The organism is Bacillus hominis (assembly GCF_030348325.1).
In the GTDB taxonomy this organism is placed as follows: domain Bacteria; phylum Bacillota; class Bacilli; order Bacillales; family Bacillaceae_G; genus Bacillus_A; species Bacillus_A hominis.
Window position 1 is genome coordinate 768009 of record NZ_JAUCFS010000005.1, and the last position, 57671, is coordinate 825679.

Below are 57671 nucleotides of genomic sequence, written 5' to 3' on the forward strand. Positions count from 1 at the left end.
TGATTGTTTTAAATTTACTTTTCCTTGTTCACCTAAAACGCCATCAGCGATATTTACAGCGTGATCACCGATACGCTCTAAGTTACTTACCATATCAACGAAAATAATACTTGCATCACCTGAACAGCTACGTTCGTTCAAACGTAATACATGACGTTTACGTAGTACACGTTCCATTTGATCGATTTTACGTTCTTTTGCAATAACCGTTTGAGCTAGTTCAGTGTCGAAGTTTGTTAAGGCATTGATTGCATCTTGTAATGTTGAAATTGTTAATTCAAGCATTTCATTTAATTCAGCTAGTGCTTCATCTGATAGTGAAACGCGGTTTGAAATTTGGAAATCTACAAGTTCTACCAGGTTTTCTACATGATCACCAACACGTTCAATATCTCCAACAACACCTGCTAGAACTGAATGCTTTTCAGAGTCTGTATGTGAAAGTGGTTTTTCTGATAGTAAAACTAAATACTCGGTAATTTTTTTATCTAAATTGTTAATAGCAGCTTCTAATTGAGTAGCCATATCAGCGTGTTTCTTTTCTTGTGTATTTAAAAATTGGGTTGCTTCTTTTAAGCCATGTAACGAAAATTCAGCCATACGAATAACTTCTTTTTGTGCTTCAGTTAAAGCAATGGCTGGAGATTGCTCAATAAAGATTGGATTTAAATGTTGCGGTTTGAAATCAATAGCAGAATCTTCGCCGCGAATAAGTTTTGTTACAATCCATGCTAGCACTGCAATGAATGGGAACTGAATAACCGCATTCGTTACGTTAAATGTTCCGTGTGCAAAAGCAATTGTCATTTCTGGATTTAAGTTTAAAGATGTTTGGAAATATTGAATTAAACTTGTAAATGGTACTAATAAAATCGTAAAAATGATTGTACCGACGATATTAAAGATAACGTGAACTAATGCTGCACGTCTTGCTGCAATAGAAGTACCGATTGCTGCTAATACAGCTGTAATTGTTGTACCGATGTTATCACCGAATAATACAGGAAGAGCAGCTTGTAAATCAATTGCACCTTGACCGAATAATTCTTGTAAAATACCGATTGTCGCACTTGAACTTTGTACAATTAAAGTGAAGACTGTACCAACAACGATTCCTAAGATTGGGTTATCACTCATACTAACCATTAATTCTTGGAATGATTCTAAAGAGCGAAGAGGTTTCATACCTGAGCTCATTAATTCTAAACCGAAGAATAACATACCAAAACCGAATATAACTTGACCTAAAGAATGTACTTTTTTATTTTTAAAGAAGAATAGTAAGATAGCTCCAACTGCCATAATTGGGAGAGCGTATTCTCCGATTTTAATCCCGATAATAAATGCAGTAACTGTCGTTCCGATGTTTGCACCCATAATAACACCAATTGCTTGTCTTAATGTCATAAATCCAGCACTTACAAGTCCGACTGTTAAAGCGGTTGTTCCTGAACTTGATTGAATTAATACTGTAACTAACATACCTGCTAGTACACCCATAAGAGGATTTGTTGTAAAACGATCTAGAATATCGCGAAGACGATCTCCAGCTGCTTGTTGCAGTCCATCGCCCATGTATTTAATCCCGAATAAGAAAATACCTAATCCACCAATGAACTGGAAGATCATATCTTGAATATTATATTCCACGCATTCCACTCCTTAAATTTCATGTACGATGTAATTATTAACTAAACCTTGAGGCACTGTAAACGGTTTATCAGTAAAATTTACACTAAATTTACAAAGGGGTGAAAAGTTTACAATTCTTTAAAGAAACAGCTGTATTTAATTGGTTTTATTCTTTTGTAAATAGTGTTTTTGTAAAGAAGTCACACTTATCAAATTATTTTAGGATAATAAAAATAGCGGAATGAACTATCCGAATTGGGTGCGCTAAGTAAAATTTCACCTTATTTATAATAATGGTTTTTTGCATATTTTTTGGTCAAAGTTAGAAAAATATGTAGGGGAAATGGGGGAGGTGTGAAATGAATGTATTAAATGAAAGTGAAAAAAGATTGAATTACTTACAACAATAAAAAAGAGCAATTCGCATATGAATTTGCCCTGTTTTTTAATGTTAAAAAAGTTTGAGTGCTTCGCATTGTAAAACTATGTGCAGTGTTCTTCTTTTATTAGGAGTGGTCGTTATGTTTCACGTTTATGACGACATTTCCCTTTTTGTGTCCTTTTTCTACATATATATGAGCTTCAACAATTTCCTCAAAAGTATATTGCCTATCAATGATCACTTTTATTTTACCGTTCTCAACAAGTTCTTTAAGGAAGTCTAGTGCTTCGGAAGTTTCAGGTGCATTTTGACTTAATATTAGTTTCTTACGACTTGTCAATTTCGTCCATAGCATTTGAGCACTCGGTAACGGTTCGACTATATTTATATAAGTACCATCTTCTTTTAACAATTTCATACAATCTGAAAACGTACTTTTATTTACGGCTTCAAAGATAATATCATAAGCTCCGTCTATAGTAGAAAAATCGCTTGCGGTGTAATCAATTACTTTGTCAGCTCCTAGAGATTTGACTAACTCTAAATTGGTGCTACTGCATACCCCAGTAACTGTTGCGCCGAAATATTTAGAGATTTGTACTGCATAACTTCCGACACTTCCAGAAGCACCATAAATAAGAACGTTTTGACCGTTCTGAATGTTAGCTTTCCTTAGGAAAAATAATGCTGTACGTGCCCCGATTGGAACGGCTGCGGCTTCTTCATAAGTTATATTGGAGGGTTTCATGCACACGGGTCCATCTTCAGGTAGACAAATATATTCAGCATAAGAACTAAAATTTGCTTGGGTAGCAGCAAAAACTTGGTCTCCTGCTTTAAAACGCGTAACGTCTTTTCCTACTGATTCAACTTCACCAGCCAATTCCATTCCAAGTATTTGTTTTTTCGGTTGTTTAAAGCCAAGTGCAATTCGAGCGGGTAGCCAAACAGAAGAGGGAACTGTAAAACTTCTTGAACGAATATCTCCTGCTGTTACGGTTGTCGCTTTTATTTTTACAAGTATTTCGTTTTCTTTAGGACTAGGTTTTTCTACCTCTTTCAATTGAAGAACGTCCGGGGGACCGTATTTTGTGTAAACTATTGCTTTCATCAACATTTCCTCCAATTTGTTCTATATATTAATATCATACGAACAACATGAATAAATAGAACAGCGGTTCACCTTTCAATACAATGCAAAAAAGCAGTGTGATTTTTTGAGGAATCCACTGCTTTTTGCATTTGTGTATATATGATTTTTTTAGTCCAAGTACTTTGAAAAAGAATCAGTTAACATTACCCAGCGGCTTTTTCGTTTGTTTTATCTCCCTGTTTTTGTTTCCGTAAGCTTGTGATGTAAATGAAAAGGAACGCGATAAGTAATAGGGAAGAATAACGATATACAGTTGCATAGTTTGTAAAGTGTGCAATGAATCCAAAAATAATCGCTCCAGCACCAATTCCAAGATCAAATGCTGAGAAGAATGTTGCTGTTGCCACTCCTCTCCGGTGCGGTGCTACTCGGTCAATCATCCATGCTTGTAGCGCCGGTTGAATCGCTCCAAAACCACTTCCGTAGCACGCTGCCGCAATAATTAAACTCGGAATTGTAGTTGTATACGACAGTAAAATAATACCTGTAAACGTTATAATAACTCCTGGAATGATGACGAATGTATGGCCCTTCGCATCATATAATTTTCCAGAAAACGGACGAGTTACAGCGATTGCAAGTGCGTTAAATAAAAAGAAGAGACTAATATCGGCAATGCCGACTTCCGTAGCAAATAATGTGATAAAGCTTCCAATTCCCCCGTACATTAATGTAATACATAATATTAATAATGAAGGAAGTAAAGCTTTTCGCTCAATAAATCCATCGAGAAAGGTACCAGATGTTTGCTGTGGTGGTTGCGGCGATTTTTTGATTTGAAGTAGTTTCGTTAATATTAATGAAACTATTGTGCATGAAAGTGCACATAAAAAAAGAATCGTGAAGTTATATGCTTGCATAAGCCAAAGTCCGATAAGCGGACCGAGCGCCATGGCGATAGTTCCAGAAAGACCGAAATACCCCATGCCTTCACCGCGGCGAGCTTGCGGAATTAAATCTGAAACGACAGTTCCATATGTAGTCGTTGTAATACCAAAACCAGCTCCGTGTAAAATTCGAACGGCAAGTAATAGGAAAACGGTTGAAGCGAAAAGATAACTGCCCATAGCGAGTAAACAAATAGCGGTACCGATCATTAAAATGATTTTTTTGTTGAATTTTTGTAAGGCGTTTCCAGTTAACGGCCTAATAAAAAGTGCTGCAACGGTAAACATGCCGACAACGAATCCGATGTTTGAACTTGTGCCTCCAATTTCTTTCACATAAACAGGTAAAGTTGGAATTAACATTTGAAATCCTAAAAACATACATAAGTTTGCTAGAATTAGCGCAATAAACTCTTTTGTCCATAACGGTTCTCGCTTTACGAGTATTGCCTCTCCCATATATTCATCCCCTATATAAAAGTTTTCCTGCGTTAACGGGCAGTAAGACTCTCACCTCAAAATTTGGCTGGAGCAAAGAAGTTAGGTGGGAGCCCTGCTGTCCGTTAACGCCCGATTGGTGAAGGCTAATAATCAGTGGGGATGAACAAAACCCCCACTGATTAAAGTTTCACTTTATCTCTGTTCTTTCGAGTATATGTATTGGTCAACGTAACAGTCAAGGAAGGTGCCTTGAAAACGTATAACAATTTTGGTTCTGGTGCAAAGATAAAATAAAAGAGAATATAGCGCATATATTTCTAGCGGAATTGTATTTTATGCTGTTAGTCCAAAAAATTGATGGATGAATTTTTTCTGGTTTTGAACAGACTGATCCCGTAAATCAATCTGTTCTTTTTTAATCATATATTATCAGTATGTCCAAGTTTAGGAGATTACTTGCAAGAACTTTAGAGTTTTTACACCAGAACCATATAAAATACATATTTATAAAAAATATTTTATTTTACTATTTTTAAGGAGGATAATTATGGATAAAACAACTGAAGAAGAATTTAATTATATCGATTACTGGGAAAATAATTATGCCAATGGAGGAACTTCAGGAAGTGGATCATATGGAATGTTAGCAGAATTCAAGAAAGATGTAATTAATGAATTAATAATTGAAAACCAAGTTCAAACTGTAATTGAATTTGGTTGTGGCGATGGTAACCAATTAAAATATATGGAATATCATAACTACTTAGGTATGGATATTTCACCTACATCTATAGATATATGTTCAAAAATGTTTACAAAAGATAACACAAAAAATTTTTTATTATACAATCCTAAATATTTTATTAATAAAGGATATTTTAAAAGTGATTTAGTAGTATGTTTAGATGTTTTATATCACATCACAAATGAGACTGATTTTCAAAAAACTTTAGACGATATTTTTTCTTGTAATTCTTCTTTTATTATTCTATATACAAGAATTGTTAAATCAGAAGGGTTTGTGTATAGTATTCCAACAATTAAAGATCGAGATATCTTGAGTTATATATCAAAATACAAAGATTATAACGTATTAAAAATTATAGAACAAAAATATAAAAAATTATCATCAGCTGATTTTATTATTTTAGAAAAAATAAAAAATAAAATATAAAATAAACAAAAAGATTAACCATTAAGGTTAATCTTTTTGTTTATTTTATTAAACCCTTGTTTTTGGGTGTGAGTGCTGGTTGGGGGATTTGGGGGCTAGCCTCCAAGATTTTAACGTAACTAAATACGGCATAAGAATACTATTCAGAGCGATAGAACTGGGTAGTTCGGCTGGTACAATTGCTATAGGATAAGCTGGATTTTTATCGACTGTTATAACACGAGGTTTTGAAACATGAAAAGACTGCAAGGCCTTCTTGAAAAAATGCTTTGCAGCCTTCTGGTCTCTTTTTTTGCTCAGGTGAAAATCGATTGTATTTCCTTTCGAATCAACAGCACGATACAGGTACATCCATTGACCTTTTATTTTGATATATGTTTCATCGACTCTCCAGGAGTCACTTGTTTGTTTAAGGTGACGTCGGATTCGTTTGTCCAAGATTTGTAGATTGATTGCAATTGTCCTGAAGTTTTTGCACCAGAACCACAATTTTTGAGGCGAAAAAACTGACAAATTTGTGGAAAGACTACACAATTTTGAAAAAAAGATGTAAAGTATAGATGTATAGACTAGTAGTTGTTGTGAATGATAGAAAATATTTTTTCTTTAAAGAAAGCGGATTCAAATGGTAGTGGACGAGAAGGGGATACATACTTTTTTACTACATATATTTGAAAAGGTTTACAATATGATGAAGAAAGAGGCATGTACATATGAGACGATTAGGTATTTCTATTTATCCAGAACATTCGACAGTAGAGGAAGATAAAGAGTATTTAACATTAGCAAGTAAATACGGATTTACACGTGTATTCACATGTTTATTATCTGTAGATGGCGAAAAAGAGACAATTATAGAAGAGTTTAAGGAAACGATCTCTCATGCGAATGCATTAGGGTTTCAAGTATTAGTTGATATTAGTCCAGCTGTTTTTGAACAACTAGGTATTTCGTATAATGATTTATCGTTCTTCCATGAACTAGGTGCGTACGGTATTCGCTTAGATGTTGGTTTCTCAGGTTTAGAAGAATCGATTATGACGTACAATCCATACGGCTTAAAAATTGAGATTAATATGAGTAACGGTACGAAGTATGTAGATAATATTATGAGTCATAGACCAAATCGTGAAAATTTAATTGGTTGTCATAACTTTTATCCGCATCGTTATTCCGGATTATCATACGATCATTTCATTAAGTGCTCGAAACAATTTAAAGATTACGGTATGAGAACAGCTGCTTTTATTTCATCATTTGATGCAACATATGGACCTTGGCCAGTAACAGAAGGGTTATGTACACTAGAGCAGCATCGTGAATTACCGATGACAACACAAGCGAAGCATTTGTTTGCAACAGAATTAATTGATGATGTTATTATTGCGAACGCTTATGCTTCAGAGGAAGAATTGAAAGCACTAGGTACATTAAATAAAGAGAAACAAACATTTGATATAGGAGTATATGATACAACAACAGAATTAGAAAGAATTATTGTGTTAGACGAACCGCATTTTTATCGCGGAGATGTATCTGAATATATGATTCGTTCTACACAAAGTCGTGTGAAATATAAAAAAGAAGAGTTCAAACCACACAATACACGTGAAATTAAACGTGGGGATCTTTTAATTGATAATGAACAATATGGTCAATATAAAGGTGAATTACAAATCGCTTTAAAAGATATGGTGAATACAGGAAAAACAAATGTAGTTGGCCGAGTTGTAGAGGAAGAAATCTTCTTATTAGATTATTTACAAGCTTGGGATAAGTTTGGATTTACGCTAAAGAAATAATGAAAGCGGGATAAAGTGAAACTTTAATCAGTGAGGATTTAGTTCATCCACACTGATTATTAGCCTTCACAAACCGGGATAAAAGGGAAAAAACTACTGATTTTAGTGGGTTTTTCCTTTTTATATAAAGAGCGAGAGGAAGAGCTATGACAAAAGTGCATCAGCGATTAATTTCCATTTTAGAGGAATTTTTAGAAGAGAAATCGATGTTAAATAGAGCTTTTTTAGCGAGCCGTTTACATGTATCAACGAAGACGATTCAAAAGGATATAAAATTATTAAATGATATCTTGGAAGAACATGGAGCGAAAATTGAATCACAAAGGGGGAATGGGTACGAACTAGAAATTATACAAACGAAGAAATTTGAAGAGTTTTGTGTGAGTCTATTTCAAAAACAGACGGAAAAGATCCCAACTTCTTATGAAGAAAGAGTTGCGTATATTTTACAACGCGTTTTAACGACAGAAGGATATGTGAAGCTTTCGCAGTTAGCAGAAGAGATTTACGTGAGCAAATCAACTGTAAATTTAATTATGAAAGATGTTACAGATATATGCGGTCGCTATAAATTGCAAATTGAAAAGAGACCATACTATGGTATACGTATTGTTGGAGAGGAATTTAATATTCGTTCTTGTTTATCACAATATGGTTTACCGCGTTATGACCATACTCCGTTTCATGAGCAATTTGAGCAGACGGATACATATTTACCGTTACCCCATATTCCTCTCATCCGCTCAGTTATACTAAAGTATATCGAGGGAGGAACGATATATTTATCAGATATAGAAGTTGATAATTTAGCAATTCATATTGCGATTGCGTTAAAGAGATGCAGGGATGATCATTACATTCAAGCACTGCATGTAGAGAAATCTGAACTTATAATAAAGAAAGAATATAAAATTGCGAAACAGATTTTAGGGGATTTAGAGGAAGAGCTAAAACTTCAATTTCCAGAAGAAGAAATTTTATATGTAACGATGCATTTATTAAGTACAGCTGTTACAGCGAGAGATCGCTATGAAAATGTTGAAGAGCTATTAGGGAAAGATGTATATGCATTCATGCAGCATATTCTTTTCAAAGTAGCGGAAGAACGGAATCTTACTTTTTATTATGATGAAGAATTATTATTTGGGTTTGGTGTTCATTTAAAAACGTTATTAAACCGTTTGAAATATAAGTTAAATACGAGAAATCCTCTTTTGGCAGAAGTGAAAAAAAATTATCCATATGCTTTTGAAATTGCAGTTCTCGTTGGAGATATAATTGGTGAATATACGGGTGAATCGATTCCGGAAAGTGAAATTGGTTATATTGCTATTCACTTCGGCGGGGCGATGAGCCGTTTGCAGGAAAAGAATCAAAAGAAAAGATGTTTATTAGTTTGTGCGACTGGTCAAGGGAGTGCACAGCTACTGAAATATAAAATTCTATCACAGTTTCGAGATAAATTAGAGATTGTAGGTATTACAGGCTATTATCAATTGAAAGTAGAAGAACTTTATAAGGATAAAATAGATTGTATTATTAGTACGATTCATATACCGAGTGGTTTGCCTGTACCAGTTATAAAAGTGAATTCAATATTTGATGATAAAGAGATTAAATCGATTGGTCAGCAGTTGCTTACACATGTGGATAATAGTGTGAAGCAATATATTAAGGAAGATTTGATCTTTTTAAATCGTAGTGCTTCTACGAAAGAAGAAGTTATCCAGTTTTTATGTGAGAAAGCTGCTGAGAACAGTTATGTACCTGCAAACTTTTATGCTTCTGTTATGGAGAGAGAGAACACATCTCCTACAGCGGTTGGGAATTTAGTTGCGATTCCACATCCGATGCAGTTATTAAGTGAGGAAACATTTTTGATGTTTTGTACACTTGATAGAGCAGTTGACTGGGGAGATAAGAAAGTACAAGTTATTATTTTATTTAGTGTGAAGCGTAATAATAATGAAGATTTACAAAAGCTTTATGATTTTTTATATGATATTATGTCTAGTCAAAGTGCGATAGAGAAATTAACTCAGGCTGAAGTAATTGAAGATTTCCAAGAGATATTAGTATCTTTATAAGAAAAGTATATAAAAACTTCCGTTACATAACGGAAGTTTTTTGTGTTTAATTGTATGCGTTTTCATAATAAGATAAAAATATAGAAAAAACATAGCTTGGGGGAATTTAAAATGACTGATATGCAAACTCCATTTGCGTTAATTTTACATGGTGGCAACGCTAGAAGCGCGGCACTTGAAGCAATTGCTTTTGCAAGACAAGGAGATTTTCAGAATGCGAGTGAAAAGATGGAACTTGCTAGTGAGGAAATATCATCCGCTCATCGTATTCAAACGGATTTAATTCAAGAAGAAGCAAGAGGCAATCATGCAGAAATAAGTTTATTATTAGTGCATGCACAAGATCATTTAATGAATGCCATTACAGTGAAAGAACTTGCTGAGGAATTTATCGCTCTTCATAAACGAGTGGAAGAGAAAGTGACAGTATAATATGTACATTTTATTATGTTGTGCAGCAGGCATGTCAACGAGTATGGTTGTAAGAAAAATGCAAGAAGAGGCAAAGAAACAAGGGAAGGATTATAAAATTAAAGCAGTCGATTCGGAACTTGTGAAACTGGAAATAAAAAATGCTGATGTTGTTTTAATTGGACCACAGGTGAAGTATTTGTTTCCCGCGGTAGAGTTTCTTGCGAAGTCATACGATATACCAGTTGCAATTATAGAGCAACGAGATTATGGCATGTGTGATGGTTTGAAAGTACTTAAGCAAGCCGAACAATTAGTTTTAACGTAATTATATTTTTTTAAACAATAACATTATAATGTTATAACTTTTGCTTTCGTCAGATTGAACATAGGGAGGGTTATCGATGAATGGTTTTATGGAACAGAAGATTATGCCAACAACGCAAAAGATTGCGGGGCAACGACATTTATTAGCAATTCGAAATGGAGTTATTTCTACATTACCGTTAACGATTGTCGGGTCATTTTTCGTTATCTTTTTAAACTTACCAATTGATGCATATATGGAGTGGATTGCACCGTTTCGCCATATTTTAGATATTCCATTCCGATTTACAGTAGGTTTAATGGCTCTATATGCAGCATTCGGGGTAGGGGCCTCACTCGCGAACTTTTATCAGCTCAATCAATTAAGTGCAGGATTATTATCTGTACTCGCCTTCTTACTAGCATCAGTTGAACCTATTCAAATAACAAAAGCTGTACCAGGTGTTATTGATGCAGGAAGATATATTTCAGTAGGGACATTAAGTGCTACGTCTTTATTTGGAGCTATTGTGACAGCATTAATTGCAGTAGAAATTTATCATTTCATGATTAAGCATAATATTTCGATTAAATTACCAGATAGTGTACCACCAGCAGTTGCAAATTCATTTGCAGCATTAATTCCAACTTTAGTAGTTATTCTTTTATTCTGGGGTATTCGTTACGGTTTGAAATTTGATGTAAATACAACGATCACATATTTAATTGCACCATTAAAGTCAGTATTAGTAGGGAATAATTTATTCGGTGGTTTATTAACAGTATTCCTAATCGTATTCTTCTGGTCGTTTGGTATACACGGTCCAGCGATTTTAGGACCAATTATTCGTCCAATGTGGGATTCAGCAATTCTTGAAAATATGGAAGTGTTCACTAGTACAGGAAACGCACATCAGTTACCGAACTTATTTACAGAGCAATTTATTCAATGGTTCGTATGGATTGGTGGATCAGGCTCAACGTTAGCTTTAGTTATTATGTTTATGTTCTCTAAATCTAAGTTCCTAAAAGAATTAGGTAGATTATCATTCGTACCAGGTTTATTCAATATTAACGAACCAATTATTTTCGGGGCACCAATTGTAATGAACCCAGTTTTAATTATTCCGTTCGTAATTACACCGTTAGTTACAACGACAGTATCATATTTCGCAGTTGTTTCAGGGATGATTCCGATGATGATGGCGAAACTGCCATTTACGATGTTGGCGCCAATTGCAGCGGTTATTAGTACGGACTGGACAATTATGGCTGGCGTACTTGTAATTATTAACTTTGTAATCTCATTTATTATTTACTATCCATTCTTCAAAATGTATGAGAAACAACAATTAGCAGGAGAGGAGAAAACAGAATGCTCGGAGCAATTATCATCGTAATTACATTTGTGATCGGACAATGTATTGCGCATTATTCGAAATGGGTACAAAGTAAATCTTTATTAGTTTTACTACTTGTGTCGATATTATTTATCGGATGTTCGATGGGGGCTTATGTGGCATTTAGTTTACAATCACCATTCTTTATCATCGTACCAACGATTTTATGTGCAACATGTTTATCTGCAAAATATAGATTTACGAGCATGGCATTAATACAACGTGTGAAGGAGATGCAAAAGCATGGAGCGTAAATTAGGAATTTCACTTTATCCAGAGCATTCAACGAAAGAAAAAGATATGGCATACATTTCGGCAGCGGCACGCCACGGTTTTTCAAGAATATTCACTTGTTTATTATCCGTCAATCGTCCGAAAGAAGAAATTGTAGCTGAATTTAAAGAAATTATTAATCATGCAAAAGATAACAATATGGAAGTTATTTTAGATGTGGCTCCAGCTGTTTTCGATCAGCTCGGTATTAGCTATAGTGATCTCTCATTCTTTGCAGAGTTAGGTGCAGATGGTATCCGATTAGATGTGGGGTTTGACGGGTTAACAGAAGCGAAAATGACGAATAATCCATATGGCTTAAAAATTGAGCTGAATGTAAGTAATGATATTGCATATTTAGAGAATATCCTTTCGCATCAAGCGAATAAAGCAGCTTTAATTGGTTGTCACAATTTTTATCCGCAAAAATTCACTGGTCTTCCGTATGATTATTTCATTCGCTGTAGTGAACGTTTTAAAAAACATGGAATTCGCAGTGCAGCATTTATTACATCACATGCCGCTAATATCGGTCCATGGGATATTAACGACGGATTATGTACGTTAGAACAGCATCGCAGTCTACCAATTGAAGTACAAGCGAAGCATTTATGGGCGACAGGGCTTATTGATGATGTGATTATCGGAAATGCTTATGCAAGTGAAGAAGAATTAGAGAAACTAGGAAACTTAAATCGTTACATGTTACAGCTAAAGGTACAATTCGTAGACGAAGCGACTGAAGTAGAGAAGAGAGCGACTCTGCAAGAAGTACACGTAAGACGCGGTGACATAACAGAATATATGGTACGTTCTACAGAAGTGCGTAAAAAATACAAAGACGACGACTTCCCTATGCGCGAAAGTGTGTTACAAGAAAGAGGCCAAGTTGTAATTGGGAATAACTCATTCGGAAAGTATAAAGGGGAATTGCAAATTATCTTGAAAGAAATGCCGATAGATGAACGGAAAAATATTGTCGGTACAATTGTTGAAGAAGAGTTATTCTTATTAGATTATGTAGGGGCTTGGACGCAATTTACTTGTGTGGAATAGGAAAGGGGAGAGGATGCTATGGCATCCTCTTTTTTCTGTTGAAATGGTAGTCTATCGTATATAGAATTCAAAGGGATGGATTTAATTTGGACGGGAGAGAAGGAGATGGAAGAGTGTATAGATGATTTATTAAGGCGCATGGGTGATGAAGAAACAGAGATATGGCATCGTGCGTATGATGAGGCGAAAGAGCTAAATGATCTATTAACTTTCCCTTATTTACAGGAGAAGATAATAAAAGCAAAAAAAGTATCTATGAAAAAAGATATTTATTATTTAATGACGAAACTCGCTATTAATACGAAAGAAATCTGTATTGCTGATTATCTTATAGATCGTTTGGAATACGAAGAGAGCCCGACTCTGTTAAGTGAATTACTTAGTGATATTTATACATTACCCGAAGTAAGTAGTACAAATAAAATTATTCCTTATATTTATCATAAAAACGATGCTGTTCGTTATTGGGCTATTTCTTCCTTAAAGTTATATAAATCGTTAGAAGCGGAAAGTGCTTTACTAAAGTTGCTGGCTACTGAAGAAAATAAAGATGAGATTACAAATATTTGTTATACTTTGCGCGAGATTGGAACAGGGCAATCCATTCTTCCGTTAACAAGGATTTTATATAGGGAAAGTGCTTCTATTCGTTCGGTAGCTATCGAGACTTTAGCAGAAATAGGAGGGACAGATTTACAAATAGTTTATATTGAAGCTTTAGCAGATAAAAATGGTATTGTGAAATACGAGGCTGTTCGAGCTCTTTATGCACATGGAGATGAAATGGCGATTAAGTCGATTTGTGAACGTGTGAATAAAATTGTTTCCAGAAGACGTAAAAATGAAGTAGAGCCTATTGATGAATCAGAGGTTATCATTGCTCTTCGTTTCTTACATAAGTTTGTTGATCATGAAGATGTTTTACAGGCATTTGATAAAGTGTACAAAAAACGAGGGAACTTGTTTATCCCGCATTAACGGGCAGTAAAATTCCCACCTCAAAATTCGGCTGGAGCAAAGAAGTTAGGTGGGAGATCAACTGCCCGTAAAAGCCCGATTGGTTCAACTAATAATCAGTGGGGGATGAACAAAACCCCCACTGATTAAAGTTTCACTTTATATCAGAGAGGGAATGGCTTCGAGATCATATTGCTTACTTTCAAGAGAAAGAAAGAATGTAAGAGTCATAAAAAAAGAGTCAGCCTCAACGTTGAGACTGACTCTTTTTTTATAGTAATTAGTTTAATACCTTCACTGTAACTGTTTTACGTCCCCAGTTACTTGATGTACCTTTATCTGGCATTAAAACGTCAATTTTATTTCCTTTAATAGCTCCACCAGTATCACCAGCGATTGCTACTCCGTAACCTTCAACCCATACTTTTGAACCTAATGGAATTACACTTGGATCAACTGCAATTAGTTTCATGTTTGGATTAGCTGTTAAGTTATGACCCATAGCTGATTTTACTTGATCTCCTGCTTTGTAACCATTTTCAAGTGGATCTGCTGTGTAAGCTGTTGCTTCAACTCTTAATTCGCGAGAAGAAGATGGTGCACTTGTTTCAGTTTCTTTTGCAACAGGTTGTTGTGTAGCTGGTTTTTGAGCTTTAGACGCTTCACGAGCTTTAGCTGCCTCCCCGGCTTTAGCTGCTTCACGAGCTTCAGCCGCTGCCTGAGCTTCAGCTGCTTCACGAGCTTTAGCTGCCTCTTGAGCTTTAGCTGCTGCTTGAGCTTCAGCCGCTTCTTGAGCTTTAGCTGCTTCACGAGCTTTAGCCACTTCTTGAGCTTTAGCTGCTGCTTGAGCTTCAGCCGCTTCTTGAGCTTTAGCTGCCTCTTGAGCTTTAGCTACTTCCCTGGCTTTAGTTGCTGCTTGAGCTTCAGCTGCCTCTTGAGCTTTAACTGCTTCACGAGCCTTAGCCGCTTCGTGAGCTTTAGTTTTTGCTTGAGCCTCAGCTACCTCTTGAGCTTTAACTGCTTCACGAACTTTAGCAGTATCTTGAACTTTAGTTACTTTTTCAGCTTTAACTACTGGCTGAACTTTAACTGGTGCTTTTCCTGTTAAGTAAGGAACGTGTACATAAGCCGTTTGGCCGTTATATTCAAATTGGATCCAATCATTTTGTACTTGGTGTGTTGTTTCGATTACATCATCTTTTTTCAATTTACCAAGAATCGCTGAATCTGTATTCGCTCCAGCACGTACGTTTAATACGTTTGCTGTTACGTAGTAAGTATCTTTTGTGTAGTCAGCGCTTATGAAAGCCTCTTTACCACTATTTAATTTAACTTTTGACCATCCGTTTTCTGTATGTAAAACGTTAACTTTATATCCATCTAATAACTTTCCGACAACTTGTGATTCAGTAGTTGGGTTTTCTCGTACGTTTAGTACATCAGTCGTTACGATTGTTTCTGCTTTAGCAGATGTTGTGAAAATCCCAAGACCAAAAACCGCTGCTGTTGCTATACCCATAAATTTTTTCATAATAGCCTCCATTGCATTTGTTTTCGTTGACCTCATTATAGCAACCATTATTTTCTTATTTGCGGAAAACACAAAACTACAAAGCATTCGTAACGAGGCATTAATATTCTGTAATAATTCCATTAATATCCTGATAGCGTTTTCTTTGCGTTTTTTGGGGGATTAGAATATATGATTCATAAAATCAATACTATTTTAATTACTAATAGATTAATAACATGTCAGTAATGTTGCGCAAGGGTTTCTGGAATGTTACGAAAGAGGGGTGTTTAACGGTTTGAATCACAATGTAGTTATGAAAATATAATCTTTTTGTGTGTGAAGTCATATATATAGGGTGAATTTTAATGAAATAGGGATATAATTGTTACAAAATAAGTTGTAGTATGGAAAAAATTACGCCTTGAATTTGTTCTATTACATATTATTTTTGCAATAATATGATTGTATGATAGCTGTAACGCGAAATGAAAGTTTAAATGATAAAAAGATAATCGCAACATGAAACATATATAATAGAAGAAACATGATTTAAAGGGACGATATCGTGATGAATTGGTTCGTGAATTGCTGTAGAGTTACATAGTAGAAGTTAGAGACTCATATTTTTAATAAAACAGCGATAAAATTGCATTTGCCTTCAATAAAATAAAAAAACGTAGGAGTGTAAACTCCCACGTTTTTTATTTACTCATATCGTAAACATTCAATTGGATCAAGTTTTGCAGCTTTGTTAGCTGGTAGTAGACCGAATGCAATACCGATTAGCATTGAAATACCTACCGAAAGAAGTCCAAGTTCTTTTGAGATAACGAGTGGCCATCCGGCAAAAATTGAGACGATCCAAGCGAAGAAAATACCGAGCATGAATCCGATGAAACCACCGAGCCCCGTTAAAATACAAGATTCAATTAAGAATTGCATTAATACTTTACCACGTGTTGCGCCCAGTGCTTTACGAATACCGATCTCACGTGTACGTTCTGTTACAGATACGAGCATGATGTTCATTACACCGATACCACCAACAAGTAAGGAGATAGCAGCGATACCACCGAATACCATTTTCATCATGCCGATTGATTCGTCTAGTTGCTTCGTAAAGTCACCCATATCTTGCGCTTCAAATTTATGTTCAAATTTAGGAGCTTTCATTTCATTTAAAACGGAAACGGCTTGTTTTTCTACACTTTTACGTTCTGCTGGAGAAACTAGTGTTAGTTTTACAGTTTCATATTCAGTTACTCCAGAAATGACAGGAGCGTTTTCAATAGATGTATAACCTTCAGCCATAGCCATTCCGAAATCATTTTTTGTTTCATACACACCGACTATTTTATACGGTTTTCCTTTTATATCGGCGTATAAATTTGATTCCCAACTATTAAACAATTTATTAAAAGCTTCTTCATTTAATATAACTGCAGGAATTGCTTGGTTTAATTCACTATCGTTTAATTCACGACCATGAACTAATTTTAGCTTTTCATCTGTCATAAAGCTACCGGTTCCACCTTTTAAGTTGAGAGAGGCAGTTTTTGATCCAGCTGAAGCGTTGATTTGCATACTCACATCTGGATAAACATCTTTAACGCCTGGTACAGTTTGAAGACGTTTCAGCATATCAGCTGTAATTTTGGCACCATCTGTTCCAAAGTCGGGATTGTTGTAGTAAATCGTTACTTCATTGTCTTTTCCTTGGCCTAATTCTTTTTTAAACTTTGCGTTTGTACCATCACCCATTGAAATGATAGTAATAATAGCGCTAATACCGATAATAATCCCCAGCATTGTTAAGATAGAGCGCATTTTATGAGCAAATATAGAGGAAAGGGCCATGCGTATATTTTCACTCGTGTTCAAAATTAGCCTCTCCAATCTTGGACGATATTTCCGTCACGAATTACAATTTGGCGTGCAGCTGCTTCCCCAATTTCACGATCGTGGGTAATCATAATGATTGTTGAGCCTTGTTTGTTTAATTCGTAAAAGAGGTCCATAATTTGTGTACTTGTTTTCGTATCAAGTGCTCCCGTTGGTTCATCGGCTAAGAGAAATTTCGGGTTATTTACGATTGCACGTGCGACTGCGACACGCTGCTTTTGTCCACCTGACAATTCATTTGGTAAGTGAGTAGCACGATCAGCTAAACCTACTTTTGTTAAAGCTGCTAGTGAACGCTCACGTCGCTCTTTTTTATCAACACCTGCATAAATAAGAGGTAATTCAACATTTTGTAGTGCTGTAAGTCTTGGTAGTAACATAAAGTTTTGGAATATGAATCCGATCTCTTTATTACGAACGTGTGCAAGTTCTGTCTCAGACATGTTTGAGATATTTTGACCAGCTAGTTCGTACGTACCTGTCGTTGGTTTATCTAAGCAACCGATAATGTTCATTAATGTTGACTTACCAGAACCAGAAGGTCCCATAATAGAAGTAAATTCGCCTTGATTTAGTGTTACATCAATTCCATGTAATATTTGAACTGATTCAGCGCCGTTTTGAAAGGATTTCGTGATGCCTTTTAAGTTAATCACTGGGCGACAACCTCCATACCATCTTTTAAGTCTTTTTCAGGTTTAGAGATAATTTGCTCTCCTTTTTTCACTCCAGAAACTTTTGCTTCGCTATCTGTCTCGAACTCAACAGTAATCGCTTGTTCTTTCGCTTTACCATCTTTTACAACGAAGACAACATTTTTGTCTCCTTTTTTCACAATACTGCTCTTCGGAACAACCGTACCAGTTGCTTCGCCAGATTTACTTGTTACGTAAACGTGGAAGCCGTTTTGTAATTCTTCACTGTTATCTAATGTGACAGTAAATTGATAATTAGAAACAGTTTTATTTTCGTCCATACTCTTTAATGGTGTAGAACCGATTTCTGTTACTTTTCCTGTCCAAGTCTTACCAGCGATAGTTTTTGATGAAACGGTTACTTCTTGCCCAACTTTCATACTAGCAAGCTCGTATTCAGAAAGTTGACCTTTTACTTTAAATGGACCAGCGTGACGAAGTGTAATGCCGCTCATACCTGTTTTTTCATCAGCAGTTTTCACGATATCATCAATTACGCCATCAGCAGGGCTTGTTACAGTAAGAGTATTTACTTTCTCTTTTGCTGCTTTAATCATTTCATCAGCTTTTTCTACTTCAAACTTCTTCATTTCAAGTTGTGATTCTAATTGTTGCACTTCAATTTCCGATGCTTTTAATGCTTCCTGAGGAAGACCTGCATTTTTATCTTTTTGTAATTTTTGTTTCGCTGCATCAATTTGTTTTTGATGTAATGTTACGTCTTTTTGTGCGATTCTCTTTTGCATTTCTGCTTCCGTTACACCTTGTTTAGCAGTAGGGTCATTATATTTAAACAGGAGTTGACCTTTTTTTACTTCGTCACCTTTTTTAACAGCTAATTCATACGTACCTTTTGTTGGATCGAATGAAATTGTTTCAATTCCATTTGGGATTACTTCGCCGCCAAATTTTTGGGCATTTTCAATTTGTTTTTCTGTAACTTTATAACCGCTATATGCCATCGCTACTTCTGAACTACCGCCAGCTAAAGCAAAATATGATCCAGCTGCAATTCCGATTGCTACTACACTAGTAATTAACACTTTATTTTTCTTCTTCATCTATTTATCACCTTTTCGTTCGTTTTAGTATCTACATTAAGTATAAAAGAGGTGAAGAATCTGACAAATCGTTTTAGCTTACAATAACCTTACAGTTTTGTAAGGTATGAATATCTAAATGTAAGGTAGAGGTTGTCCTAGTTTAAGCAAATGAATTGACTCGTTGTTTCTTTCTAACAATAATATTGTATGAAGGAGAGGAGGAAGGAAGATGGAAGCTTATTTTAGTGCGCATCCAATAAAAACATTTATTCCATATTCAAGGCAACATGCCATTATATTATTTATTATGTTGATAGGGATATTTTTTCTATATCAATACCAAGATTTATTACGTCAAAGTGAGTGGAATATAACGGTCCGGTATGCGATTGCATTTCTATTTATCGGAAGTGAAATTGGACTTCATATATGGGAATGGAAAGCAGGTATTTTTCAGCTCGGCACGTCACTGCCATTTGAGTTATGTACGATTAGTTTATTGTTAGTGTCGGTTATGATTGTAACGAAAAGCTATCGAATATATGAGATTGTATTTTTTACAGGAATTATCGGTGCATCACAAGCTATTTTAACGCCAAACTTGCAATACGCTTTTCCGCATTTTCGCTTTATGGAATTCTTCATTGCACATGTATTACTCATTTGGGCACCGCTCTTTATGACGTGGGTAGAAGGATATAGACCGACCTTGCAATCTATTAAGCGTACGATGATATTTTTAAACATAGTAATTCCAATCGTTTCATTCGTGAATTATAAAACAGGCGGTAATTATATGTTTTTAGCTCATAAACCAGAGACTGCTTCATTACTCGATATGTTAGGGCCACACCCTTACTACATTATCTCATTAGAAATTGCAGCGCTTATTGGATGTTTCATTTTGTATATGCCGTTTGCAAAAAGAGAAAAACAGGTAAATAAAGAATCGTTAGGGTCGTAACCTAACGATTCTTTATTTATAAATATTTACAATTCTGAAAATTGAGAATAAAATTAAAGGGTAAATTATAGAGAGAGAAGGGAGAAAATGATCAAAAAAGTTTTTTTGAATGGGATGGAAGTGACGATTCAATTTATTATTTCGATTTTGGGTATTATTTGTTTAGGGGCACTGCCGAAATTATTTTATGGATTTGAGCTGAATGCATCAAAGTACATAAAGAGTTTAAAAGAAGTATTTGCGAACTTAGTGGATATCTCCAATTTGCAATATGTGAGAGATAAATTTTTATTTCCACAGTTGTTTGTCCATTATAAAGAAACAATGGTTATTTTTTTGGCCGCTTTTTTCATTTCATTATTTGTAGCATTTTGTATCGTTTATATGATTATGAGTAGTTCACCTCGTATACAACATCGAATTAAATCATTTCTCATCTTCCTAGAATCCATTCCAGACATTCTTCTTATTTTAGGATCACAAATTTTAGTTATATGGTTTTTTAAACAAACAGGTTTTTTACCTTTTCAAATTGCGTCAATTGGAGGCGAGTCGATTAGAGGATTGCCAATATTTTGTTTGAGTATACCGACTACGATTATGTTTGTAAAAATGTTAGTGCTTCGTTTTGAAAATGAGCTAGAAAAAGATTATGTACTATTTGCTAAGGCGAAGGGGCTGGATCGCTTTCATATTTTAAATCGTCATATTTTACGAAATGTGTTGCTTAGTACACTTTTCTTTGCGAAAACGAATGTTTTTTTTATGTTATCTAATTTATATATTATAGAATGGATTTTTAATACGGGTGGTATTTTTATGTTTTTGAAATCGTATGAGGGTATTAGGGTTGAGGTTTTCATCGTTAGTGTGCTGCTTATTTATATTCCGATTTTTATTTTATTTAAATTGTTTCATTATCTCATTCCAGCTGCGATGAAGGAGAGATTATAATATGTGGACGTATATAAAACGCGATAAAAGATTTTGGATAAGCATTGGGTTTCTTCTCATATTAGTTCTTTTGAGCATCGGAAATACGATATGGAATGATGGACAGATTAAAAAAGTTACACTGCAATATGATGCGGCTGGAAATCCAGAAGTGCCACCGTTTTCACCTTCATTACAATTTTTACTCGGGACAGACCGGAAAGGATACGACCTGTTACATTTAGTCGTTGAAGGCGCGAAGTGGACGATTGGAATATCGCTTTTAATCGCATTACTTAGAATGGTAATGGGTGTGTTTTTCGGAGTTGTACTCGGAACATACATAAAAAGAGGATTTTCAAAGATTGAAGCTTTTTTTGATAGTTTTACCGTCATTCCGACAGTTATGATTGCGTATTTCTTTCTTCAATCTGTGAATACCTTTGGAAGTGGAGAGGAAACAACAACTTTTTTTGAAAGAGCCTCGTTTCAAGTTGTATTACTTGTAATGCTTGCGATGCCAGTTATTGCACTGTATGTTGCGAAGGAAGTTCGTAAATTACAAACGGAAGAATTTATTGATGCCGCGCGCATATTAGGTGGATCGAGAAGACATATTGTTATAAAGCATCTTTTTCCGCATCTCTATATGACGTTTATACTTGTATTTCTTCAACAGTTTACGCAGACTCTTACTATTTTACTGCACTTAGGGTTACTGGAAGTGTTCTTTGGAGGAACTGTTAAGTTTTTAGGACCGGTAGAAGAAGTAGACTCTTACACACATGAATGGTCAGGTTTAATAGGAGTCTATTTTAGATCATTAACAGTGCATCCATGGATTCCTCTTGTCCCAATTACATTTTTCGGGCTTACTATTTTTTCAGGAAATATGATTGTGAAAAGTATAGAAGAAGCGATGATGAAAGTAAGGTTAGGCGGAGAGATAAAGAAGACAGATGTAGAAGAGGAGCAATCTGCTGTACAGTCAAAAGAAGAGTTGTTTACGTTTAAACATACGATGTGAAAATAAAAAAGAAGCAAGCATAATCAATGCTTGCTTCTTTTCTTTATTTTGTAGAAACTTCACCTTCAGCTGCTGTTTGCGGAATAAAGTATCCGATTATACCACCGATTATTGCTGGAACGATCCAACCGATTCCTAAGTTGTACAAAGGAATTGTGTGTACGATATTAGCGATAAAACTTGGTATCATTCCCACATTATCAAGTGCATGAATACTGCTAATAAGGAATGCCGCGATCATCGCTCCGATATAGACGGAAGGTTTACGTTTCGTATATTTATCAATAAATGATACGAAAATTAAAATGATTGTAATTGGATATAAAATAATTAATACAGGTAATGTAATTTTAATTAATAAACTTAATCCTAAGTTTGAAATAACGAAGCTAAAGATACAAACGTATAGTACAAGCTTCTTGTATGAAACGTTTGTTAGGATTGTTGTGAAATAGTTGGCGAATGCACTTACAACACCGATTGCAGTCGTTAAACAAGCGAAGATAATTGCGATACTTAATAAAACATTACCGCTTGTCCCAAAGAATTGGTACATAATAACTGCTAGTAGCTGACCACCGTTTTCAAATTGCCCTAAGTTTCCGTTTGAAGCGCCGATATAACCGAGTAAGAAATAAACAATTGTTAAGAAAAGAGCAGCAATGCTTCCACAAATAATTGTATATTTCGCAATGGACTTTTTATCTTGTATACCGTTTTGGCGAATGGCATTTACAACAATTGTTGATAATACGAGAGCACCGATTGCATCTAATGTTAAAAAGCCTTCGAGAAATCCTTTGAAAAATGGAATTTCTTTATAGTCACCGATAGGTTCTGTGAATGATCCTGGTGAAAGAATTGCTTTTGTTGCCATAATTGCAATAATTAAAAGTAAAATTGGCGTTAATATTTTACCGATATGATCTACTAATTTGGATGGATTTAATGATAAGAAGTAGACGACTGTAAAGAAAATCGCACTAAAGACTAACATAGAGTACCATTGATCTGGGAAAAGTGGTGCGATCCCAATTTCGTAAGATACAGATCCAGTTCGTGGAATAACAAATAGTGGGCCGATTGAAAGATAAATAATGATAGCGAATACTGCTGCGAATTTTGGATGAACACGGCTTGCTAAAGTGTTGAAACTACCACCAGCAAGGGCAACAGCAACGATAGCTAGTAAAGATAAACCGACGTCTGTAATAATAAATCCTGTAATGGAAACCCACATGTTTTCTCCGGAAGAAAGACCAAGAAGGGGCGGGAAAATCATATTACCAGCACCGAAGAAAACTGCGAATAGTAATAAACTAATCGAAAGTATTTGCGCTGGTTTTAAAGTTGTACGCATATAAAGAAAATCCTCCTAATGAGTGTTTTTGTCGAAAATTCAAATAATTTGTCGAGTAACTGTTATTATTTTAAAGGTCTGATGACTAGAAAGCAATAGGGAATTTTAAAAATATTAGAAAATAATGCACTAAATTGAATAAATATACTATTTATATGTTAATTAGGAAGGATTTAACTTTAAACGTAAAAAACACATATCGCCAGGATACGTGTATTAAAAATAAATTTTTCGATCGCGTTCTTCTTTTAAAATTTCAACTGCTTCTCGGAAACGTTGTGAATGGACAATTTCTCGTTCACGTAAAAAGCGCAAGCTATCATTTATGTCGGGATCGTCAGATAAATCAATTAGCCATTGATAAGTTGCTCTTGCTTTTTCTTCAGCAGCAATATCTTCATATAAATCTGCGATAGGATCTCCTTTTGCTTGAATATAAGTAGCAGTAAAAGGAACGCCACCAGCATTATGATAAAACAAAGCGCTATCATGATTAGCGTACTGTGCGTCTAATCCAGCAGCTTTCATTTGTTCAGGTGTTGCATCTTTTGTTAATTTATAAATCATTGTAGCAATCATTTCTAGGTGTGCGAATTCTTCTGTACCGATATCAGTTAGTAAGCCAACGACTTTGTCAGGAATCGTGTAACGCTGATTTAAGTAGCGAAGAGCAGCGGCTAATTCACCATCCGCACCACCATATTGTTCAACTAATAATCTTGCGAGTGCTGGATTACAAGTACTTACTTTAACAGGATATTGTAATTTCTTTTCATAAATCCACATAGTTTCTCTCCTTTATATTTGCCATGGCCACGGTCCTTTGCTCCATTCCCATGGAGCGTTAGAATAACTATTTCCAAACTGCTGAAGTGGCCCGTATTTTTCTTCAATTTTTTGTTGTAGTACTCTTCGTTTATAAGAAAAATCATTGAATTGATTTATAGCGGCAGTATCGTCGGGATGCGTATCTAAATAGAGGGTAAGTTCAACTAAGACAAAGTCTAGTTCTTGCAGTTCTTCAATCCATTTGTAATATTCATCAGGCAATGTTTGTGTCACGTTTTTATTCACCGTCCTTTTTTGTAAGGATTTTCATAAAAATCATAAAATGCAGGCCATAGAGTCCCTTTTCTTAAAGCTTCTTTTGGTGGGAATTGGGGTAAATTAGCTGGTTGAAAGCCCATATATAAGTGGGGGGGAGTTGAGTAATATTTTTTCCCAATTGGAGGGCAAGGATCGTTTGGGCCATGATAAGGTATGTAGGATTTCATGTATTTATCCATGTTACACGCCTCCTTTATTAATGAAATATTCATCACTACGTATTGTATTCGTACATAATTAAGATTTATGACACATATAGAAAACTAATAGAGACAGGAGGAGTGCGGATGGAAAGGATTACAACATGCATTGTATTAGAATCTAAAAATTTAAAGGAAACATTATACTTTTACGAAGGGATTCTAGGCTTTAAGCCAAGCAAGGAAAGACCACAATTACGTGTAACAGGTGTTTGGTATGATATTGGTTCAACGAGAATTTGTTTTGTTGTAAACAGGGGACTGGGAGAATATAGAGAGACCGTCACATCATCAGTGAAGGAAATATTTTTAAGAACTACAAATATTGAGCGGATAAAGAAAAAGTTAGAATTTTATCAAGTAGCATTTTTAGAAGAACGATGTGGTGAAGAAATAAGGGTAACTTTCTATGATCCAGATCGTTTTAAGGTCCAAATTGTTTCAGTGGAGAATACAGCATAGTATTATTTATAGTGTAATAACCTGAATGGTGGATGAAAAAAATATTGACAAGCCCCTCCAAATATTTTAATGTGATTGTATAAAATTGTGTATCTAAAGGGGAGTAACTTATTACAGTAAAGTCGTCATTACAGGGAGAAACCCTCGGCTTTATTGGCAACATTTCGTTGTTAGTGAGACCTTTACCAGCAATGGTAAAGGCCCCTTATTGTCTTTTTTAGGACCCTTACCATATTTGGTAGGGTCCTTTTTGTATACAAAGAGAGGAGATATAAAAATGAAAAAACTTATTAGTAGATTAAGAGTTGTATTTCATGTCCGCCGTTTTGTTCCATTTCTATTTGACTTTTTCACTTCAAAAGAGGTTTCAATAAAGAAGAAAATTTTATCTATTGCTTTTTTAGTTGGTTATGTCGCGATGCCGCTCGATTTAATTCCAGATTTCTTACCATTTATCGGTATTCTAGATGATATTGGAATTGTGTTATTCATTTTGAACCGAATTGTAAAAATGGCACCAGTGCAATTACAAGAGAAGCATAATATGAATGTAGGATAGGAGTTAAAAGTATGGAGCAAATTATTTTAGATATAATTGAGTATTTAAAGCAGTTTTCTTATTTTGGAGTTATGCTAGCGTTAACGTTTGAGTTTATTCCAGCAGAGGTAGTTTTGCCTATGGTTGGATATTGGGTATATGAGGGTGATATGAATTTTTGGCTTGCTGTATTAGCTGGAACACTTGGTGGAACGACAGGGCCATTAACTTTATACGCGCTCGGTTATTACGGAGGGCGCCCTATATTAGTGAAGTATGGGAAATACTTCTTTATTAAAGAAGAACAAATTCAAAAAGCAGATGATTTCTTTGAGAAATATGGGCCAGTTGTAGCGTTTGTTGGACGTTTTGTACCGGGAGTTCGAACACTTATTTCTGTACCGTGTGGTATGGCAAAAATGAACATATGGAAATTTAGCATATATACATTTGTAGCAATGTTCCCGTTAACGACTTTGTATGTTTATTTTGGAATGAAATTAGGACCGCATTGGGAAAAAGCAGCGGATGTTGTTGGACAATATATGTTACCTATATTACTAGTTGTGGTTATTGTTGTAGGTGGTATATTAATCTATAAATTTATGAAAAAACGAAACAAAACTGAATCTATTTAGTTTATTTCACTATTTGCGGGCAGTAAGATTCCCACCTCAAAACTTAGCTGTAAAGCAAAGTTTTGAGGTGGGAGTTTTACTTTAAATTACGATGTGATTATTTTTGAAAATAGATGAATAGTACAGGCAAAAGACTCTGAAGGACATACACATATAGGGAATATAAAAGAGAGAGGGGAAACAACTATGTCTTGTGAGTGCTCAGGGTCAGCATTAACTTGCTGTCCAGATAAAAATTATGTGCAAGATAAAGTGTGTAGTCCGTGGTCTGCTACTGTAGTTGCGGCAGCAATTGATAATGTTCTCTATACAAATAATATTAACCAAAACGTAGTGGGTACTGGTTTTGTTAAATATGATGTTGGACCAGGTCCGATTACTGTAGAAGCACTGGATTCTGCTGGGGCTATAATTGATACACAAACATTAAACCCAGGAACGAGTATTGCTTTTACGTATCGCCGCTTTGATAGTATACAAGTTGTGTTACCTGCAACACCTGCTGGAACGTATCAAGGAGAATTTTGTATTACAACACGTTATCCACTTTCATAGTAGAATAGGAGGAGATCGAAATGGGAATGAGAAGTTCCAGTTTGTCTTGTTGTTCGAATAAAACGCTTGTACAAGATCAAGTATGTACAGACTGGTCTATTACAGGTGCTGGTACTCAAATTGTATATATGAATAATCTTACACAAGAAATATACGGTTCAGGTTACGTTAAATATGACGTAGGTGCGAACCCGATTACAGTGGATTTTTTAGTAGGTACTACAGTAGTTGATACGATTACTGTACAACCGCAAAGTAGTGGTACTTTCACAGTGAGGCACTTTACTACTGTTCGAATTACAACGACGGGAACGACTGTTAATCAAGGAGAGTTTTGTATTACTGTACGTTATCCGATTTCATAAAAAAGCATACCGTAAATGGTATGCTTTTTTAAATTGAGAAAGTAATGAAATTGGTATTCTATAAGCAACATGTAAATTGGCAACAGTACTTGCCTTCTAAATATAGTGAAGGATCACTTTGTATATTAATAATACTGACAGATTGTAAGTCTTTTCCTGTGTAAGATATAGTATTGCCAGGAAAGACAGTGAAAATATTAGTTACTGCTCCAACGATTTCAATTGTAATTGCCTCTGTGCTGCTAGTACTATTGTAAACCGAGACAGTACCTGATATAAGTAGTATCCCATCACTTTGCCACAGTATCATTGATTGTAGTGCATCTTTGATAGAGGGAATGGTGTTGTTAGTTATGAGGAAATTCCCTGCAAATTCATTTGTTACTCGCTCACAACTTGGATTTGGAGGAGGGGGCGGTGGACAAGGGTCTGGGCAAATGATAGATAAAGGAGCGAAACAGCCAATATTTTTTTTGTTCTTCAATACAACCCCTCCTTTTTAAGTTGTCTTTTACTACTATTAAATGTAGAAGCATGGCCGATGTGTTAAGAAAAGAAGAAAATTTTTAAAATTAAGATTGTCTAATAGGCTTAAACCTTAACTTATCATTAGTGTTATAGAAAAGATTATATGTGAATAGTCATAGGAAAAGAATGATCAGACTCTTTTAGACAAAAGGTGGTTGTATACAATAGTACGAGGAATGTTGGACTTAACTAGTAATTAACTGTATATTTACAAAAATCTAATAAAATTTATTTGTTATTTAAACGACATTAATATGTTTTAGATAAAATAGCCCTTGTAATGAATCAATTATTATGAGGAGGATTCACGTGGACAGAACTGTTTTACAAAAAGTAAAAGGTCTTATTGGATTATTAATGGTTTTTGTATTAGCATTCGTATCATTTCCGTGGAGTACATCAGTCAAAGCGGAAGAGAAAAAGCAAGAAAAGGTACCAAGTGAGAAGAAAATTATTTTCCCAGTTGTAAGTGATGTGCATATTAAAGATATTGAAACGGATGGTATGTTCCGCTGGAAACGAGCGATTGAGCAATTGAATTCAATTGCACCAAAGCAAGATGCATTTGTCATTGTAGGTGATTTCACGGATACAGGATCAGTAAAACAATATGATCGTTTCATGCAAGTGTATAATGACAATGCAAATAAAGATGCGGTACGAATGAATTCTCTCGGTAATCATGATTATTGGAACGGTTTATCTGTAGAGGGAGCGCAGAAGCGTTTCTTAGAAAAGACAGGAATGGAATCAATTTATTATCATAATGTGGTAAAAGGCTATCATTTTATCGTAATGTCTCCAGAGAATGGAACAACACATGGATATTATTCGGACAAGCAAATTAATTGGTTAAAAGAAGAAATGGCAAAGGCACAAAAAGATGATCCGGAAAAACCGATTTTTGTGTTTTTACATCAACATATTAAAGATACAGTGTACGGTAGCCAAGAATGGGGAACACAAGATAGTGCAAAAATTAATGCGGTATTAAAAGAATATCCACAAGTAATTACGTTCTCAGGTCATTCGCATTACCCGTTAGATGATCCAAGATCGATTCATCAAAAAGACTTTACATCAGTTGGTACATCTTCTGTAAGTTATATGGAAGTTGAAGGTGGTAAAGTGCAAGGGAATATCCCTTCAGAATCTCGTGCATTAAGTCAAGGTTTATTAGTAGAAGTGGATGATAAAGAAGTAACAATTAATCGCCGTGATTTCCATACAAATTCTTGGACAGGCGAGCCATGGAAAATTCAGCTGCCATCAAAGAAAGAAACATTTACGCATGTAGAAGATCGTGATAAAGAAAAGCCATCTTTTGCGAAAGATGCGAAATTGTCAGTATCAAATGTAACGGAAAACGCAGCAACAGTAACATTCCCGCAAGCGGTGGACAACCTTCTTGTTCATTCTTATCGTGTACAAGCGAAGGATAAACAAACAGGAGAAATTAAAAACAAACTGTTAGCATTCTCAGAGTTTTATCGTGATCCAGTGCCGAAAGAACTTACATTTACACTTGCAGGATTAGATGGCGGGAAATCATATACACTTGAAGTAGTTGCGATTGATTCGTTTGGCAATGAAAGCGCACAGCCGTTAACTGCAGAAATCACAACGAAAAAAGATAATATTGATCCGAATGTAAAAGTGCCAAAGGCAGACGTTTTTGATGTGAATTTCTTAGATGGTACATTTAAAGACAACTCACCGTTTGGAACAAAAGGTGATGTGAAAGGGAATGTATCTATTGAATATGATAAAGCTCTGAAAACAAATGTAATGAAATTAAATGGAAAAGCAAATACATTCGGGTACCTTCCATTTTCAGCAGCACAAAAAGAAAAAGTAGCGAATTCATTTACGTTAGAAACTGTATTTTCAATGAATGAAATTCGTGGACAAGGTATCTTGCAAAATACAGAGAGCGGTGGAATTGGTTTTGAGTCTACAGGAAGTGGATATGTAGAATTATGGGCTCATATTGGCGGAAGTTATAAACGTGTTGGCGTTCAGTTAGAAGCAAATAAAACATATCACTTAACTGGAACGTATAACGGAAGTGAAGTAGCAATTTATGTAGATGGTAAAAAAGTAAATAGCCAGCCAGCTAATGGGAAAGTGTATCATCCGAACGTTCCATTCGCACTTGGAGCAGATCCAGATAGCAATGGAAATGGCGGTATTCCGTTAAATGGACAAATTGCGTTAGCAAAATTATATAGTAAAGCATTAAGTTCTTCAGAAGTATTAGCAGCATATAACGAGTTTTCTAATCGTACAAAATTAGAGCAAGTAAATACGTTATATGAAGAGATTGGAAAAGTAAAAGAAGTATTGGCAGGTACTTATGAATTTGGTGAAAAACCAGGCCAATATTCACAAGAAGCTTTCAAAGAATTACAAAAAAACTATGACAATGCTAAGAAAGTGTTTGGGAATATGACAAGTACAGGTGAGCAAGTTGTTGAAATTTATAATGAATTAAAAACAGCAAACCAAACATTTGTACAATCAAAAGTGGCAGAAGAACAGCCAAAAACACCGAAAGAAAAATTACAAATCAATATTGAATCTGCTAAAGCTGTCGTAAAGAAAGCGCAAGCTGCCAATGTAACAGACGGTTCAGTTAAATCATTAAGTCAAAAAATCACTGTTGCAGAAGCTGTGTTAAAAGATAAAAAGGTAAAAGATGAGTATGTAGAATCAATGAATCGTACGTTAGAGAATGCTATTTCACTGGTTGAAAAAAGTATCAACAAGTAAGGTATAAGAAAAAGAAGCTTATCATGATAGGCTTCTTTTTTGTTATACTAAAAATAGCATAGAAAAAGGGAGCGAATAAGTTGGAACAGAAAAAGCTAAAAAGAATTCTTGAATATGTATGGATCGCGGTTGTGCTCCTTGTAGGATATTATTTATTAAAAGATAAAAGTATATGGGTTTTATTTTTAATGACATTTTTATTAGCGGGATTAGGAACGCTATTTATTAACTTTTTCTTTGATAGTGTAAACGCGTGGAGAAAGAAAAAGAAAGAAACGAAGTAAGGGAGAATAAGTATACCAATGTAGGTTATGTACTAACTTGCATTGGTATACTTTTCGTTTTACAATCGTTAACGAAAAAACATAATAGAACATGAAAATAGCTCGCCTTTATTATAGGCGAGCTATTTTTTATGCTTCTTTCTTCTCATCACCTGTTTTTTCAGTAGCTAAATGACTATGTTTTCTAGAGTAGAAGAAGTAGACGCATAAACCGACTATAAGCCAGATTGCAAAGCTGATCCATGTCGTTTTAGACAAATTAATCATTAAATATAAACAGCAAAGAATCGCAACAATTGGTAATACGGGTACGAAAGGTGTGCGGAATCCGCGTTTTAAGTCAGGATGTGTTTTTCGTAAAATAAGTACGGCGCAGCAAACGAATGTGAAGGCTGTTAACGTACCGATGTTCACTAAATTCGCTAGTAAATGTAAGTCTAAAAGTCCTGCTAATAAAGCTGCAACAACACCAGTAATCCATGTGTTCAGTAAAGGGATTTTGACTCTTTTATTTACACGTGCTAACGCTTTTGGAAGTAAGCCGTCTCGGCTCATTGCATAAGAAACACGAACTTGTCCATACATAACGACTAAAAGAACAGTTGTCATTCCTGTCATTGCACCAACAGCGAGTAGCCCTGCAATTGTATCTTCACCAACGAAATGTAGAGCAAATGCAACTGGATCAGAAACGTCTAATTGCGTATAAGGAACCATACCTGTTAAAACGAAAGATACGATCATGTATAAAACAGTACAAATAAGAAGGGAACCGATAATACCAATTGGTAAATCACGCTGTGGTTTTTTCGTTTCTTCCGCAGCGGTTGCGATTGCATCAAAACCTAAAAAGGCGAAGAATACAGTGGCTGCTCCAGTAATAATACCGTCGTATCCGAATGGAATGAACGGCGTCCAATTTTCAGGCTTTACATATTTTGCACCCGCTACGATAAAGGCAATAATAACAGCTAACTTTATAAGAACCATAATATTATTAATGCGTGCGCTTTCACGTATACCAAAACTTAAAAGGCCAGTAATAAGAAGTAAAATACAAACAGCTGGTAAATCGATAAGACCACCTTTTCCTACACCAGGGGCTGAGGAAATAATGGTGGGCAGGTGTATATTAAACCCTTGAAGCAATGATTGTAAATAACCAGACCATCCAACAGCTACGGCTGCGACGGCAAGTAAATACTCGAGCATTAAACACCAACCAACGATGAAGGCGACGACTTCTCCGACTGTCATATATGCGTAAGTATACACGCTTCCTGAGACAGGTATAGAAGAAGCAAATTCAGCATAACAAAAGGCTACACAAGCACAAGTAAAGGCAGCAATAAGGAATGATAGCATAATACCAGGACCAGAATGTTTCGCCGCTACAATACCTGTTAATACAAAAATCCCTGTCCCAATTACGGCGCCAATTCCTAAAAACATTAAATCGAGTGCCGTTAATGTTCGATCTAGCTGCCTTGGTGATTCAGTACTAAGCGCTTTTTTTCGTAATAATGATTTCACTTTGGACTCTCCCCCCGTTTTTTCATTTCCATAACTGCGAATAGTGTGAACCGATTGGAAAAGAGTACGTAAGTGAATGAAGGTACAGTTATGATATATAGTTTTTTGAAATTTCTGGATTAATTTTAATATAATTCAGAATATTTTGTCAAATAAAACTTTAACAAATAAAATGCGGTTGTAAGGAGAAACTATGTGCAGAAATAGATGCAGGTTAACAAAAAGATTTACTTTATCCCACTATTTGTGGGAGCCCTGCTGTCCGTAAAAGCCCGATTGGTGAGGGATGATAATCAGTGGTGATGAACAAAAAACCCACTGATTAAAGTTTCACTTTATATAGTAGGAGAAGATGCTATGTTATTTTATTTCGAACTTGTTGTCATTTTACTTTGTACGAAATTAGCTGGTGATATTAGCGTCAGGCTTGGCCAACCTTCTGTACTTGGTAAATTAATCATTGGTATTATTATCGGTCCTGCTGTGTTTGGTATTATTAATAGTTCAGAACTTATTGATGAGCTTAGCGAGATCGGTGTTTTGCTACTTATGTTTATGGCGGGACTCGAAACAGATATAGAAGAGTTAAATCGGAATTTAAAAGCTTCATTTGCAGTAGCGGCTGGTGGGATTATTTTCCCTTTCATCGGTGGATATGTAACGGGACTGCTTTTCGGATTGATGCAATCCCATGCTATTTTTTTAGGATTATTACTTTGCGCAACATCGGTTAGTATTACGGTGCAAACGTTAAGAGATTTAGGGAAAATGAATACGAGAGAAAGTACAACGATTTTAGGAGCGGCTGTATTTGATGATGTGATAGTCGTTATTTTATTAGCATTTGTAATGAGCTTTTTAGGAACGCAAGATGTGAATATAACACTTGTCATCGCAAAGAAAATTATTTTCTTTGTAAGTATTGTTTTTATCGCATGGAAAGTCGTTCCGTGGATTATGAAAATGCTTGTCCCACTTCGTGTGTCTGAAGCGTTAATTAGTGCGGCTCTTATTATTTGTTTTTCATTTGCTTATTATAGTGAACAAATGGGAATCGCAGGTATTATCGGAGCTTTTGCAGCAGGAATTGCGATTTCTCAAACCGAGTACAAGCATGAAGTGGAACATAAAATTGAACCGATTGCGTATGCGGTATTTGTACCAGTTTTCTTCGTAAGTATTGGAATGGAAATTACATTTCAAGGTATCGGAAGCCAACTTTGGTTCATTATCATTATGACGCTCATCGCAATTTTTACAAAGTTAATTGGATCAGGTTTAGGAGCAAGACTAACAGGATTTAACCTACAATCTTCTATTAGTATTGGTGCGGGGATGGTGTCGCGTGGGGAAGTAGCGCTTATTATCGCAGCAAATGGATTAACTGCTAATTTATTAGCGAAAGAAAATTTCACAGCTATTGTCATTGTTGTTATATTGACGACGATTATTACGCCGCCACTTTTGAAGAAGTATTTTGTATAGAGAGAAAGGGCTTATCTTATGTAGGTAAGCTCTTTTTTTATCGCAAAAAGCAATAGTCATGTAGCGTGAAGAGGTTGTAATTATGGTAAAATCTACGTATATGATAAGGACGAGGAGAGAAATGTGTGAAGATTACGAAGGGGAAGGTTATAGGTATAGTTATGCTCCTTTTACTGTGTTTACCATTTATTATAGGAAAAGAATCAAAAGTGAAAGGTTTTCCGGTTTCTATTTTTTCTTCTCACGTGGAAGGCCGTTATCCACAAGAATATAAATACACTGCATTTCTACCTGACTTTGCAGTTTGGATAAATGGATGGGAAAAGAAGTGGACGGAAGGGGAAAGAACCGTGTATCAAAAAGGGGAGCGTACTGTAAATGTGTTTCATCCTCCTGGTGATGATGGCTATTATCTCTATGAAGAAGGAGAATATGCGAAATAAAAAGCAGCCGCAAGAAGTGGAGGGTAAATGGTGAAAGCTTCAACGTTACTATTTAAAATTGAAAATAATATGGATCAATTTTCACCAGCTGAAAAGAAGGTTGCCATGTACATAATGGAGAACGCAGAGATTGTTCCAAATTTAACGACAAAAGAAGTGTCTACAAATGCGGGATCGAGTGAGGCGAGTGTTGTACGTTTTTGTAAAACAATCGGTATTGGAAGCTTTAAAGCATTTAAGATAGCGCTCGTTCGTGAATTAACAATTGTTGATTATAATATTAACGATTTTTCAGTGATGAATACAGAAGATGGACCGTATGACTTGTTTAATAAAGTTACATATGTGAATAAAGCTGCAATTGAGGCGAGTGTTACTGCGATAGATAAGAAGGAACTTGAGAAAGCTGCAGATAGTATTGTAAATACTGATAAGATCATATTTTATGGTGTTGGTGGATCAGCTACACCGGCGATGGACGGAGCTTATAAATTTACTAGGCTTGGATTTACTGCGATGATGCTATCTGATTTTCATATGATGTTACCGCTTGTGACGAATTTAAAAGAAGGTGATATATTTGTTGCGATTTCAACTTCTGGCCGGACGAAAGATGTACTTGAAATGGCGCAATATGCGAAGAAGCGAGGAGCTACAGTTATTGCGATTACGAAGCTAGATCAATCATCTCCTTTATATAAAGCGGCAGACATTCGTCTTTGTATGCCGGATGTAGAGCAAGATCATCGCATTGCAAGTATTGCTTCACGAATGACTCAGCTGAATATGATTGATGCTTTATACGTTATTACTTTTAACCGTATTGGTAATAATGTGATAGATCAATTTATGGAGACAAGAGAAGAAGCTCTGCGGTTACGGAAGTTAAAGTAAAAAGATGGGGTAACCCATCTTTTTTTGTGGCTGGACATAAATTTGTCATGAAAAGAAATGAAATTTCATAAAATAAGAAAGTAATATTGATTTTAAATTTCTTAAAGTTATAATAAAAGTATGAAATTAAATTTCAAAGAAGGTGACAACATGTTAGAAAATTTATCTACAGAACATCGTAATGAGAAGACGATGAATTTAGATGAGATGAGCATAAAAGAAGTTTTACAAAGTATGAATCAAGAAGATCGAACTGTTGCGTTAGCAGTTGAAAATGAAATAGAAGAAATTGAAAAGGTTGTACAGATTGTTATTAAATCTTTTGAAGAAGATGGACGATTAATTTATATTGGTGCTGGTACGAGTGGTCGTCTAGGCATTTTAGATGCGGTGGAGTGCCCGCCGACATTCGGTACAGATGACAAAATGGTGCAGGGATTTATAGCAGGTGGATTGAAAGCGTTTACTAAAGCGGTAGAAGGTGCTGAAGATCGTGAAGAGTTAGCAGAAGAAGATTTAAGAAGTATTGGATTAAACGAGAAAGATACGGTTATTGGAATTGCAGCAAGTGGTAGAACGCCTTATGTAATTGGCGGATTGAAATACGCAAATAGCGTGGGAGCGAGTACGGCGAGTATTTCTTGTAACAAAAATGCTGAAATAAGTAAATATGCAAAACTAAATGTGGAAGTGGAGACAGGCGCAGAAATATTAACAGGCTCAACACGTTTGAAGGCTGGGACAGCGCAGAAGTTAGTACTGAATATGATTTCTACAGCGTCTATGATAGGTGTAGGGAAAGTATATAAAAACTTAATGGTAGATGTTCAATCGACAAATGAAAAATTGGTAGAACGTTCAAAACGAATTATTGTGGAAGCAACAGGTGCTAGTTATGAAGTAGCTACAGAGTATTACGAAAAAGCAGAACGTAATGTGAAAGCTGCAATCGTTATGATATTACTACAGTGTGAATATGGGGAAGCACTAGAAAAATTAAAAGGTGCGAAAGGATTTGTGAAGAAGGCACTTTAAACTCTGGGGAGGGGGATTCTGTTATGAAGAAAGAAGAGATAATGGCGAGTAGGATTACGGAGCAACTTGGGGGAGTAAAAAATATTCGTGGCATTGCTCATTGTATGACGAGGTTACGATTAACGCTTCATGATGAAAGTAAAGTGAACATGGAACTTTTGAAAAAGGTTGAAGGCGTTATGGGGGTCATTGAAGATGAAACACTCCAAGTTGTCGTTGGTCCAGGAACGGTAAATAAAGTAGCGGCTGAAATGGAAGGTTTAACAGGACTCAGAATTGGTGAAGTGGCAGATCATCATCTTGAAGATCTTGGGCAAGAGATGAAGTCAGAAATTAAGAAGAAAAATAATACACCAGTGAAAAACTTTTTACGAAAAATAGGAAGTATTTTCATTCCGTTAATTCCTGGTCTTGTTGCATCGGGAATTATAAACGGGGTTGCCAACTTTGCGAAAAATGCTGGTGCTGATCCAAATGCTACATGGCTACAAATGTTACTTTTAATTGGCGGCGGTATCTTTACATTCTTAGGCATTTTAGTCGGCTGGAATACAGCGAAAGAATTTGGAGGGACGCCAGTTCTTGGGGCAATTGCAGGTATTTTAATTTTCAACCCAGCGATGGCGAATGTAAAATTATTCGGTGAAGCGCTCGTACCTGGACGGGGCGGATTATTTGCAGTTATTTTTGCAGCATGGCTTATGGTTGTAGTTGAAAGACAAGTTCGAAAAGCAGTGCCAAATGCAGTTGATATTATCTTGACACCACTCATTACTGTATTAGTGGTAAGTATAGTAACGATGTTAGCAATTCAGCCAGTTGCAGGTTTCTTATCTGAAGGAATTACAAGCGGAATTAATGCTATCTTAAATATTGGTGGAGCATTTGCCGGAGCTGTGCTTGCCGGAACATTTTTACCTCTCGTTATGGTCGGATTGCATCACGGTTTAACACCGATTCATATGGAATTTATTAATCAAACTCACGTAACGCCTTTATTACCAGTACTCGCGATGGCAGGTGCTGGGCAAGTAGGAGCAGCGATTGCAATTTATGTGAAAACAAAAAACAAACGACTTCGCAACGTGATTAAAGGTGCATTACCAGTTGGTTTTTTAGGAATTGGCGAACCGTTATTATACGGGGTTACATTACCACTGGGGAAACCGTTTCTTACTGCTTGTCTAGGTGCAGCTGTCGGTGGTGCATTCCAAGCAGTTATGAAAACAGCCGCACTTGGAATCGGCGTATCAGGATTATCATTAATTCCGTTAATTGCTGATAATAAATATTTATTATATTTCCTTGGATTAGTAGTTGCATATACTTTCGGATTCATCTTTACGTACTTCTTCGGCTTTAAAGAAGAAATGGCAGAAAACATATAGAGAAAGGGATTCCTTTCTCTTTTTTTATATTAATAGAAGGAGAGATTTATATGATAGGAGTTTCAATTTATCTTTCAAAAGAGCGAGTAGAGAAACAAGAAGCATGGGTAAAACTAGCGAAAGAAAACGGATTTTCATCTATTTTCACATCTCTTCACATTCCAGAAGATAATCCGAATACGTATCAGGAGTTAATTCAAATACTTGGGAAACAAGCTCTCGAAAATAAAATGGAGTTAATGGTCGATGTGTCGCCAAAGTCGTTAAACCATTTAGGAATAACGTATGAAAATGTGGAAGAATTATTAGAGTGGGGCATTACTGGTTTACGAATGGACTACGGCATTGCGCCAAAAGAAATTGCACGCGTATCTCATAAGATGAAAGTGGCTTTAAATGCGAGTACGATTACAGAATCATTTTGGAAAGAGTTACTTGCAGAAAATATACAAGTAGAGAATGTAGAAGCGTGGCATAATTTTTACCCGCGTCCAGAAACAGGACTAGCAAAGTCCTTCTTACAAAAGCAAAATCAATATTTACATGAGTGTGGAATAAAAACGATGGCATTTATTCCGGGTGATGGGGAAAAACGTGGCCCATTATATGAAGGTTTACCAACGTTAGAAAAGCACCGCAATATGCGCCCGCTGGAAGCGTATTTAGAGCTTGTTCAAGATTGTGATGTCGATAAAGTGTTAATTGGAGATATAAGCGGGAGTCTAGAAAGTGTACAAGAAATCGCGAGTGCGAGTGGTGGAATTATTCCGGTGCGGTATCAATCATTTATAAATGATAGCCACGCGGTACAACTGATAGAACGGGTGCATACGAACCGGCTTGATCCAGCGCGTGATGTAATTCGCTCTGTAGAATCGCGTGAAGAAAATAAAGTTGTATTACAACCGATGAATACAATTTCAAGAAAACGAGGCAGTATTACAATTGATAATGAATTGTATGGTAGATATGCTGGTGAAATGCAAGTTGTTATAAATGATTTACCTGAAGATGAGAGAGTGAATGTTGTTGGAATGGTGATTGAAGAGGATGTATCTTTGTTGTCTTATATTGGTGCTGGGAAAAATTTTCAACTTATTTTAAGTAATAGAGCGAAAGCTCGAATTAGCACTATTTTGTAAAAAACATTATCCGTAGAAGGGGTAGTGTTTTTTGTTTTCTTTCAAAAAAATATTAGGATATGTAGATCGTTTCTTAAAAGAGAAAGTAATGAAAACGAAGTGAATTTCATTTTTTTAGTGTTGACTTGACGACTTCGTGTAACTATAATGATTACATCGAGTTAGTTAGGTATAAAATGATACCGATATTTTTTACACAAGATGTAACTATATTAGTTACATCTTGTGTAAAGTTTAAAGGAATATGAAAGCAGGAGGAAGTAACATGCTTAAATCAAATTTAGAAATTATTCGAAGCACGTATGAAGGATCAGCTTCTTCAAATGCAAAACATTTAGCGGAAGCTCTCTCTGAAAAAGTAGAGTGGACAGAGGCAGACGGTTTTCCGTACGGTGGAACGTATATTGGTGTAGAAGCAGTAATGGAAAATGTATTTAGCCGTTTAGGATCAGAATGGGATAATTATAAAGCGAGTGTAAATACGTATCATGAAGTAAACGGAAAAGATGTGATCATTGCTGAAGGTGTTTATTCAGGAGTTTATAAAGAAACGGGAAAATCATTTGAAGCGGATTTCGTTCACGTATGGGGGCTTGAAAATGGAAAAATCGTAAAATTCAAGCAATATGTGGACAGTTATATTGTACGAGAAGCGATGAAGGTTTAAAATGAAATAAGGAAACAAATGGAATCGACTGTGCGCAGGCGATTCCATTTGTTTATGTGATTATTAGGGAAATGGGGAGTACATAATATGAAAAAATGGATAATAGGGACAATTACAATGATTGTAATTGCGATAGGAGCTGTATTCGGTGTTACTAAACTTCTTAATTATATTGAGGAAGAGGAGAAGAGTCTTAAATCACAAAAAGTAATGGATCAACAGGGGAAGAAAGTTAAGGAAGAGAAGCCACAAGTTAGTGAAGATGAAATTATTTCTACAATGCATAGGATGGTACATCAAAAAGTGAAATCCTCTGAGAAATGGGGATTTATCGAAATGACAAATAAGGAAATTAGTAGTGCGAAGAACGCAGTAGAAAGCAGTACTAATTTTAAATATAAATCAAAGCTACTTTCTACTTTGGAGCGTTGGGAGAAAGGAGACTTTTCACAAACGGTTGAGGAGCATAACTTTTTGTGGGAAATTCAAGGTGGTGATACCGGAAAGGCAACAGAACGCTTATCGCCAGAAGAAGAAAAACAGTATGTGAAAGAAATGAAAGGTAAATAAAAACATCGCCACTCTGGTGGCGATGTTTTTTCATTAAGAATGCTTTCGCACTAAAGCTCTAGTTGGCTGAACAGCAACGGTTTTAAAATGAGAAAATAAATAACATCCTGTCACGACGATAATTGTCCCGAAAATTTGAATCCATGTTAGTTCTTCTCCGAGGAAAATAAAGGCTAGGATAGCTGTAAAAATCGGATTGAAATTTAGAAAGATACCCGATGTAGTAGCTCCTAATTTTTGTACACCAATGTTCCAAAATACCATACAAAGGACTGTTGAAACGAGTCCTGTATATAAAAGTGATGTTATGAAGGAAGAATTAATATTGGAAACAGTGAAGTTGCCTATGTTAAATGGAAGCAATAAAATGACGCCAAAAATGCCAGAATATAACGTCGCCATTAGTGGTGTAACTGTTTTTGTCGCCCATTTACTACAAACAGAATATATCCCCCAAATACATACTGCCGCCATCATCCATAAATCTCCGCTATTAAAATGTAGTGAAAATAATAGAGCGAAATTTCCTTTCAAAAGAACAAGGATGACCCCGAAAAATGAAAGAATCATAGAAAGAATTTGAAGTGTATTTACTTTTTCTTTTAGAAATAGCACAGAAAATAATGCAATCGAAATAGCGTTCAATGTAGAAATAAGACCTACATTCGTTGCGGATGTTTTTTCTAGTGCTAAAAATTGAAAGATGTTAAAAAGAACGACCCCTGAAATTCCCATCAGTATTAACGGAAGTATTGCAGCGCGCGGCGGAATAATTTTCTTTTCTTTAAACCATACCATCGGTAATAAACAAACAATCGCAATCATCCATCTTAAATTTGTCAGTGTCATTGGTGATGCATGATCAACGAGCGATTTCCCAACGACGAAATTCCCTCCCCATAGTAAGCTCGTTAATAATAGTAAAAAGACGTAAAAATAAGGCATGTTAAAATCCCCTTTGTTGTAATCAATATGAATTGTAAATAATTTTAGCATTTTTCTTTATTGTGTAATATATTCTTTTGTATAATGATAAAAACTCGATAAAATGTTTTGTTAGAAGTATTATTTGCGGAAAAACATTCAGTTTTATATGGATTATGAGATGTTTCTTTGAATAATCATCGGTAAGAAAAAAGGGGGAATTATAATGGAGTCATCTGTTATTAAAGTGTTAGATGATTTGGATATACAAATTTTAGATATACTGCAAAAGGAGTCGCAAGTAAGTAATGCGGAACTTGCACGCCGCGTTAATTTATCACCAGCTGCGATGCATGCACGAATAAAAAGATTAGATGGGGAAGGGTTTATTGATAAGCAAGTGGCAATTTTGAACCAAGAAAAGTTAGGTTTTGATTTACTTTGCTTTATTTTTATGAGCACGAATATTCATCAGTATGAAAAGCTTGAAGTGTTAGAACGAGAATTAGAATCTATGCCTGAAGTGTTAGAATGTCACTGTTTAACAGGAGAGTACGATTATTTATTAAAAGTTGCAAATCGTGATCGTAAGGAACTGGAGCATTTTATTAGAAAGCTGAATAAGCTTGGTATTACACGTATACAGACGAGTTTAGCACTTCGTGAAATTAAATATTCGACGGTATTACCGATACGAAATGAGGAACCGAGCATCGATTAGATTGCTTGGTTTTTTGTTTGTGTAATATTCAGAAAAGTGATTGACGGGGATAAAAGAGAGATGTATTATTATATAAAATTATGAATTAAAATTCATTTAATGTTATAAAGTGAAACTTTAATCAGTGGGGGTTTTGTTCATCCCCCACTGATTATTAGCCTTCACCAATCGGGCGTTTACGGGCAGTTGATCCCTCACCTAATTTCTTTGCTCCAGCCGAATTTTGAGGTGGGAGTTTTACTGCCCGTTAATGCGGGATAAATATTAATACCAGAGGCAAGGGGATAGAATATGAAAATCTTTAATGCAGTCACAAGTGATGTGAAAGAAATTTATAATCTCATTGAAATTTACGCAAAAGAGGGAGTTGTTTTACCGCGTTCTCTTTTGTCTCTCTATCAATATTTGCAATGTTTATATGTTATGAAAGAAGACGGGGAAATTGTTGGAGTTGCTGGATTGCATGTATTAGGGGAAGACCTTGCAGAAATCCGGTCATTAGTAGTTTCGCATACATATGCAGGGAAAGGGATAGGGCGCATGCTCGTAAATCATGTGATGGAGGAAGCTACGAAAATAAATGTAAAAAGAGTGATTTCCTTAACGTATGAAACAGTATTTTTTCAAAAGTGTGGATTTGATTTTGTAAATAAAGAAGCATTGCCAGAGAAAGTATGGATTGATTGTAGACATTGTCCAAAGGTTGATTATTGTGATGAGGTGGCGATGGTTCGGTATGTTGGGTGAAAATTTTATAGAGAAAAAGAGCCCACTATTATGTAAATAATAGTGGGCATCTATATTTCAATAAGAAATGAGAGTGTTATTAAGAATTTGAATTCGTTTGTCTCACGGCAAAATTATAAAGTGGATCTCTAAGTTCATAGTTATACGTAAAACCGTCGACAATTCCTACAACTTTATCGTTATCATAAAGGTCGAGCATAAATTGTGCCATTTGTTTTGCAGTGTGGAATTTCGGTACAACATTATCGTATTGGAACTCATCAATATTAAATGAACGTTTTGCAAACTCTGTTTCAGTTGCAGCAGGAGCTAAAACTTTTGCTTGTAGTTTTGCACCTTGTTCTTTCAGTTCGTGAGATAGTCCTTCTGTAAATGCACTTACATAAAATTTCGTAGCACAGTAAGTAACAGCATTGGCAACAATCGTGTATCCACCGCCCGATGAAACGTTGATAAGCTGTGTTCCATCAACCATTGAATAATCTCGAACGAAAAGAGAAGAGAGTATAGTTAGTGCTTCTATATTTACATGCAACATCGTTTCTATCTTGTTTAAATTTTGTTCAGCAATTGAGGCGAAATTACCAAAACCTGCGTTGTTAATCCACGTTTCAATTTGAAAACTTTGTAGACTTTCATAAAGTTTATAAACTTCTTCTGTGACGGATAAATCAGTTTTTCGAATGACAACATCCAATTTCGGATTCATTTCGTTAATTTTCAATTTTAATTCTTCTAATTCTGCTTGTCTTCGAGCTACAAGTATTAAGTTTTTTCCGCGAGATGCAAAGGCTAAAGCTGATTCATAGCCGATCCCTGAACTAGCACCAGTAATAACAGTATATTTCATATAAAATCCTCCTAAATTCAAACTAATTATTATGGTTAGATTGTATTTGTTAGAGTATACTCTAAGTCAAATGTTTTTTTATAAAGTGAAACTTTAATCAGTGGGGGTTTTGTTCATCCCCCACTGATTATTAGCCTTCACCAATCGGGCGTTTACGAGCAGCCCGACTCCCACCTTGCTTCTTTGCTCCAGCCGAATTTTGAGGTGGGAGTTTTACTGCTCGCAAATAGCGGGATAAATTTGATAAAGCAGTAAAATATATGAGAATAAATGGCATGCGGAGGAGTTTGAGTATGTACACAATTAGCGAGGTAGCTAAATTATTAGGAGTGAGCACACATACATTACGTTATTATGAAAAGGAAAATATATTAATTGCAAATCGCGATGCAAATGGGAATAGACTGTATGAAGAGTCACATATAAAGTGGTTGCAGTTTGTAATGAAGTTAAAACAAACACAAATGCCGATAGCGAAAATAAGAGAATATGCTAGATTATATACAGAAGGTGAACATACAACCGGGGCTCGTTTGCAATTGTTAGAAGATCATAGGAAATCTATTCAAACTCAAAGAGAAAACTTAGTAATTACAGAGAAGATGCTTGAAAATAAAATTATTGCATACAAAGACTCGTTGGAAAGTAAATAGCGTACAAAATATTTCGTTCTTTGTTGCATATTGAAAAGGGAGTACAGGTCTTTGTTTTGGAATTTATCTATGAGTATTTTATTATAATGTGCCGATAAATTAAAAAAGAGCAGTTAGCTAAAAGCAACTGCTCGATTCAAAGGGATCTCCAAGGGGGAATGGAGAAAATATTTTGTTACTACCATTATTGACAGAGTATTGAAAAATATACAGCCAAGTTGAAATTTTTTTATAATCTCCCTTCACATGTATATGATGAGGGGATTTTTGTTTCTTTTGTCCTTATTCAGCATGAAAATTCGCTGTTGACACGTTATCAATTGGTCATGTAGAATATTTATGAATGACATTCAGTCATTTTTTGTGAAAGAGTGCAGATAAGCAACTTTTATATGTAGCTAGCTTAATAACGGAACAAATATAAGGATAAATGAGGATGATATTGAGTTTTTAAATAGTAGTTAGCGTGAGATTATATTTTTTTAATTAAAAATGACTGATGGTCAGTCATTTAATAATAGAAGGTGAGAGATATGAAAAATAAATCTTGGTTATATGTCATATTAACATGTATTTTTGAAGTTTTTTGGGTGTTTGGTTTTAATACAGCTCATACTTGGTGGCATTGGGTCATTATTGTAGGAGTTATCGCTGTTGATTTTCATTTCCTTTCTAAAGCGTGTGAACATCTTGCGACAGGGACAGTATATGCGGTGTTTGCTGGGGCTGGTACTGTAGGGACTTTCTTAATGGATGTTTTTCTTTTCGGTGGAAGTTTTAGTTTAGGAAAATTATTCTTCATTGTGATGGTTGTAGCAGGCGTTATCGGTTTAAAATTGGCTGATAATAAAGCAGAGACGGTGGAAGAAACTATGGAAGGAGCTGCTTAAAAATGGGTTGGTTTTTCGTATTTTGTGCTGCAATTAGTGAAATAGTCGGTGTGATAGGCCTTAAAATGTATAGTAAAGATAAGACGTTAGCAAATGGGGCGATTTATATAGGTGGATTTGCAACTTCCTTCGCATTTTTATACACATCTTTCTTGTTCTTACAAGTAAGTGTGGCTTATGCGGTTTGGATTGGCATTGGAACAGCAGGCGCAGTTTTATTGAATATGTTCCTGTTTGGTGAATCGAAAAGTAAGGCACGTATTATCAGTGTGGCTCTTATTGTATGCGGAGTGACTGGATTAAAGGCTCTTTCTTAAAGATATAATTTCACTTTATCTCCTAACGATTTGTTGGGAGATTTTTATTATGAAAAGTGCACTATAATTGACAGTACAGCTAGTTATTTTATAAAATGAGTGACAGTCATTCAATATGTGTGTGAAAGGGTTTAAATGATGAATAAAAAAGAGAAAATTGTCTTTGCGGCTATTGAAGTGTTTCAGGAAAAGGGCGTTGAAAAGACGAAGATTTCTGATATTGTGAAGTTGGCTGGTATTGCGCAAGGAACTTTCTATTTATATTTTCCTTCTAAGTTATCTGTTATGCCTGCAATAGCAGAAGTGATGGTTGAGAAGATGATACTTGCAGTGAAAGAAAAAGTACAGAACGATGCACCTTTTTCAAGTAAAGTTGAGCAGGTAATAGATGCAGTGTTTAATTTTATAGCTGAATATCGTGAAATACAAGCATTAATGTATGCGGGCCTTGCATCTACTGAACATATAAAAGAATGGGAAGCTGTATATGAGCCTCTTTATATATGGCTAAGTGAATTTTTAAGTGAGGCAAAAGAATCAGGTGAAATTCGCGATTCGGTTCACGCAGAAAGAACAGCAAAGCTATTTATCGCTCTTGTTGAATCAGCAGCGGAACAAGTTTATTTATATGATCATAAAGATGATGAGCAAGTCGAGCTACAAAAGGCAGAAGTACTAGATTTTTTAACACATGCACTACATATAAAGAAATAAGTGAAACTTTAATCGGTGGGGGCATTCCCCGCTGATTATTAGCCCACACTAATAGGGATAAAACAGTTAGGTGAACCTATCTTAAAAAGGTAGGTTCATTTCTATGAAAAACTGAATGATAATCATTCACCGTGTATTTATGTATGTGTGGAAGGGCATCTTCATTCATTATTAGCCCGCAAAGAGCAGGATAAAGAAAAAGTTTCTTGGGCATTATTTTTGAGAGGAACTTACAGGAAGAGGTGTTAAAAAGTGAAGAAATCGATAAAAGAACAAAAGATGGTATTGATCATTCTTTTGAGTAATATATTTATCGCTTTTTTAGGGATTGGATTAATCATTCCGGTTATGCCATCCTTTATGAATGATATGAATTTAACAGGAAAGACGATGGGCTATCTCGTTGCAGTATTTGCAATGGCTCAGCTTATTACTTCACCTATTACGGGTCGTTGGGTCGATCTTTACGGTAGGAAGAAAATGATAATCATTGGATTATTTATTTTTGGTGTTTCAGAGCTTCTTTTTGGATTAGGAAAAGATGTGTGGATGCTTTATGCAGCGAGGGTGTTAGGTGGAATTAGTGCTGCATTTATTATGCCGGGTGTTACGGCATATGTTGCTGATATTACATCTATTCAGGAACGTCCAAAGGCGATGGGATATCTTTCAGCGGCTATTAGTACCGGGTTTATTATAGGGCCTGGAATCGGTGGCTTTATTGCAGAATACGGTATACGTGTACCATTCTTTGTGGCAGCAGTGATTGCTTTTGTCGCATGCGTGATTTCTATATTTATTTTGAAAGAGCCGTTAACGAAAGAAGAACTTGCAGAGATTTCCGCTAATACGAAAGAATCAAGTTTTATCGGGGATTTAAAGAAATCATTAAATCCAATGTATGCAATCGCATTTATTATTGTATTTGTACTCGCATTTGGATTATCAGCATATGAAACTGTGTTTAGCCTGTTCTCTGATCATAAATTTGGTTTCGCGCCGAAAGATATTGCTGCCATTATTACAATTAGCTCAATCTTTGGGGTAGTTGTGCAAGTATTTATGTTTGGAAAATTGGTAGACATGTTCGGTGAGAAAGTATTAATTCAAATATGTTTAGTTGTAGGAGCAGTGTTAGCATTCGTTTCAACTGTAGTCTTTAATTATTGGATTGTACTTCTCGTTACTTGTTTTATTTTCTTAGCATTTGATTTACTTCGTCCAGCTTTAACGACATTTTTATCAAAATCAGCTGGAAAAGAGCAAGGATTCGTTGCTGGTATGAACTCAACGTATACGAGCTTAGGAAATATTGCAGGACCGGCGATGGGTGGAATATTATTTGATATAAATATTCATTATCCATATGCATTTTCAGGAGTTGTTTTAATAGTTGGTCTTGGCATTACATTTATGTGGAGAGAGAAGCAGTTAGCTCAAAGTTTCGCGAAGTAATAAAACCCCTTACGACGGTAAGGGGTTTTTGTTTTATAAACTTAATCCAAACCGTTTTAATTCAATAAAAATCCCTTCTAATTTCTTTCCTTTATCCGTTAATGTGTACTCTACACGCGGCGGAACTTCTGGATATACTTTTCTCGTTATAATCCCTTGTGCTTCTAATTCTTTTAGTCGAAGTGATAATGTTTTCGGACTAATACCGTCCATTGATTTTTGTAAATCACTAAAGCGTAATGTTCCTTCGATAAGAAGATCACGAATGATTAAAAACGTCCATTTTGTACTAATTACGTCAAGAGTTTTAGCGATAGGACAAGGTATGCCTGGTAAACCTTTCGTTAATTTAACTGGATCTATATTGTTCATGGAACTAGCCTCCATAAAATTTTTTCGGATGAATTTGCTTTATAGTATCACAAAACTATACTTTTGGTAACTATATGAAAAAAATATCACTACTTCCATAAAGGAAGTTAGTGCATATACAATAGCAATACGAAATACAAAGGGTTTGTATGAGGAGGAGGTGATTTCCATGAGTATAAAAAAGTTGTTTGGGTTCTTTAGTTTTTTTGTCATTTGTATCGTGTTTGTAGCATGTAGCGGGGAACAAAAAACGGAAATCCAGTTATTAAAAGAAATGCCAAAGCCAAAAGCAATGACAATTGATCCTTCACTAAATAAAAAGGAAGCGACAGAAATCGTGCATGCAGCGCAGCGTTTTTATGCATTTTGGGATACAGGTAAAGAGGATCTTATTCCACAGACTGTTACGGAAAATTTCTTTGATAATACATTACCGAAAGGTCGTCCGCAAGGCACTGAAGGATTAAAGTTCGCGGCGCAAAATTTTCATAAAGTCGTTCCAAATATACATTGTGAGATTGAAGACTTATTAGTTGTTGGTGATAAAGTAACAGCTCGTCTTTCTTTTACAGGAACGCATAATGATAAGAAAATCAATTTTTTTGCAATTGATATTTTGCATGTGAAAGACGGAAAGATAACGGAAGATTGGCATTTAGAAGATAATCTTACGCTGAAGCAGCAACTCGGCTTAATAGCTGAAGAGTAGATCATATAAGGGAGAGAAAAGTGATGAAAAATATTTTTATTATAAATGGACATGAAAAATACGGTACGAAAGAAGGACGATTAAATAGAACGTTAGTAGATTATATGGTAACCGTATTAAGTGAGAATCATCATGTGAAAACAACAACGATTCAAGATGGCTATAGTATTAAGGAAGAACAAGAGAAGTTTTTATGGGCCGATGTTGTGATTTATCAAACACCAATTTACTGGTTTAGTGTACCGGGATTATTTAAAACGTATATGGATGAAGTATATGAATATGGCTTGTTCTTTAAAGGTGCAGATGAATACGGAACAGGTGGTTTATTAAACGGGAAGCAGCATATGTTTTCTACAACTTGGAATGCACCTGAAAAAGCATTCGGAGATAAGACGAAGTTCTTTGAAGGAGAAAGTTTAGAATCAGCACTTAGTCATTTACATCGCGTGCAGAAGTTTCTTGGTATGAGTCCGTTAAAGAGTTTTGCTTGTTATGATGTGGTGAAGAATCCGGATATTGAGCAATATTTATTGAACTTGAAAGATCACTTAGATGGAGTAATTAAATAATAGTTTGTATCTTTGTGCGCAAGAAGGTACTACTAAGGATGTAGTACCTTCTCTTTCATGAAATACGTTGAAAATCTTTACTTATACAGGACTGTTTTAGTTTTTTTGATTTTATCAAATATTTAATATCAGAGATGTTATCATATGAAAGCTGAATATGATAATAGTTAATATACTCAAATAATGCAAAAACATAAACAAATAGTGCAAATGATAGCCCAGCTAAAGGTAATTGCGGAGACCAAATTGCAAAATCAATAGTAAACATAATAAGTCCTGTGATAATCAATCCGATATTTATCTTTTTTAGCATTTTTAAATATTGAATAATCACAATAGGTGTAACAGATGTTTGCTCTTTTTTTAGTCGTTTCCACTTTACGTACCAGTAAACCGTCCCTTGTAGTAAGAGAAACTCTAAAAGAAGAAATGAGACCCAAAAAGAGTATAGGGAATATAAATGTAATGTAGGATAAGCATAATTAAGTAAGTAACTTGTAAAAATAAAAGTAATGACTGAAAATAACTCACCTGTGTATAGATAGGAAAGCCTTTTTTCTAGGTTGCTTTTCATAGTTCGTCTCCTTTTATAAAAAACTTCGCATTTTAACGCAGGGATGGCTGTATCCATAACTTCGCAAAATTCGCCCAACCGAATGAATCAATTGTTACGTTTTTTAAAGCAGAAGGATATGTTTTTCTTTTTAAAACGTGATAGTTAAATAAAATGATGTGTTCTGCTTGTAAAAACTCTTCAATCTCATACAGGAGCTCATAACGCTTTTCTTTATTTTCCTCTAGTAAAAATGTATCTAGCAAACAGTTAATTTGTTTTTCATAGTGCGGGTCCATAAAACGATTTACGAAGCAGCTTTTATTTTTAAATACATTTAAAAATGCAATTTCATGATCGGCAGCAAATACTTCTCCCATTAAAATAATATCGGCGTGTTTATCGATAGAACGATTCGTATAATCTGAAACGAGAAAGGGGTGAAGTTCTAATTGTATACCTAAACTTTCACACCGTTCTTTTAGGAAATTTGCGTCGTTTGCACTATCTTTAAATGCGAAGAAGTATATATGGATTGTTTCTCCATTATATGTGCTCTTTTTTAAATACTCTTTCGCTTTTTCAAGAGAGTAGGACCTTTTAGGAACTTGGCGACTTCTTTCAGGGAAAAAGCTCGATGCAGCAATTGTTCGTCTGCCTTCTATGTTACGAAGTATCGTTTCAACGTCATATATTTCTCTCCAAGCTTTACGAAAGTAAATGTCATGGTGGGGACCGGGTTTTGTAAAGTTAAAGCTAGCATAAATACAACCTATTTCTTCTATTTGTATATCATGCCTTTCATTTTCCTCTTCATTAGGTAGTTCATAATCAGCATCGATTTGTACATGATCTGGAATACGCCAAAACTCAATACGGTCTAGTAAAGCTCGCTCTTTAAAATAATGGGTGAAAGCTTCAAGTATGATATTGTCTTCAGAGTAATGAGCAAGTTTGAAAGGTCCAGTACCTATGTAGTGATGATTTTGAATGGCTGCATCACGCGGTAAAATTGCGAGTTGCATGGAACTTACATAATGTAAGAAAAATAAATTCGGTTTTGCTAAATGGAATCGAATTTGTAGTGGTGACGGTGTTTCAATTTGAACAATTTCTTCTGTTAACCATTCGAAAGGAGATTGAACTTGCTTTAGTCTTTCAAATGAAAATTGTACATCTTTAGAAGTTAAAACCGCTTCATTATGAAAATGTATATCTTTTCGTAAATAGAAAGTCCATGTAAGCTGGTCTTTACTTAATTCCCACGTATGCGCAATGTGCGGCTCCATTTTTTCGGTAGCATCGTTATAAACGACTAACGTATCAAAAATTTGACTAGTAAGATGGCTCTCTGTTGTGACAGCCACAAAAGCCGGATCTAGTGGCATTACTTTTCGTGATATGGGGATTTTTAATATATCATACATATCATTTGAAGGTTCATAGCCAAAATGATGATGGAGTTTACCTTCAATGTTTTTATGAAGTGCGAGAGGCAGTGGCTCTTTTAAAAGAAGAAAGATATCCTTTAATTTTTCTTGCGCTAACAGTTCATCTGTATAGAATTCAATCGCTTCTACGAAACTATGTATAAATAGAATTTCTGTTTTATTCCCGCGACCTCTCCCTGGTGTCCACTTAATTAATTGCTCCTCATTCATTTTCTTTAATAAAATCTTCACGTTTTTCGTACTGCAATATAAAACATCCGCTAATTCTTGTAAGCTATTTCGTATATGTTGTTGGTCTTGTACATGTAATCTTAAACGAATGTAATAGTCCATAATTTTCATATATACACTTCCTTCTATAATAAAAGGGGAAACTCTTTAGAATATTCTAACCTTTTTCTTCCTCTTTTTCAAAGTAAAATGAATAAACATAAGGAGGGGGAAACAATGGGATTTTGGAGCATGCATCGAAATATAAAAATTAGAATTATAACTTCGTTTTTAACACGTACTGTGTCCACAATGATTTTTCCATTTATGGCGATTTATTTTTCAATCAAGTTAGGTAGTGCACTTGCTGGGGCTTTGTTACTCATCAATGTGTTAGCTTCTTTAATTATCGGTTTATATGGTGGATATGTTGGTGATCGACTTGGTCGTAAAAAAGTAATGATTATTGGTCAAAGTATACAAGTCATTTCCATTGCTTGTATGGGAATTGCAAATTCAGATTATGTAGATTCACCGTGGCTAACATTTTTGTTTATGTTGGTGAATAGCCTAGGATCTGGACTTATGAATCCCGCGACTGAAGCGATGTTAATCGATGTGAGTACACCTGAAAATCGAAAAGTGATGTACAGTATTAACTATTGGGCTATTAACTTGTCAATTGCGATTGGAGCAATATTTGGCGGGTTACTATTTGAAAATTATAGATTACAATTGTTTATCGTATTAACGGCTGTTGCGATCATTACTTTATATGTGATGGCTGTATATATGGAAGAAGTGTATGTGGCAAGAAAAACAGTAGAGAAGAAAAATGTATTAAAAGATATGGCAGATAGTTATAAAGTTGTGATGAAAGATAAAGCGTTTTTAATTTTTTGTGCAGCAAGTATATGTACATTATCTTTAGAGTTTCAAATTAATAATTACTTAGGAGTACGCTTGCAGAAAGAATTTGAAACGGTGCATTTTTTCTTCGGTAATGATTTTACGTTTGATTTAACGGGGATTCGAATGCTGAGCTGGATTTCAGCAGAGAATACAATTTTAATTGTTTTATGTTCAGCGCTTCTTATTAAAATGCTGAAAAGCTTCAACGATTTAAAAATCTTATATGTAGGGTTATTCATTTATACAATTGGATTTACAATACTCGGAACGAGCAATAGCTTATGGATCTTATTAATTGCTGGGCTTTTCCAAACGGTAGGAGAGATAATGTATGTGCCGGTTCGTCAATCTATTATGGCGGATATGGTGCCGGATGAGGCAAGAGGTTCTTATATGGCGATTAACGGAATGGTCTTTCAATTTGCAAAAATGAACGGGGCATTAGGAGTTATGTTAGGTTCATTTATTGCATCTTGGGGCATGAGTGCTCTGTACTTTATTGTTGGTATAAGCAGTATTTTATTATTTATGAAGGCGATAGGGAAAGAGAAATATCAAGATGAAGGGAAGGTTTCTCAGATTGGATAAAGTGAAATGATATAAAAAGCGAATCAGTTATAATGAGAAGCGCTTTTTATATCATTTTTAAAACGGATCAACTTCAGCTAAATTTGGATTGGTATTCATAATAGGGCTCCCATCTATTTATTTTGTATGTGCGAAATCATTATTTAACTTATGGATAGGAATTATATAGTCATTTTCACTATATGAGAACTGCCTATGAAAAGTGATTAGAAATTTTGGGACGAAAAAAGAGGCTGTGATGTGCAGCCTCTTTTTCGTTAAAATGAAGAAATCCTCTTCTTCGTTTTTGGTACGATAATAAATTTAATCCAGAGCATCCCAATTACTACAATGATCAAACTATGTAGTAATTGTCCTGTAGCAACAAGTACAACAGCCGAAAAAACGATTAATTGAATGCTTATTAAGATGAAAATTAAGCTGAGAAATTGATTCATTCTTTCTTCAATAGTAATTGGATATAATGCTACAATAATATTTCCCGAAAAATATTTCCACAGAGAACGAAGCTGCATAGAAATCATATATAGCACGACATAAGCGATAGCACCTTTTACGTATATATTCGGAACAAAATATAGGGTGAAAGCACCGATTAACCCTAAGCGAATATATATACCGAAATAATCATTACCACGTAAAAACGCTAGTGTATGTAAATAGAAGAACGTTGCTCGTTTTTTATGTAGTAAAGGTTCGATCCAATTTGTAAGCCATTTTCTGCTGTTTACTTGTTTTTTTAGTTGCGGCACATCAGTAAAGATGCTAGCGAATTGATAAAAGCGTATGTCCAATTTTTCTTCTTGTTCGATTATGTAATCCCACGGTATTCGTTTTGTAGGTTGTTTTTTCGTATATAGAAGTAGGAAAGCAAGAAGTAATAGTAAGCCGCCTAGCACAATGATATTTGCAACATAAAACAGCATGTAAATGATAAGTGCGTTACAAGCAATACGAATGATAAGCCATATGTTTTTTTCATGACTATCACGCCATACCCAATGTATGTATATGTTCCAGCCTTTAATAACCATTAAAATGATAAAGATTGTACATAAAAAAGGTACAGTTAATTGTAATGATTGCATGGCAAGAGGTACGATAATAAGGAACGTAAATATAAGCGGGAAAAGCTGAATGATGTAATTATATAGAAGAGATTTTTTAAAATAGGATGTTAATTTCTCTTCTAGTGCTAGTAAATAGACGGCGTCAGGTTTTTGAATAAATGTGCGAATTGGGCATCTCGTTATAATGAGTGTAAGTACGATTGTGATGAGTAATAAAGATATTCCTTTAGAAGGATCCGTTTTAAGAAACTTGGCGTAATAATATGCACCTACACATGAGACGAAGATGAAGCTATATAGTAAACCGTTAATCATACGTGCAAAATATGTGATGGCATTTTGAATATGTTGTTGAAAGCGAGAGCTCCATAGTGATTCGATTGACATGTTTTTCACCTCTTTTTTCTATTATATATGTTTTATTAAGCAAAAAACGAGCAAATTGCGTTACGCAACTTGCTCGTTTTTCTTTTCTTTATTTTTTTTCTGATCACGATTCATTAATGGATAGAAGGCAAAGCCAATTACGAATAGACCAATTCCGAGAAGGAATGTTTTAATATCGGATGCGCCTGTTTTAATAACCCATAGTGCATAGCAAAGTGCGATAACTGCGACTATGCCATCTGTAATTCTTGCCCGCATTTCATTTTTATACGTTTCACCAGTTGCGACTAGTTTTAACTGGAAGATTGGTGAAACGAGATATGGAATGAGATAGGCCAGTGTTGATACGGTAATAACGAATGTATAAGCTTCCGCAATGGTTCCTGATAATGTTGAGAATAAGAACACTTGCGACATAATGTTTGTTAATCGTAGTGAATGAATTGGACTTCCTTTTTTATTTGTTTTTGCGAAGAAGGAAGGGAAGAAACCTTCTTTTGCTGCTTGATAAGGTACTTCTGAGCTTAATAAAATCCAGCCTAATATGGAACCGAATAGGGAAGTAAGAGCAAGTAATGCCATAAGTTTCCCGCCGCCGTGACCCATTGCAGCGTTTAATGCATCTGCTAATGGACGTTCAGAAGCTTGTAATTTATCAACGTGAAGTACACCCATTGTTAAAATTGTAATTCCTAAATAAATTGCAACTGTTATTAGTAAACCAGCAACAGTCGCACGTTTTACCGTTTTGGGAGAGGTAGCTCGGTTTGATAAAAGAACGGCTGATTCAATCCCGATAAATGCCCAAAGTGTTGTAAGAGCAGCTAAGTTTACTTGTGAAAGGAGACCATGTGATACGCCTTCTTTATCGATCATCGGTGTGTACCATTGCCCAAATTTTGAAGCTTCGAATGCAAATAACGTAACAATGATGAATAGAAGGAATCCGGTTACTTTCGTTGTTGTTGCAAGGAAGTTTAATTTCCCAGCGCCGTTTACACCGTTTGTTAAAATTAAATGTGTGCCCCATAGTAAGACAGAACAAATAGTAAATGTAATTAGTTTTCCAACTTCTATATTGAAAGAGCCGATTGAAAACAATAGTCGTGTATCTTTCATAATCGGGAAGAAGAGCGATAAATATCCCGCAAAAGATGTGATAATGGCAACGTTACTTGCCCAGTTTGCAACCCAATATCCCCATACTATGCTGAAACCAGCCATTTTTTTCTTTTTTGGTGATGAGAATAAAGCATATGCATGACTTTGTGGTCCTGTCGTTAAATCAGGACGACGAATTGCTAAATTACCGAAAACAAGAGCTAGCATTAAAACACCAAACCCTGTTGTTAACCAAGCTAAAGTAACACCGAGAGGGCTAGCTGTTTGTGCCAACGTACTTGGCACCATGAAAATACCAGCGCCAACCATGTTACCGACAACGAAAGCTGTTAGTACCCAAAAGCCCCATTTTTTTTGTTGCATAGAAAATACCTCCAAAGTTAGTATAACCAAGTCAAGCGAGGAGATATGTATGTCTTCCGATTAGGGAAGAGAAGTTCCAAACAAAACAAAAAAAGCACGTAATTTGCCGCTACATGCTTTCTATCTTATAAGAAACCCACGACATACCTCTCGATAGCTCTCCACAAACGAAACGTTTGTGACAGTTCTGCACTTATTAAATGCAGACCCAGCAAGTGTGCATGGTGGACACGACTTACTTCGGCAATCATTCCTTTCTCATTTCTTCATCAATGCCACTACATCTCCTGAAATGATACTCTTAATGACTGCAACCTCTACCTCACCGAGATACGAATGAGGATTTAAATATTAAATTAACGTATTTAAGAGTAACAAATGAATTTTTATACGTCAATGGATATAGCAATAATCAGATTATAGAGAAGAGTTTGTGATTAAAAGGGAGAGGGATTATTATGTAATATTGAATTTTCATAATATAATAAATGTTATTAGCGCTAGATGATTGAAAAGGGGATGAAGTATATGTCTACATGTCATAAACATTCAGTAATAGGTGTGTTAGATTCGGGAGTTGGGGGATTAACAGTTGCGAGTGAGATTATGCGTCAATTGCCTAAAGAGAGCATTTACTATATTGGTGATAATGAGCGTTGTCCGTATGGGCCAAGAAGTGTAGAGGAGGTACAATCTTTCATATTTGAAATGGTTGAGTTCCTCAAGCAGTTTCCATTAAAAGCTTTAGTGGTAGCATGTAATACTGGTGCAGCTGCTGCATTGACTGATTTGCAAGAAGCACTTTCTATTCCAGTTATTGGCGTTATACATCCGGGAGCAAGAGCTGCAATTAAAGTGACAAAGAAAGGGAGAATTGGAGTAATTGGAACTGTAGGTACGATAAAATCTAATATGTACGAACAAGCATTACACGAGCTGGATACATATTTGGAAGTGCATAGTCATGCATGTCCGACTTTAGCTACAGTTGTAGAAAATCAATTAGAAGACACAGCATATGTAATGCAGCAAGTGAAACAAGGTTTACTGCCATTAACGAAAGAAGATATAGATACGTTAATTCTTGGGTGTACGCATTATCCACTGTTAGAGTCCTATATAAAAAAGGAGTTAGGAGAGGCTGTGACGATTATTAGTTCTGCAGAAGAAACAGCGATAGAGTTAAGCACCATTTTACAGCACAAAGGAATTCTGTCTGACAATCTTAATCCAAAGCATCGATTTTTTACGACAGGCTCTGTTTCATCATTTGAACATATTGCTGAGCGATGGCTAGGGTATCAAATTTCTGTAGAATGTGTGAATTTACCTATGGAAAAACAACTCGTGAACTAAATTGTATAAAAAGAAGCTGATCTAAAACTAGATCAGCTTCTACATATAAGATTAAACTAAGTTTAATACAGTTACTTTTTCGCGTGTCATAGACTCAAGGCTCTTACGAATACCTTGTGCGCCCATACCTGAACCTTTTACACCGATGAATGGGAAGTGGTCAGGGCCGCGCTCTGTGCGTCCGTTAATTTGAACAGAACCAGTTTCGATTTTGTTAGCAATTGCAAATGCTTTGTTAATGTCTTTTGTGAAGACACTTGCTTGCAAGCCGAACTCTGATTTGTTAGCAATTTCAATTGCTTGTTCATCTGAAGAAACACGGATGATTGGAAGGATTGGGCCGAATGGCTCTTCCCAAGCAACTTTCATTTCTTCTGTTACGTGGTCGATTAATGTTGGGTAAATTAAGTTACGCTCACGTTTGTTACCGATAACGATCGTTGCACCTTTTTCAACAGCGTCGTCAACTAAACCTTGAACGAAGTCAGCAGATTTGTCGTCTATTAATGGAACGATTGTGCTGTCTTGTTCTGGAGATCCAACTGATAGCTCAGCTACTTGCGCTTTTAATAAGCTAACAAGCTCGTCCGCTACGTTTTCGTGTACAAGTACACGTTTAATAGCTGTACAACGTTGACCAGAGTAAGAGAATGCACCGCTTACGATATGGTTTGCAGCATCTTGTAAGTCAGCATCTTCACGAACGATACCAGGGTCTTTACCACCAAGTT

At 35.4% G+C, this 57671-nt stretch carries 59 protein-coding genes, 2 pseudogenes and 1 riboswitch (2 of these 62 cut by a window edge); of the genes and pseudogenes, 38 read left to right on the plus strand and 23 right to left on the minus strand.

Annotation, left to right across the window (positions count from 1 at the left end; genetic code table 11):
- From QUF93_RS06405 to QUF93_RS06420, 4 genes and pseudogenes are all read right to left on the minus strand, one after another.
- A protein-coding gene (locus QUF93_RS06405; RefSeq protein ID WP_289358187.1) for a Na/Pi cotransporter family protein crosses the window boundary here: on the minus strand, nt 1-1650 show its 5' portion. 6 nt of this gene lie to the left of the window's left edge; the window shows 1650 of its 1656 coding nt (coding positions 1-1650); the start codon lies at nt 1648-1650; its stop codon lies beyond the left edge, outside the window.
- 488 nt (nt 1651-2138) lie between these two features.
- Nucleotides 2139-3125 (minus strand): NAD(P)-dependent alcohol dehydrogenase, encoded by a 987-nt coding sequence (locus QUF93_RS06410; protein WP_289358188.1) that lies wholly within the window; start codon nt 3123-3125, stop codon nt 2139-2141.
- Nucleotides 3126-3310: 185 nt separating this feature from the next.
- The gene (locus tag QUF93_RS06415; protein WP_289358189.1) at nt 3311-4513 is read right to left on the minus strand and encodes an MFS transporter; all 1203 of its coding nucleotides are present in this window, start codon (nt 4511-4513) and stop codon (nt 3311-3313) included.
- Between the two features lie 315 nt (nt 4514-4828).
- Nucleotides 4829-4921 (minus strand): annotated as a pseudogene (locus QUF93_RS06420) (IS6 family transposase); the annotation flags it as partial.
- 121 nt (nt 4922-5042) lie between these two features.
- Here QUF93_RS06420 and QUF93_RS06425 point away from each other — a divergent pair.
- The gene (locus QUF93_RS06425) at nt 5043-5669 is read left to right on the plus strand and encodes a methyltransferase domain-containing protein (RefSeq protein ID WP_289358190.1); all 627 of its coding nucleotides are present in this window, start codon (nt 5043-5045) and stop codon (nt 5667-5669) included.
- 150 nt (nt 5670-5819) lie between these two features.
- Here QUF93_RS06425 and QUF93_RS06430 read toward each other — a convergent pair.
- A pseudogene (locus QUF93_RS06430) lies at nt 5820-6107 on the minus strand (IS6 family transposase); the annotation flags it as partial.
- A 275-nt stretch (nt 6108-6382) separates the two neighbouring features.
- Here QUF93_RS06430 and QUF93_RS06435 point away from each other — a divergent pair.
- From QUF93_RS06435 to QUF93_RS06470, 8 genes are all read left to right on the plus strand, one after another.
- Nucleotides 6383-7471, plus strand: coding sequence for a DUF871 domain-containing protein (locus QUF93_RS06435; protein WP_289358191.1), 1089 nt, complete (start codon nt 6383-6385; stop codon nt 7469-7471).
- Between the two features lie 146 nt (nt 7472-7617).
- Complete coding sequence (locus QUF93_RS06440; RefSeq protein WP_289358192.1) at nt 7618-9558, plus strand: BglG family transcription antiterminator; 1941 nt, start codon at nt 7618-7620, stop codon at nt 9556-9558.
- A 111-nt stretch (nt 9559-9669) separates the two neighbouring features.
- Nucleotides 9670-9990 carry a PTS lactose/cellobiose transporter subunit IIA gene (locus QUF93_RS06445; RefSeq protein WP_070140986.1) on the plus strand — a complete coding sequence of 107 codons (321 nt, stop codon included), beginning with the start codon at nt 9670-9672 and terminating at the stop codon, nt 9988-9990.
- Nucleotide 9991: 1 nt separating this feature from the next.
- Complete coding sequence (locus QUF93_RS06450) at nt 9992-10297, plus strand: PTS sugar transporter subunit IIB (RefSeq protein ID WP_289358193.1); 306 nt, start codon at nt 9992-9994, stop codon at nt 10295-10297.
- 76 nt (nt 10298-10373) lie between these two features.
- A complete protein-coding gene (locus QUF93_RS06455; RefSeq protein ID WP_289375237.1) occupies nt 10374-11675 on the plus strand; it encodes a PTS sugar transporter subunit IIC in 1302 nt (433 codons plus the stop codon).
- The gene (locus QUF93_RS06460) at nt 11651-11929 is read left to right on the plus strand and encodes a hypothetical protein (protein WP_289358195.1); all 279 of its coding nucleotides are present in this window, start codon (nt 11651-11653) and stop codon (nt 11927-11929) included. Before QUF93_RS06455 ends, QUF93_RS06460 begins: the two co-directional genes overlap by 25 nt.
- A complete protein-coding gene (locus tag QUF93_RS06465) occupies nt 11919-13004 on the plus strand; it encodes a DUF871 domain-containing protein (RefSeq protein WP_289358196.1) in 1086 nt (361 codons plus the stop codon). Before QUF93_RS06460 ends, QUF93_RS06465 begins: the two co-directional genes overlap by 11 nt.
- 105 nt (nt 13005-13109) lie before the next feature.
- A complete protein-coding gene (locus tag QUF93_RS06470; RefSeq protein WP_289358197.1) occupies nt 13110-13982 on the plus strand; it encodes a HEAT repeat domain-containing protein in 873 nt (290 codons plus the stop codon).
- A gap of 259 nt (nt 13983-14241) precedes the next feature.
- Here QUF93_RS06470 and entC read toward each other — a convergent pair whose 3' ends face one another.
- The 4 genes from entC to QUF93_RS06490 form a co-directional block, all read right to left on the minus strand.
- A complete protein-coding gene (entC, locus tag QUF93_RS06475; protein ID WP_289358198.1) occupies nt 14242-15615 on the minus strand; it encodes a cell wall-binding protein EntC in 1374 nt (457 codons plus the stop codon).
- Nucleotides 15616-16179: 564 nt separating this feature from the next.
- Nucleotides 16180-17331, minus strand: a complete 1152-nt coding sequence (locus QUF93_RS06480) for an ABC transporter permease (RefSeq protein ID WP_434476089.1) — start codon at nt 17329-17331, stop codon at nt 16180-16182.
- A gap of 26 nt (nt 17332-17357) precedes the next feature.
- The gene (locus QUF93_RS06485) at nt 17358-18032 is read right to left on the minus strand and encodes an ABC transporter ATP-binding protein (protein WP_212934735.1); all 675 of its coding nucleotides are present in this window, start codon (nt 18030-18032) and stop codon (nt 17358-17360) included.
- Entirely contained in the window at nt 18029-19132 is a 1104-nt protein-coding gene (locus tag QUF93_RS06490; protein WP_289358200.1) for an efflux RND transporter periplasmic adaptor subunit, read from the minus strand. Before QUF93_RS06490 ends, QUF93_RS06485 begins: the two co-directional genes overlap by 4 nt.
- A gap of 211 nt (nt 19133-19343) precedes the next feature.
- On the opposite strand from QUF93_RS06490, the gene QUF93_RS06495 reads away from it, so the two are divergent.
- The 3 genes from QUF93_RS06495 (at nt 19344) to QUF93_RS06505 (ending at nt 22038) form a co-directional block, all read left to right on the plus strand.
- Nucleotides 19344-20078 carry a YwaF family protein gene (locus QUF93_RS06495; protein WP_289358201.1) on the plus strand — a complete coding sequence of 245 codons (735 nt, stop codon included), beginning with the start codon at nt 19344-19346 and terminating at the stop codon, nt 20076-20078.
- An 87-nt stretch (nt 20079-20165) separates the two neighbouring features.
- A complete protein-coding gene (locus QUF93_RS06500; protein WP_088057613.1) occupies nt 20166-21032 on the plus strand; it encodes an ABC transporter permease subunit in 867 nt (288 codons plus the stop codon).
- A 1-nt stretch (nt 21033) separates the two neighbouring features.
- Entirely contained in the window at nt 21034-22038 is a 1005-nt protein-coding gene (locus tag QUF93_RS06505; protein WP_289358202.1) for an ABC transporter permease, read from the plus strand.
- A 43-nt stretch (nt 22039-22081) separates the two neighbouring features.
- Here the strand turns inward: QUF93_RS06505 and brnQ2 are convergent, their stop codons facing one another.
- The 4 genes from brnQ2 to QUF93_RS06525 all read right to left on the minus strand — a co-directional run bounded on the left by brnQ2 (nt 22082) and on the right by QUF93_RS06525 (nt 24684).
- Entirely contained in the window at nt 22082-23398 is a 1317-nt protein-coding gene (brnQ2, locus tag QUF93_RS06510) for a branched-chain amino acid transport system II carrier protein BrnQ2 (protein ID WP_289358203.1), read from the minus strand.
- Between the two features lie 216 nt (nt 23399-23614).
- Complete coding sequence (cotJC, locus tag QUF93_RS06515; RefSeq protein ID WP_016089202.1) at nt 23615-24184, minus strand: spore coat protein CotJC; 570 nt, start codon at nt 24182-24184, stop codon at nt 23615-23617.
- A 12-nt stretch (nt 24185-24196) separates the two neighbouring features.
- Nucleotides 24197-24460: a spore coat protein CotJB gene (locus QUF93_RS06520; RefSeq protein ID WP_136699588.1), complete on the minus strand. Its 264-nt coding sequence runs from the start codon at nt 24458-24460 to the stop codon at nt 24197-24199.
- 8 nt (nt 24461-24468) lie between these two features.
- Nucleotides 24469-24684, minus strand: coding sequence for a spore coat associated protein CotJA (locus tag QUF93_RS06525; protein ID WP_289358204.1), 216 nt, complete (start codon nt 24682-24684; stop codon nt 24469-24471).
- Nucleotides 24685-24792: 108 nt separating this feature from the next.
- Between QUF93_RS06525 and QUF93_RS06530 the strand changes: the two genes are divergently transcribed.
- The 5 genes from QUF93_RS06530 to QUF93_RS06550 all read left to right on the plus strand — a co-directional run bounded on the left by QUF93_RS06530 (nt 24793) and on the right by QUF93_RS06550 (nt 27263).
- Nucleotides 24793-25167 carry a VOC family protein gene (locus tag QUF93_RS06530; protein WP_289358205.1) on the plus strand — a complete coding sequence of 125 codons (375 nt, stop codon included), beginning with the start codon at nt 24793-24795 and terminating at the stop codon, nt 25165-25167.
- A gap of 277 nt (nt 25168-25444) precedes the next feature.
- Nucleotides 25445-25726, plus strand: a complete 282-nt coding sequence (locus QUF93_RS06535) for a YkvA family protein (protein ID WP_002116431.1) — start codon at nt 25445-25447, stop codon at nt 25724-25726.
- Nucleotides 25727-25737: 11 nt separating this feature from the next.
- Entirely contained in the window at nt 25738-26343 is a 606-nt protein-coding gene (locus QUF93_RS06540) for a DedA family protein (protein ID WP_289358206.1), read from the plus strand.
- A 186-nt stretch (nt 26344-26529) separates the two neighbouring features.
- On the plus strand, nt 26530-26898 hold the full coding sequence (locus QUF93_RS06545) for a DUF3992 domain-containing protein (protein WP_289375238.1): 369 nt from the start codon (nt 26530-26532) through the stop codon (nt 26896-26898).
- 20 nt (nt 26899-26918) lie between these two features.
- Nucleotides 26919-27263 (plus strand): DUF3992 domain-containing protein, encoded by a 345-nt coding sequence (locus tag QUF93_RS06550; protein WP_289358208.1) that lies wholly within the window; start codon nt 26919-26921, stop codon nt 27261-27263.
- A gap of 58 nt (nt 27264-27321) precedes the next feature.
- Here the strand turns inward: QUF93_RS06550 and QUF93_RS06555 are convergent, their stop codons facing one another.
- Complete coding sequence (locus tag QUF93_RS06555; protein WP_289358209.1) at nt 27322-27747, minus strand: S-Ena type endospore appendage; 426 nt, start codon at nt 27745-27747, stop codon at nt 27322-27324.
- A 353-nt stretch (nt 27748-28100) separates the two neighbouring features.
- Here QUF93_RS06555 and QUF93_RS06560 point away from each other — a divergent pair, with 353 nt between their 5' ends.
- Nucleotides 28101-30563 carry a LamG-like jellyroll fold domain-containing protein gene (locus QUF93_RS06560; RefSeq protein ID WP_289358210.1) on the plus strand — a complete coding sequence of 821 codons (2463 nt, stop codon included), beginning with the start codon at nt 28101-28103 and terminating at the stop codon, nt 30561-30563.
- Nucleotides 30564-30643: 80 nt separating this feature from the next.
- Nucleotides 30644-30847, plus strand: a complete 204-nt coding sequence (locus QUF93_RS06565; protein WP_002116445.1) for a hypothetical protein — start codon at nt 30644-30646, stop codon at nt 30845-30847.
- Nucleotides 30848-30976: 129 nt separating this feature from the next.
- Here QUF93_RS06565 and bcaP read toward each other — a convergent pair whose 3' ends face one another.
- Nucleotides 30977-32380 (minus strand): branched-chain amino acid transporter BcaP, encoded by a 1404-nt coding sequence (gene bcaP, locus QUF93_RS06570; protein WP_002116448.1) that lies wholly within the window; start codon nt 32378-32380, stop codon nt 30977-30979.
- Between the two features lie 357 nt (nt 32381-32737).
- On the opposite strand from bcaP, the gene QUF93_RS06575 reads away from it, so the two are divergent.
- The 8 genes from QUF93_RS06575 (at nt 32738) to QUF93_RS06610 (ending at nt 40004) form a co-directional block, all read left to right on the plus strand.
- Nucleotides 32738-33865, plus strand: coding sequence for a cation:proton antiporter (locus tag QUF93_RS06575; RefSeq protein WP_289358211.1), 1128 nt, complete (start codon nt 32738-32740; stop codon nt 33863-33865).
- Nucleotides 33866-33990: 125 nt separating this feature from the next.
- Complete coding sequence (locus QUF93_RS06580) at nt 33991-34308, plus strand: outer surface protein (protein ID WP_289358212.1); 318 nt, start codon at nt 33991-33993, stop codon at nt 34306-34308.
- A 30-nt stretch (nt 34309-34338) separates the two neighbouring features.
- Nucleotides 34339-35202, plus strand: coding sequence for a MurR/RpiR family transcriptional regulator (locus QUF93_RS06585; protein ID WP_289358213.1), 864 nt, complete (start codon nt 34339-34341; stop codon nt 35200-35202).
- A 150-nt stretch (nt 35203-35352) separates the two neighbouring features.
- Nucleotides 35353-36237: an N-acetylmuramic acid 6-phosphate etherase gene (murQ, locus tag QUF93_RS06590; protein ID WP_289358214.1), complete on the plus strand. Its 885-nt coding sequence runs from the start codon at nt 35353-35355 to the stop codon at nt 36235-36237.
- A 23-nt stretch (nt 36238-36260) separates the two neighbouring features.
- On the plus strand, nt 36261-37625 hold the full coding sequence (locus tag QUF93_RS06595; RefSeq protein ID WP_002116456.1) for a PTS transporter subunit EIIC: 1365 nt from the start codon (nt 36261-36263) through the stop codon (nt 37623-37625).
- A 50-nt stretch (nt 37626-37675) separates the two neighbouring features.
- Complete coding sequence (locus QUF93_RS06600; RefSeq protein ID WP_289358215.1) at nt 37676-38767, plus strand: DUF871 domain-containing protein; 1092 nt, start codon at nt 37676-37678, stop codon at nt 38765-38767.
- A gap of 265 nt (nt 38768-39032) precedes the next feature.
- Nucleotides 39033-39434, plus strand: a complete 402-nt coding sequence (locus QUF93_RS06605) for a nuclear transport factor 2 family protein (protein ID WP_088057630.1) — start codon at nt 39033-39035, stop codon at nt 39432-39434.
- A gap of 87 nt (nt 39435-39521) precedes the next feature.
- The gene (locus QUF93_RS06610; RefSeq protein ID WP_002116463.1) at nt 39522-40004 is read left to right on the plus strand and encodes a PRK06770 family protein; all 483 of its coding nucleotides are present in this window, start codon (nt 39522-39524) and stop codon (nt 40002-40004) included.
- A gap of 33 nt (nt 40005-40037) precedes the next feature.
- On the opposite strand, the gene QUF93_RS06615 is transcribed toward QUF93_RS06610, so the two are convergent.
- Nucleotides 40038-40949, minus strand: coding sequence for a DMT family transporter (locus tag QUF93_RS06615; protein ID WP_289358216.1), 912 nt, complete (start codon nt 40947-40949; stop codon nt 40038-40040).
- Nucleotides 40950-41154: 205 nt separating this feature from the next.
- Here QUF93_RS06615 and QUF93_RS06620 point away from each other — a divergent pair, with 205 nt between their 5' ends.
- Both QUF93_RS06620 and QUF93_RS06625 read left to right on the plus strand, forming a co-directional pair.
- Nucleotides 41155-41649, plus strand: coding sequence for an Lrp/AsnC family transcriptional regulator (locus QUF93_RS06620; protein ID WP_289358217.1), 495 nt, complete (start codon nt 41155-41157; stop codon nt 41647-41649).
- Between the two features lie 291 nt (nt 41650-41940).
- Nucleotides 41941-42396: an N-acetyltransferase gene (locus QUF93_RS06625; protein WP_002116468.1), complete on the plus strand. Its 456-nt coding sequence runs from the start codon at nt 41941-41943 to the stop codon at nt 42394-42396.
- A gap of 79 nt (nt 42397-42475) precedes the next feature.
- On the opposite strand, the gene QUF93_RS06630 is transcribed toward QUF93_RS06625, so the two are convergent.
- On the minus strand, nt 42476-43246 hold the full coding sequence (locus QUF93_RS06630) for an SDR family NAD(P)-dependent oxidoreductase (RefSeq protein WP_289358218.1): 771 nt from the start codon (nt 43244-43246) through the stop codon (nt 42476-42478).
- Nucleotides 43247-43539: 293 nt separating this feature from the next.
- Here QUF93_RS06630 and QUF93_RS06635 point away from each other — a divergent pair, with 293 nt between their 5' ends.
- The 5 genes from QUF93_RS06635 (at nt 43540) to QUF93_RS06655 (ending at nt 47275) form a co-directional block, all read left to right on the plus strand.
- The gene (locus tag QUF93_RS06635) at nt 43540-43899 is read left to right on the plus strand and encodes a MerR family transcriptional regulator (RefSeq protein WP_289358219.1); all 360 of its coding nucleotides are present in this window, start codon (nt 43540-43542) and stop codon (nt 43897-43899) included.
- 533 nt (nt 43900-44432) lie between these two features.
- Complete coding sequence (locus tag QUF93_RS06640) at nt 44433-44789, plus strand: DMT family transporter (protein WP_128283168.1); 357 nt, start codon at nt 44433-44435, stop codon at nt 44787-44789.
- A 2-nt stretch (nt 44790-44791) separates the two neighbouring features.
- Entirely contained in the window at nt 44792-45106 is a 315-nt protein-coding gene (locus QUF93_RS06645; protein ID WP_000539670.1) for a DMT family transporter, read from the plus strand.
- Nucleotides 45107-45241: 135 nt separating this feature from the next.
- Complete coding sequence (locus tag QUF93_RS06650) at nt 45242-45820, plus strand: TetR/AcrR family transcriptional regulator (RefSeq protein WP_002116480.1); 579 nt, start codon at nt 45242-45244, stop codon at nt 45818-45820.
- 252 nt (nt 45821-46072) lie between these two features.
- Nucleotides 46073-47275 (plus strand): MFS transporter, encoded by a 1203-nt coding sequence (locus QUF93_RS06655; RefSeq protein WP_289358220.1) that lies wholly within the window; start codon nt 46073-46075, stop codon nt 47273-47275.
- 33 nt (nt 47276-47308) lie between these two features.
- On the opposite strand, the gene QUF93_RS06660 is transcribed toward QUF93_RS06655, so the two are convergent.
- A complete protein-coding gene (locus QUF93_RS06660; RefSeq protein WP_289358221.1) occupies nt 47309-47647 on the minus strand; it encodes a winged helix-turn-helix transcriptional regulator in 339 nt (112 codons plus the stop codon).
- Between the two features lie 169 nt (nt 47648-47816).
- Between QUF93_RS06660 and QUF93_RS06665 the strand changes: the two genes are divergently transcribed.
- Both QUF93_RS06665 and QUF93_RS06670 read left to right on the plus strand, forming a co-directional pair.
- The gene (locus QUF93_RS06665; protein ID WP_289358222.1) at nt 47817-48356 is read left to right on the plus strand and encodes an ester cyclase; all 540 of its coding nucleotides are present in this window, start codon (nt 47817-47819) and stop codon (nt 48354-48356) included.
- A gap of 23 nt (nt 48357-48379) precedes the next feature.
- Entirely contained in the window at nt 48380-48928 is a 549-nt protein-coding gene (locus QUF93_RS06670; RefSeq protein ID WP_289358223.1) for an NAD(P)H-dependent oxidoreductase, read from the plus strand.
- A gap of 55 nt (nt 48929-48983) precedes the next feature.
- Here QUF93_RS06670 and QUF93_RS06675 read toward each other — a convergent pair whose 3' ends face one another.
- Complete coding sequence (locus QUF93_RS06675; RefSeq protein ID WP_289358224.1) at nt 48984-49502, minus strand: general stress protein; 519 nt, start codon at nt 49500-49502, stop codon at nt 48984-48986.
- A gap of 32 nt (nt 49503-49534) precedes the next feature.
- Complete coding sequence (locus tag QUF93_RS06680) at nt 49535-51274, minus strand: SgrR family transcriptional regulator (RefSeq protein ID WP_289358225.1); 1740 nt, start codon at nt 51272-51274, stop codon at nt 49535-49537.
- A 105-nt stretch (nt 51275-51379) separates the two neighbouring features.
- On the opposite strand from QUF93_RS06680, the gene QUF93_RS06685 reads away from it, so the two are divergent.
- The gene (locus QUF93_RS06685) at nt 51380-52642 is read left to right on the plus strand and encodes an MDR family MFS transporter (protein WP_289358226.1); all 1263 of its coding nucleotides are present in this window, start codon (nt 51380-51382) and stop codon (nt 52640-52642) included.
- A 257-nt stretch (nt 52643-52899) separates the two neighbouring features.
- Here the strand turns inward: QUF93_RS06685 and QUF93_RS06690 are convergent, their stop codons facing one another.
- Together QUF93_RS06690 and QUF93_RS06695 are read right to left on the minus strand one after the other, a co-directional pair.
- Nucleotides 52900-54099 carry an ABC transporter permease gene (locus tag QUF93_RS06690; RefSeq protein WP_289358227.1) on the minus strand — a complete coding sequence of 400 codons (1200 nt, stop codon included), beginning with the start codon at nt 54097-54099 and terminating at the stop codon, nt 52900-52902.
- Nucleotides 54100-54159: 60 nt separating this feature from the next.
- Entirely contained in the window at nt 54160-55584 is a 1425-nt protein-coding gene (locus tag QUF93_RS06695; RefSeq protein WP_289358228.1) for an amino acid permease, read from the minus strand.
- A gap of 146 nt (nt 55585-55730) precedes the next feature.
- Nucleotides 55731-55912: riboswitch (Lysine riboswitch) on the minus strand.
- A gap of 200 nt (nt 55913-56112) precedes the next feature.
- Between QUF93_RS06695 and racE the strand changes: the two genes are divergently transcribed.
- Nucleotides 56113-56940, plus strand: coding sequence for a glutamate racemase (racE, locus tag QUF93_RS06700; protein ID WP_289358229.1), 828 nt, complete (start codon nt 56113-56115; stop codon nt 56938-56940).
- A 51-nt stretch (nt 56941-56991) separates the two neighbouring features.
- On the opposite strand, the gene gapN is transcribed toward racE, so the two are convergent.
- Nucleotides 56992-57671 carry the final stretch of an NADP-dependent glyceraldehyde-3-phosphate dehydrogenase gene (gene gapN, locus QUF93_RS06705; RefSeq protein WP_289358230.1) on the minus strand. Its footprint extends 760 nt past the window's final position, so only the last 680 of its 1440 coding nucleotides appear in the window; the start codon falls outside the window, past its right edge; its stop codon occupies nt 56992-56994.

Excerpts from the sequence above, each read along its gene's own strand:
- QUF93_RS06410 (WP_289358188.1), bottom strand. The coding sequence starts at position 3,125 with ATGAAAGCAATAGTTTACACAAAATACGGTCCCCCGGACGTTCTTCAA.
- QUF93_RS06415 (WP_289358189.1), bottom strand. The coding sequence starts at position 4,513 with ATGGGAGAGGCAATACTCGTAAAGCGAGAACCGTTATGGACAAAAGAG.
- QUF93_RS06425 (WP_289358190.1), top strand. The coding sequence starts at position 5,043 with ATGGATAAAACAACTGAAGAAGAATTTAATTATATCGATTACTGGGAA.
- QUF93_RS06435 (WP_289358191.1), top strand. The coding sequence starts at position 6,383 with ATGAGACGATTAGGTATTTCTATTTATCCAGAACATTCGACAGTAGAG.
- QUF93_RS06440 (WP_289358192.1), top strand. The coding sequence starts at position 7,618 with ATGACAAAAGTGCATCAGCGATTAATTTCCATTTTAGAGGAATTTTTA.
- QUF93_RS06445 (WP_070140986.1), top strand. The coding sequence starts at position 9,670 with ATGACTGATATGCAAACTCCATTTGCGTTAATTTTACATGGTGGCAAC.
- QUF93_RS06450 (WP_289358193.1), top strand. The coding sequence starts at position 9,992 with ATGTACATTTTATTATGTTGTGCAGCAGGCATGTCAACGAGTATGGTT.
- QUF93_RS06455 (WP_289375237.1), top strand. The coding sequence starts at position 10,374 with ATGAATGGTTTTATGGAACAGAAGATTATGCCAACAACGCAAAAGATT.
- QUF93_RS06460 (WP_289358195.1), top strand. The coding sequence starts at position 11,651 with ATGCTCGGAGCAATTATCATCGTAATTACATTTGTGATCGGACAATGT.
- QUF93_RS06465 (WP_289358196.1), top strand. The coding sequence starts at position 11,919 with ATGGAGCGTAAATTAGGAATTTCACTTTATCCAGAGCATTCAACGAAA.
- QUF93_RS06470 (WP_289358197.1), top strand. The coding sequence starts at position 13,110 with ATGGAAGAGTGTATAGATGATTTATTAAGGCGCATGGGTGATGAAGAA.
- entC (WP_289358198.1), bottom strand. The coding sequence starts at position 15,615 with ATGGAATTATTACAGAATATTAATGCCTCGTTACGAATGCTTTGTAGT.
- QUF93_RS06480 (WP_434476089.1), bottom strand. The coding sequence starts at position 17,331 with ATGGCCCTTTCCTCTATATTTGCTCATAAAATGCGCTCTATCTTAACA.
- QUF93_RS06490 (WP_289358200.1), bottom strand. The coding sequence starts at position 19,132 with ATGAAGAAGAAAAATAAAGTGTTAATTACTAGTGTAGTAGCAATCGGA.
- QUF93_RS06495 (WP_289358201.1), top strand. The coding sequence starts at position 19,344 with ATGGAAGCTTATTTTAGTGCGCATCCAATAAAAACATTTATTCCATAT.
- QUF93_RS06500 (WP_088057613.1), top strand. The coding sequence starts at position 20,166 with ATGATCAAAAAAGTTTTTTTGAATGGGATGGAAGTGACGATTCAATTT.
- QUF93_RS06505 (WP_289358202.1), top strand. The coding sequence starts at position 21,034 with ATGTGGACGTATATAAAACGCGATAAAAGATTTTGGATAAGCATTGGG.
- brnQ2 (WP_289358203.1), bottom strand. The coding sequence starts at position 23,398 with ATGCGTACAACTTTAAAACCAGCGCAAATACTTTCGATTAGTTTATTA.
- cotJC (WP_016089202.1), bottom strand. The coding sequence starts at position 24,184 with ATGTGGATTTATGAAAAGAAATTACAATATCCTGTTAAAGTAAGTACT.
- QUF93_RS06525 (WP_289358204.1), bottom strand. The coding sequence starts at position 24,684 with ATGGATAAATACATGAAATCCTACATACCTTATCATGGCCCAAACGAT.
- QUF93_RS06530 (WP_289358205.1), top strand. The coding sequence starts at position 24,793 with ATGGAAAGGATTACAACATGCATTGTATTAGAATCTAAAAATTTAAAG.
- QUF93_RS06535 (WP_002116431.1), top strand. The coding sequence starts at position 25,445 with ATGAAAAAACTTATTAGTAGATTAAGAGTTGTATTTCATGTCCGCCGT.
- QUF93_RS06540 (WP_289358206.1), top strand. The coding sequence starts at position 25,738 with ATGGAGCAAATTATTTTAGATATAATTGAGTATTTAAAGCAGTTTTCT.
- QUF93_RS06545 (WP_289375238.1), top strand. The coding sequence starts at position 26,530 with ATGTCTTGTGAGTGCTCAGGGTCAGCATTAACTTGCTGTCCAGATAAA.
- QUF93_RS06550 (WP_289358208.1), top strand. The coding sequence starts at position 26,919 with ATGGGAATGAGAAGTTCCAGTTTGTCTTGTTGTTCGAATAAAACGCTT.
- QUF93_RS06575 (WP_289358211.1), top strand. The coding sequence starts at position 32,738 with ATGTTATTTTATTTCGAACTTGTTGTCATTTTACTTTGTACGAAATTA.
- murQ (WP_289358214.1), top strand. The coding sequence starts at position 35,353 with ATGTTAGAAAATTTATCTACAGAACATCGTAATGAGAAGACGATGAAT.
- QUF93_RS06595 (WP_002116456.1), top strand. The coding sequence starts at position 36,261 with ATGAAGAAAGAAGAGATAATGGCGAGTAGGATTACGGAGCAACTTGGG.
- QUF93_RS06600 (WP_289358215.1), top strand. The coding sequence starts at position 37,676 with ATGATAGGAGTTTCAATTTATCTTTCAAAAGAGCGAGTAGAGAAACAA.
- QUF93_RS06605 (WP_088057630.1), top strand. The coding sequence starts at position 39,033 with ATGCTTAAATCAAATTTAGAAATTATTCGAAGCACGTATGAAGGATCA.
- QUF93_RS06610 (WP_002116463.1), top strand. The coding sequence starts at position 39,522 with ATGAAAAAATGGATAATAGGGACAATTACAATGATTGTAATTGCGATA.
- QUF93_RS06615 (WP_289358216.1), bottom strand. The coding sequence starts at position 40,949 with ATGCCTTATTTTTACGTCTTTTTACTATTATTAACGAGCTTACTATGG.
- QUF93_RS06620 (WP_289358217.1), top strand. The coding sequence starts at position 41,155 with ATGGAGTCATCTGTTATTAAAGTGTTAGATGATTTGGATATACAAATT.
- QUF93_RS06625 (WP_002116468.1), top strand. The coding sequence starts at position 41,941 with ATGAAAATCTTTAATGCAGTCACAAGTGATGTGAAAGAAATTTATAAT.
- QUF93_RS06630 (WP_289358218.1), bottom strand. The coding sequence starts at position 43,246 with ATGAAATATACTGTTATTACTGGTGCTAGTTCAGGGATCGGCTATGAA.
- QUF93_RS06635 (WP_289358219.1), top strand. The coding sequence starts at position 43,540 with ATGTACACAATTAGCGAGGTAGCTAAATTATTAGGAGTGAGCACACAT.
- QUF93_RS06640 (WP_128283168.1), top strand. The coding sequence starts at position 44,433 with ATGAAAAATAAATCTTGGTTATATGTCATATTAACATGTATTTTTGAA.
- QUF93_RS06645 (WP_000539670.1), top strand. The coding sequence starts at position 44,792 with ATGGGTTGGTTTTTCGTATTTTGTGCTGCAATTAGTGAAATAGTCGGT.
- QUF93_RS06650 (WP_002116480.1), top strand. The coding sequence starts at position 45,242 with ATGATGAATAAAAAAGAGAAAATTGTCTTTGCGGCTATTGAAGTGTTT.
- QUF93_RS06660 (WP_289358221.1), bottom strand. The coding sequence starts at position 47,647 with ATGAACAATATAGATCCAGTTAAATTAACGAAAGGTTTACCAGGCATA.
- QUF93_RS06665 (WP_289358222.1), top strand. The coding sequence starts at position 47,817 with ATGAGTATAAAAAAGTTGTTTGGGTTCTTTAGTTTTTTTGTCATTTGT.
- QUF93_RS06670 (WP_289358223.1), top strand. The coding sequence starts at position 48,380 with ATGAAAAATATTTTTATTATAAATGGACATGAAAAATACGGTACGAAA.
- QUF93_RS06675 (WP_289358224.1), bottom strand. The coding sequence starts at position 49,502 with ATGAAAAGCAACCTAGAAAAAAGGCTTTCCTATCTATACACAGGTGAG.
- QUF93_RS06680 (WP_289358225.1), bottom strand. The coding sequence starts at position 51,274 with ATGAAAATTATGGACTATTACATTCGTTTAAGATTACATGTACAAGAC.
- QUF93_RS06685 (WP_289358226.1), top strand. The coding sequence starts at position 51,380 with ATGGGATTTTGGAGCATGCATCGAAATATAAAAATTAGAATTATAACT.
- QUF93_RS06690 (WP_289358227.1), bottom strand. The coding sequence starts at position 54,099 with ATGTCAATCGAATCACTATGGAGCTCTCGCTTTCAACAACATATTCAA.
- QUF93_RS06695 (WP_289358228.1), bottom strand. The coding sequence starts at position 55,584 with ATGCAACAAAAAAAATGGGGCTTTTGGGTACTAACAGCTTTCGTTGTC.
- racE (WP_289358229.1), top strand. The coding sequence starts at position 56,113 with ATGTCTACATGTCATAAACATTCAGTAATAGGTGTGTTAGATTCGGGA.